This is a genomic window from Marisediminitalea oceani, from assembly GCF_003731635.1.
Lineage (GTDB): Bacteria > Pseudomonadota > Gammaproteobacteria > Enterobacterales > Alteromonadaceae > Alteromonas > Alteromonas oceani.
This window is the reverse complement of record NZ_RCUA01000007.1, coordinates 124-57,794: the sequence shown is the minus strand read 5'-3', so window position 1 is coordinate 57,794 and position 57,671 is coordinate 124. Positions and strand designations below refer to the sequence as shown.

The following is a 57,671-nucleotide window of genomic DNA, read 5'->3' as shown; positions in this document are numbered from 1 at the left end:
TATCTGCTAAGGCTACCAGATTTTTAGTATGCAGGCACGATACTATCATCCAGTTATCGTGAGGACTTATAGTTTTGATCTGCCGTTGCTACGGCAGCTTTAGACAAGGAACGGACTAACGTTGCCGCGCAGCTGATGTGGCCTTGTTATGCCCAATTCATCTATCTTGTGGATCTATTTATTGGCGGCCGGTCAATTATGGCTCCAGACTATCAGCATCAGGCAAAGGTGTGTATTTGTATCCAGTCAATACCCAAACTCCATTTATATAAGTATAAGTCCACTCCCTGGTTCCATCGGCTCTAGTCTGTTTGACTGTTTGCTTATCACCTTCTTTCGGTGTTGGGTCAGGATCCGGAGCATTGTTAAACGTTTCAAAAGAACTTTCGGATCCTATATTAGACTTACCTACCCCCGTACAGAAATGTTTCTTAGTTATCAAAGTATAAGGTTCGTCAAGGTCAAACGTGTTAGTGCTAATTGCTTCATACATTGCATCAATCAGCCCAGGACTGAGAGCCGGGGTTCCTTTTTCCTCTACCACTTCAGTACTACAAAACGTTTTTGCTAAAGTAGAACCGGAAAAGATAATAGATGAAACCACAAAGAATGATACATAAGTACCTAATTTGAATACATCTGACGACTTAAAACGTACTCGATGGCGTTTAATCGATAATACAGAATTATGAATATATTTAAGCACCTTAATAAAATCTCCTTTTAATTTTAATTGTGAAAGTCCAAGTCCACAATTAAAGCCTAGTCGTAACTCATGCAAGTCACAAGACGCATTAAATCAAACCTCGAAGATTAAATGCATGAAATTACGAGTAAAAGAAAATTTACGCTATGCACTACCCACTGTGTCAGCTTTATTTAAGGCTAGTTGCACGTGTGTCAAATGGATAGTTTTCAAAAGTCAATGAAGTAGTTGTCGTCAAGATAGGCAATTAAATTGGTCTTTGGTACTGAAGTACACAATGAGATATGTGAAAAGCCCTGATCTCAACATTTTGCATATTCAAGTGATGGTATGTTTTTATGCTTCATGCGCCAAAATCGAAGTCGCGTTAAATGTCTCGAATTCAGATAATAAGTGTACCACTCATGGTTAAATGGTAACGTTTGTTGAAAGGTAACAACCTTTACTTCCCATGGTGACAAATATGACTCCCGCTCCTAGCTGGTGTAAAGCACTACAACCGTCTGGTATATTCAACTCTCCGGTAAGAAGCGCCAATTCCTCTTCACTTACTTTTACCACATCAGCCAATGCAAAAAACGCGTTACATTTTGCTTTAAACTTATCCAGTCTGCTTTGCCAAAGATCAACACGGTAATTAGGGTCGAATCAAACAATACTGCCGTTGTTTTGACAGCGTTCAGCCATGCACGGCAGGTACAGCCCGTAATGAAAAAAGACAAATCCAGAGGCGGCGAAGAAACTTCATTAGGCGACAGCAAGGTGATCCTCTGTTATTAAATAATTGCCGCTTAGCAATGTTAAACTTAAACCAGTCTGTTTTTATTGAGAGTTACAGTGGCCATTTATTTGTTTCCGGTTCTGGCGTTGTTGATAAGCGTGTTTGCTTATCTTTTTCCTGCTTTATTGGTTGGTTTAAAGGCGTTTATTGTGCCCTTGCTGGTTGTGGTGATGCTGGCCATGGGGCTCACACTGCAGTGGCGGGATTTCACTAAAGTATGGCAGTACCGCCGCATAGTCGGGGCCGGCGTGGCTATTCAGTTCATTATTATGCCCTTTGCGGCCTGGCTCATTGCTTTGCTACTCGGGCTGTCAGAGGCGTTAATTACCGGCATGATGCTGGTCGGCGCTACCGCCGGCGGTACCGCATCGAACGTGATGGCTTATTTAGCCAAAGGCAACGTAGCGCTATCGGTTAGTATGACCATGATATCGACCCTGGTGGCCGTAATCCTGCTGCCTTTACTCACCTGGTTATATTTAGGCCAAAGCATCGAGGTACCTGCCTTGTCGATGCTGGGTATGCTGGTTAAAGTCATTTTGCTGCCGGTGGCTGCTGGCATGCTGCTAAACCACTTTTTTAAACATAAGCTGGCTGGTATAGCGCCAGCCTGCTCGGTATTTTCCATGGCTGCCATACTGCTCATCATCGCCATTGTGGTTGCGCTTAATAGTGACAACCTCAACACCGTGGCCTGGCAGGTAGTGAGTGCTGTTATCCTGCATAACCTTATTGGTCTTGGCTGTGGCTACGGGCTGTCCCGCAAACTGGGTTACGACTCGGTAATTGCCAGAACGGTAGCGATAGAAGTAGGTATGCAGAACTCCGGATTGAGCGTCGCCCTGGCTTTAAAGTACTTCTCGGCGGCGAGCGCCCTGCCCGGCGCAATATTCAGTATCTGGCACAACCTTTCAGGCGCTCTGTTTGCCAGTTTCTGGGCCAAACGCAGCAGCCCCGGAGAGGGCCAGAATCAGGATAAACAACCCGGATAGCGGCATGTCATTTTTTATATCAATATTTTTCATCGTAAGGACAAAATTAAAGCGGGCTTGTTTTCACCTAAGTTATTTGCATTAATCAATAGCACACTTATTATGAGCGCCTCCGATAAATAGGGATAAGACCCGTGGAAGAAACACTACAACAAGTAAAACACTTTCTGTCGCAAGACCTGTTTACGCTGTTTGATATTACTTTCACCAGCGGTGATTTAATTGCTGTACCACTGATTTATGTGGTGGGTATCTGGCTGATGAAGAAGCTCGCACATATTGCGACTTACCGGTTACGGGCATCCGGTGCCAGCGCCGACACCATTCATTTGTTCAAGCGGCTTTTCTATATTATCGCCGGCGCGATTTTAATCGTGACCACGCTGGATGTCATGAACGTGCCGCTCACGGCTTTTGCGTTTTTGTCCGGTGCCGTAGCCATTGGTGTGGGCTTTGGTGCTCAGAACATTATTAACAACTTTATCTCCGGCTGGATTTTAATGTGGGAGCGACCAATCCGTATCGGTGACTTTCTGGAAGTAGATGGTGCCCGTGGCAGCGTTGAAACCATTAATACCCGGTCTACCCGTATTCGCCGGGTCGATGGCGTGCACATGCTGATCCCCAATAGTAAGTTACTGGAAAACACCGTGGTAAACTGGACCCTTATTGACAACCTGACCCGCACATCAGTGCGGGTGGGGGTGGCTTATGGTTCTGATTGCAAACTGGTTGCGCGCCTGATTGAACAGGCCACCCAGCAACAGGAAGACATTCTGACCGAGCCAAAACCGGTAGTTATTTTTGATGATTTTGGTGACAACGCCCTGATGTTTGAAACCTTCTTTTGGGTAAATGCTACCAAAGAACGTGACCTGCGGGTGATCCGCAGTCAGGTACGTTTCACCATAGATGAGCTCTTTGCTGAGCATGACATAGTGATAGCCTTTCCGCAGCGTGACGTTCACCTTGATGGCACTTTGCAACTGGTTAAACCTTCCAGGAATTCGTAATGGCAAAATTAAACGATGCTTTTTTATGGGCTTATGATATTAATCCATCAGGTGAAACCGAATCGCTTGATGCAAACCAACTGACTTCACCGTTTCCGGAACAGGGCTACCGTTGGGTGCATATGCAATCCGATGCCCCTGAAGCTGAAGCCATGCTACAAGCACTGGGTTTATCTGAAGAGGTCAGAGACAGTCTGATGGCCCAGCAAACCCGGCCCCGGGTGATCCCGGTGAACCGTGGTGCCCTGGTCTTTTTACGCGGCATTAATGTGAATCCGGGTGCAGATCCGGAAGACATGGTATCACTACGCCTGTGGATTTCTGGCTCCCTGATTGTCACCTTACGTCGCCAGGACCGCAAATTAATGAGTGTGCAGGATACCCGCACCAGCCTTGAGCAGGGCGACGTGCCCGCAACTACCACTGAACTACTGATAGCTTTGTTAACCCGCATTGCCGATCGCATTCACGATAAAGTGGAAGACATCGATGAATCTCTCGGCGATTACGAAGCCCAGGAATCACTCAACAAACACGATCGTAATCAGCTGGCCATGTTACGCAGGCAGACTGCCAGCATTCGTCGCCACCTCGCGCCACAGCGCGACGCGCTGGAAACCCTGGTGCGTGTGCCGGGTTTAATTCCCGACACCATGGCGTTTGATCTTCGCGACCAGTCAGACCGTATGACCCGTTCGATTGAGGACCTGGATCTTGCCCGTGAGCGCGCCATTGTGTTGCAGGATGAACTACGCAACCAGATTGCCGATAAGCAGAACATCCGCATGTACGTACTATCTATGATAACTGCAATCTTTTTACCTTTATCCTTCCTGACCGGAGTATTTGGTATGAACGTGGCCGGTTTACCAGGCACCGAAACGCCAAATGCGTTTACCCTGCTGATGTCTTCTATGGGCGTGCTGGCGGTGTTAATGCTAATCGCCATGCTCTGGAAAAAGTGGCTGTAAGATAAAGGAAATTTCTACTCCGACCAGATCATCTATAACACTAAAGATTGATCTGGTTTACTGGCATGATCCTGTTCCTCGCCTACACTTATCAAAAAATTCCGGAGTTTTTGCTATGTATTCATGGGTGTCCGAAGGGCATAAAATATTTCGTGGTGTTTTAGTCGCCCAATTGGTAGCAGCCATCATTATCGGTTTGGTCACCGGGGAACTATTTATAGCCTTCTGGTTAGGTATCCCCATCATCGCGCTGCCATTGTTCTTGAGCTTTAACCAGCCTGAAGCCGAAATTAGCGCGCATGCAATGGGGATAGGCACCCAGCTAATGACAGCGCTACACATTCACCAGGCGTTTGGGCTAACCGAAGTACACTTTGAAATTTTCGCGTTACTGGCTGTTTTAGCGGTATTTCGTAACTGGAAGGTTATCGCTTCAGCAGTTGCTGTTGTCGCGGTTCATCACATTGGTTTTTTCCTACTCCAGGTAAATGAAGTTGCAGTGTATGTGTTTGAGGAAGGCCACGTCACCTTTGTGATATTGGTGCTGCATGCATTATTTGCATTAGTAGAAGGCGGCATCCTGATGTATATGACCAAACGCAGCCATGATGAGGGCGTTGGTGGCGCAGAGCTGGACGCGGTAATCAACAAAATTCTGGCCGATGGACAACAGCTTAACTTGCGCGTGGAGGTCGATAAGTCCATCCCTATGCTAAAGCGCTTCGACGAACTGCTCGCCTCACTCCGACAGTTGGTACATGATGCTTCGTCGCTGGCTAATGATGTGGCCAGCGCCAGTGAGTTTATGCAGTCATCCACCAAAGAATTAAACGAACACGTGCAGCAAAGCAGCACGGAAATTGGCGCCATCTCGGTTGCTTCAGAGGAAATTGCAGTCACGCTGCAAGACTCCTCGGAACGCACTACCGCAGCCAACGACATTACCAAAGATGCACGCCACACTACCGGTGAATCCCGTGCTGCGGTGGAAAGCGCTACCGCCACTATCAATTCGCTGCGCGACCGGCTGAATAACGCTGCCAGAACAAATCAGGAACTTAACGAGCGTTGTGCCAACATTTCTGATGCTATGCGCTCTATTACGGCGGTGGCAGAACAAACCAACCTGCTGGCCCTGAATGCAGCGATTGAGTCGGCCCGTGCCGGCGAGCATGGCCGCGGTTTTGCGGTTGTTGCCGATGAAGTGCGCACGCTCGCTATACGGTCCAAAGAAAGCGCCGATGAAATCACCACCATTACCGAGCAATTGGTATCGAGTACTGCCTCATCGGTTACACAGATGAATCAATGTATTGAATTGGTTGATGAAGCGGTTAACACCTCTGACAATGCCGCCAGCTTTATGAACAGCATTGAAGAAAAAATCCAGGCCGCCAGCGACAACATGATGGAAGTCGCCACTTCGGCGGTTGAGCAGGAATCGGCTTCAAGCTCAATTGCCCAGAGTACGGCAACTATTCATGAACTGGCAAACCTGGAGGCGAGGACTGCCGAGGCACTCGAAGCCAAGTCAGTGCAGCTGGCCGAGATGTGTCAGCGTATGCTGCAAACCGTTAAACGCTTTGTGGTGTAATGAGCCAACGCACTATCGTTCTGCTCGTTGTGGTATGGGCGCTCGGCATTCTGAGCCTGCTCGGCTTTGCCAGCATTAATCAGATAAAACCCTTCGATCCATCCATGTTACTGGCCCAGGCGGCCAGTAACCCGCAATTTGATAACGACTTTGCTGAAGCATTAGGCCAGGCTGGCGTAACGCCGGGTACGCTGGTGCATATGGTTTCCAGCGGCAATTGTTATTGCGATAAACTCACCGAACCACATCGGCAGGAGCTATCCGGTGAATTGGCAAATGAAGGTTATCAGCTACAACGGCTGTCGTTAGCCGAACACCCTGCACTGACAAAATTTGTCGATCATTACCCGGCCCTGGCCGTAGTCGATAACGCCGGACAGCTGCGCTACCTTGGGCCCTATGCGGTGGGTTACGGCTGCTTTACTGGCACAAACCTGGTGAGCCAGATTAAACAAGCCGCCACCTCAGCCGAATACTACGGCGCTAGCATTAACAGCGATGTAAAAGGCTGCTTCTGCGCCGTATAAGCCGTGTATCAGTGACTCTGTTCGTCACCGTGTAACCCTTTGATATGCGCCACCACACTGCGCCCTAAAGCACTCTGGTTGTAACCACCTTCCAGCATACTCACTATTCGTCCGTGGCATACGTCATCGGCTACATTACGAAGTTGCTTGCTCACCCAGTGGTAGTCATCTTCGCGCAGGCGCAACTGCCCCATGGCATCCTCAGCGTGGGCGTCAAATCCGGCGCTGATTAAAATGAGCTCCGGCATAAAATTACGCAACGCATCAAACCAGTAATTTACTTTTTCACGGAACTCTTCACCGGTTGCGCCAGCTTTCAGTGGCGCACTGAGTATATTGCTGGCCGATACCGGATGACCAGAGTGCGGGTAAAACGGGTGCTGAAACGAGGAACACATTAAAATTTGTCTGTCCCCGGCAATGATATTTTCAGTGCCGTTACCGTGGTGCACATCAAAATCGATAATGGCCACGCGCGACAGTTCGTAATGCTTAAGGGCATAGCGAGCCGCCACAGCAATATTGTTAAACAGGCAAAAGCCCATAGCATTGTCGTATTCTGCGTGATGACCCGGCGGTCGCACGGCACAAAATGCCTGACGATCTTCCTCTTCCATAACCCAGTCTACTGCATCGCAGCCGGCACCAGCGGCATATAAAGCGGCACTTAAGGTAATCGGTGTCATGCCGGTATCCTGCTCCAACCAGATTACGCCGGTGCGCGGCGAGCGCTGGAAGATACTATCAACGTAGTAAGGGTCGTGAGCCAGCGCTAAATTTTCCCGTTTCACCTGCTTAGCATCACCGTGCTGGCAAATCATTTCGAGGCCGGAAGACAACAGCTGGTCGTCGATGGCGTACAGGCGGTCGGGGTTTTCCGGGTGCTCAGAAGACACATCGTGATGCACGCAATCTCTACCGCGATAAATTTTAATGGTCATTTTCTGTCTCCTGCTCCGCCCCTTCCGCTGCTTCGGGCTCCTGCAGCGGCAATTCCAACTCCACCTCACTGGGGTCGCCACTAAACAGGCGCTTGAATCCGTGATGTTCGAAAATGGCAATCATGGGTTTATTATCGGCCCGGCAAAACGCCAGCATCTTGTTGATTTTTCGTTTACGGGCAATATCGATAAGCTTGATCAGCAAACGGCTGCCCATCCCTTTACCCTGCTGCGTTTCGCGGGTAACAAAGGCCGCCTCACAGGAGTTATCGTGCTCGTTATAATAAAAACGCCCCACCGCATGGATGGTGATCCGCGAGCCTTCCTGACGCACAATACACAAGGCCGCGTCGGAGTTCTGATCGACGCTGACCAGGTTACAGGACTTCTCCCGCGACATTTGTTTGGGGTCGTAGTTATAGCGTAAGCGCAGGGTTTCTTTGGTATGCGAATAGAAAAACTCCTGCAAGCGCCGTTCATCGGCCGGATTTAGCGGCCGCAGGTAAAAGGTCTCGCCCTGAATAACCATCTTTTGCAGCTGGATTGCGCCCAGCTCCGGAATATCCGTGGGGTATTTTTGCTGAAAATGCGGTACCCAGTAATGTTTGCGCACCTCAGCGAGCAGATGGGCGCGAAACTTGGGATGGGCCACACGGATCAGCTCCAGCGCCCGCTCACGAATACTTTTGCCGCGCAGCGAGGCAATACCATATTCGGTAACAATGTAATGCACATTGCCTCGTGATGTGGTTACCCCTGCGCCTTCGGCAATGCATGGAACGATACGCGAAACGGTTTCATTCTGCGCCGTGGAGGGCATTGCAATAATGGGTTTGCCGCCTTTACTCATCGACGCGCCCGACACAAAATCCACCTGGCCACCAATGCCACTGTAAAAGTCATAGCCCAGCGAGTCGGCCACCACCTGCCCGGTTAAATCCACCTCCAGCGCACTGTTAATGGAAATCATATTGTCGTTTTTAGCAATATTGGTGGGTTTGTTCACATAGCTGCTGGGATAAAATTCGATGTGCGGATTATTGTGGACAAACTTATACAGGCGCTCACTGCCCATACAAAAACTGGTCACGATTTTGCCGGGGTGAAAGGTTTTCTTGCGGTTGGTAATAGCGCCTGATGCAATGATATCCATAATGCTGTCTGACAGCATTTCACTGTGAATCCCCAAATCCTTATGGCGCTGCAGGTACTTTAATGTGGCGCTGGGGATCTTCCCCACCCCAAACTGCAGGGTGGCGCCGTCTTCTACCAGCATAGCTACGTACTGGCCAATCCGCTCAGTCACGCTGTCGATAGCGGGTGCCTCAATGGCTTGCAAGGGTTCATCGGCTTCGATACAGGCGGTAAATTCGCTGATGTGAATAAAAGAGTGGCCAGCAGTACGCGGCATTTGCGGATTTATCTGGGCAATGGCAATGGTGGCGTTACGTACTGCCGACATGGAGATGTCTACCGACACGCCTAGCGAACAATAGCCAAACTCATCCGGCGGACTTACTGTCACCAGCGCAGCATCCAGCGGTAAGGTACCGTCGCTGAACAGGCTCGACATTTCCGATAAAAACACCGGCGTATAATCGGCCCGGCCTTCATCCACTGCGCGGCGAATTTCATCGCCCTGAATAAAAAAAGTATTTACCTTAAACAGCTGCCGGTATTCTTCTTTTGCCCAGCGCGTATCGCCAAGGGCCAGCATGTGCACCAGTTCAATATCACTGAACCCTTTACTGTGCTTAATTAAATCATCAATGAGTGCATAGGGCACTCCGGCATTCCCACCAACAAATACCCGGCTACCTGACTTGATCAGATGCGACCAGTCCGGTCGCGGCGGCAGAGCAACGGTCATAGTTCCAACTCCCAATCTCAACTCACTTCATAATGCCACAGTTGCCTGTAGTTGGTAGAATCAAACCGCGGTTATTTGATCTGGTTGGACTTTGCGGGCTGAATTTCATGCTGATGCTACCTGGCGCCAGAAGTAAAGAAACCCCGCTCGGAGCGGGGTTTCTATAGTAGCAAGCTGTAAGTTTAGCTTTCTTTGCTGTCTTCCTCGTGTGAATGACGTTTAGCGCCAAACCACTTAACCACCATCACGTAGAACATGGGCACGAAGAAAATAGCCAGGAAGGTTGCGGCAAACATCCCGCCCATCACGGCTATACCAATAGCGTTCTGACTTTCAGAACCGGCACCGGTAGCAATTGCCAGCGGCGTGACACCCAGAATAAATGCCATTGAAGTCATCAGGATTGGCCGGAAACGCTGCTCTGCCGCTGTGATAACCGCTTCAAATATAGGTGTACCGTTGTCGTAGAGTTCTTTGGCGAATTCCACAATCAGGATAGCATTCTTGGAAGCGAGCCCCACGGTAGTCAGGAAGGCAACCTGTAAATACACGTCATTCGGCAAGCCAAAGATATAGGCAGCCACAACCGAACCGAAGATACCTAAAGGCACCACCAGTAATACGGCAAAGGGTACAACCCAACTTTCATAAAGCGCTGCCAGACACAGGAACACCACGATAATAGACAGCGCATAAAGCATCGGTGCTTGTGAACCTGCCGCCTGCTCTTCATAAGACATGCCGGACCATTCCAGGCCAAAGCCCGGCGGTAACTGACCTACTAAGCGCTCGGCTTCGGCCATGGCTTCACCGGTAGAAATGCCTTCAGCCGGGCTCCCCTGGATGTTTACGGAAGAAATACCATTGAAACGCTCAAGCTTGGGTGAACCGTAGTTCCATTCAACGGTAGAGAACGCGCTGAACGCCACCATGTCGCCTTCGTTATTGCGCACAAACCACTTGTCCAGATCTTCCGGATCCATCCGGTACGGTGCATCAGCCTGCATGTAAACCCGCTTAATCCGGCCTCTGTCGATAAAGTCGTTTACGTATGCAGAACCCCAGGCAATGCTCAGTGTATTGTTGATATCACTCAGTGACAGCCCTAACGCAGACGCTTTCTCATTGTCGATATTGACCTTAAATTCCGGCACATCGCTCAGACCATTAGGACGCACACCCACCAGCTTCGGATTCTGTGCGGCCATGCCAAGGAATTGATTACGCGCATTCATTAATGCCTCGTGACCATTACCGGCACGGTCAACTAACTGGAAGTCAAAACCAGTTGCGTTACCCAGCTCACGAATAGGCGGCGGTAAAATAGGAAATACACTGGCATCCTGAATTTGCGATAAGGCCCCAAAGGCCTGGCCGATAATCGAGAAGGCACTCTGTGATTCGTCACGTTTTTCCCAGTCAACCAAATGCACAAAGCCCATACCGGAGTTTTGTGCCGCCCCGGCAAAGCTAAAGCCAACAATGGTAAAGATGTCTTTTACCGCTTCACCTTTTTGATCAAGGAAAAAATCCTCTACCTGTTTGACTGATTCCAGGGTACGACCAGCCGTGGCACCCGCCGGCGCGTTGACCAGCACCATAATGTTGCCCTGATCCTCATCCGGCAGGAAAGCGCCCGGCAACTGGGTGAAAATAGCGCCCATGCCCACAACCAACAGACCATACACCAACAACGAACGTTTTACGCGATGCGCAATACCGGTAGAAACTTTTCCGTAGGTATCACGGCCTTTATTAAACACTCGGTTAAACCAGCCAAAGAAACCTTTATCTTTTTTGTTTTCCACATCTTCTCTGCGCAGTAGCGTCACGCAAAGCGTTGGAGACAAAATAATGGCGACCAGCACTGAAAATGTCATGGCGGATACAATGGTAATCGAGAACTGACGATAAATAGAGCCTGCTGAGCCACTGAAGAACGCCATGGGTATAAATACCGTAGACAGTACTACTGCGATCCCCACCAGCGCGCTGGATATCTGTGTCATTGACTTTTTAGTCGCTTCCTTGGCGTCGAGACCTTCTTCTTCCATTAACCGCTCAACGTTCTCCACTACCACAATGGCGTCATCAACCAGCAGGCCAATGGCCAGTACCATGGCAAACATGGTCAGTACGTTAATACTGAAACCAAAAGCATACAGCACGGCAAAGGTGCCCAGTAAAACTACTGGCACAGCAATAGTAGGTACCAGCGTGGCGCGCCAGTTTTGCAGGAATAACAGCATTACAAAGAATACCAGTACCACCGCTTCTACCAGGGTTTTAACCACCGAGGTAATCGACAATTTAATAAACGGCGAAGAGTCTACCGGATACACAATTTCTACACTGTCGGGCAGGTTAACCGCCAGTTCTTCCACCCGCTTTTTAACCGCTTCGATAGTCTCTAACGCATTGGCACCACTTGCCAGACTGACCGCCATACCCGCTGCTGGTCGGCGCTTATAACGGGCAATAAAGCTGTAGCTCTCAGAGCCCAACTCCACTTTGGCAACGTCGCCTAAACGCACCTGAGAGCCGTCGGTATTCACTCTCAGTACAATATTCTTGAAGTCTTCAGCGGTTTTTAACAACGACTGAGCGGTAATGGTAGCGTTGATTTGCTGGCCCTCAACCGCTGGCATACCGCCTAGCTGACCAGCCGAAATATCGGTGTTTTGCGTTTGTACTGCGGCCCGCACATCCACCGGCGTGAGGTTATAACTGTACAGTTTATCCGGGTCCAGCCAGATTCGCATGGAGCGCTGCGCACCGAACACCCGCAAGTTACCCACGCCGTTGACCCGGGCAATCTGATCCTGAAACTGCGACACCAGCATATCACTCAGATCAAACTGCGAGAGGCTGCCGTCTTTGGAATAAAAGCCAACGACCACTGCGAAGGCATCATTGGACTTGTTTACGGTTACGCCCTGTTGTTGCACCTGGGTTGGCAGCAACGACATGGACGACTGTAACTTATTCTGCGTTTGCACCTGCGCGATATCAGGGTCGGTACCCGGCTCGAAGGTCAGGGTAATCGACATCCGCGCATTTTCACTACTGGAAATGAAATAGCGTAAGTTGTCGATACCGGTCAGACTCTGTTCGATGACCTGGGTTACCGTATTTTCGATGGTTTCGGCCGAAGCCCCGGGATAAGCGGCGCTGATCGTCACCGACGGCGGCGCAACCTTGGGGTACTGCTCAATGGGAAGCCCGCTAATTGACAGAATACCCGCCATCATAACGATGATAGCAAGTACCCAGGCAAACACCGGGCGGTCTATAAAAAAACGTGCCATATAAGATGATTTCCTGAATTAGTTAACGCGCGTTAGCCCTGAGGCTGCCATGGCTTGGTATTGACCTGAGCACCCGGTTTTACCTTCTGGTAACCGGCAACAATCACTTTATCGCCAGCTGCGACACCACTGGTTACGATGTACTGATCGCCGTAACTACCGGCAATGGTAATGGTGCGCGCTTCAACTTTATTCTCAGCATTAACAACCATCACTGAAAGCGAGGTGTCAGGCTGGCGCGTAGCGGCACGCTGAGGCACCAGTATCTCCTGGGTATTGGAGATATTCACCCGGGCTTTCGTAAACATACCTGGCATTAACAGTGAGTCAGGGTTAGGGAACTCGGCACGCAGAGCAACTGCACCGGTGGTTTCATCAACAGTCACTTCTGAAAATTTCAGTTCGCCGGTGTGCTCATAACTTTCGCCGGTCATGTCATCTAGCACTAAAGTCACTGGCAACGTGCCACTTTCCTGCATGGCGCGACGCAGTTTTAGAACACCTTTACCGGATTGCTGCATATCCACATAAATGGGGTCTAACTGGGTAATAGTTGCCAGTTGCTGCGTCTGGTTAGAGGTCACCAATGCACCCACTGTCATGTATGAACGGCTAATCTGGCCGCTGATCGGTGCATACACCTTAGTGAAATCAAGGTCCACCTGAGCAAGTTCTACCGCCGCTTTCGCCACGCTGATTTGCGCATCGGCCTGCTCGGCCTGGGCAATGGCATCGTCATACTCCTGCTGACTTACTGCGTTTTTGTCCAACAGTCCTTTATAGCGTTCTGCCCGGGCTTCCAGCGTTTTACGATTGGCTTCGGCGCTTTTAACGTCGGCCTTAGCGCTGGCTAACTGAGCGGCGTAGCGTGAATCATCAATCTGATACAACTGCTGGCCTTTTTCCACAAACGCGCCTTCTTCAAACAAGCGTTCGGTGATAACACCTTCTACCTGTGGACGCACCTGCGACTGCCGCAGCGGGCTTACGCGACCCGGTAAAGTAACGGTATTTTCAACGGGCTGCAGGGCAACCTCGAGAACAGAAACAGTAGGAGGCGGCTGCTGGCCACCACCAGCGGCTTGAGGAGCAGGTTCCTGTGAACAACCTGATATTGCAATAATCGATATTGCTGCTATTACCAATTTTTTGATCATAAATACTTTTACTTTAATGGTTCCTGAGGACTACTTGACAGGAATACTGGACAAAAGGCTCTTTAAGTTATAGTTTAAAATACATTCATGTATGTATGTTGTCAATCAGTCCAAAAAGTCAGAATATGCGACGAACGAAAGAAGAAGCCGAACAAACCAGAAATGCCATTCTGGAAGCTGCAGTAGACGTCTTTACCGAAAAAGGCGTAGCGCGGGCAACGTTAGAACAAATTGCTAAAGCAGCAAATGTTACCCGGGGCGCCGTTTACTGGCATTTCAAAAACAAAACTGACATCTTTATGGCCCTTCACGATGAGCTTCATCGCCCGTTTATACAAGACTTAGTAGACGGGCTGGAGAATACCGACGATGACCCGCTCGAAAGTCTCAAAAGCTACTGCATTGAGATGGTCACCCGTTTGGAAGATGACCTGTATCTACGCCGTGTGCTTTCACTTTTTTTACTGAAATGTGACTACACCGGCAGTCTGCAGGTATGCCAGGAACGAACCATTGACGCCCGTCGGGAAAAGAGTGAAGTCCTGTCAAAATTTTTCGAAAAAGCACAGTCCCGAGGCACCTTATCGGCTGACCTGGATCCTAAGACACTAACTCTGGCACTCAGTTGTTTCATACGCGGTATTGCCATGGAATATCTGGAAAACCCCGACAGCTTTTCTATACGTGAGGAAGCCCCGAAACTGTTCAATGTTTTTTTCAGAAAGTGGAATTAACCGGCTTAGCGGGTTTTAGATAATGCAGTTAGAGGTTGGTAATTGAGTCAGGCAAAAAACGCCCGGATCTGTTGTGCATCAGCCGCAAAATCTGCTTGGCCGGCAAGCTCAATCGCCATATCCAGTTCAGTGACATACTCCACACGGATATTATAGGGCTCGTAGAGTTTTTTGATTTGCCTTACGGAGGTGGCCGCCGTCCGTGACTTTTCGGTAACAATATAAACCTGCACGAGCCCGGCGGCTATTGCTCTGCCGATACGCTCAGTGAGCGCGCGCTCTGCTTCCGGCACTAACAGGCTTTCACCATCAAGCACAACAATGTCGGCCCAGCGTAGCATGCCACTTTTATACACCGTGCCGGCATAGGTCAGGCCGAAGTTTTCCACACACTCGGTGTTCCATGGACCCTTGGCATTCACCAACACAATGTCATTTACCATGGTTAAGGCAAAATCACCGTGCTGTTTAATGTACCTGATATCCATATTGTCACTCCGTAAGCGAACCTCCTTCCAGTTTAGCAAAAACATGCCTGCCGCGACACAGGGTTGTCGCGAACAGGTAAGGAATGATTAGGCGGCAATGATATGTGAAAGTGCCGCAAAGGAAGGCTGGAATTGAATATCCAGTGGGATCCGCAAGATGCGGGCGATGTCGCTCACGCTGATTACACCACGAATTTCATGGGCCACCTTATCAATCACGAGGCAATGCATCGCACCATTCTCGCGCAAGGCGTTCACTACGTCAGACACGCTCGACAGTTTAAGCTCGTTGTAGTCGAATGCCTGCAATAGGGATTTAGGTTGCATCATATCCACCACCAGCAGCTCTGACCGGGGTATTCCCAGTTGCACTACCCGCTGCAGAATTTTTTGCTCGGTGATGTCTGCCAGGGTAACAATACCAACAAACTGTTGCCGCTGATCGAGTACCAGTTTCATTTTAACGTGAGACTGACGCATCAGTTTTTCCAGCTCTACGGCTTTTACGTTGCCATCAATCACCAGCGGTTGGTGATCATGAAAATCGGTAAAAATACTCAGCGCGGAAGATGCTAACTCAACATGCTCATAGATATCCGGATGAGCGAGCGTATCAATAGATTCGGTTTTGCACAGAGTTAAATTATGCATGGATTTATCCTCTTTAAATTAATTTCTATGCGCCTGAATGCACCATTGCACGACGCAGATATCGGTGAAATTAACTTACTGAGGGAGGCGCTCTGATACCGTGGTGGGAGCGATAGGCGTGCTTGTTTCGACTCTGATAAGTGAATGCAGAATGGAACAGATGAACTTCAGAAGTCGAAGCGGACTGTGGCAGGTAGCCATCAAAATCGGTGTCGCTCTCATCACTGATTTCAATGCTATCGGGGGCATTAGAATCAACGACAAGGTCGTGTAAATCAACACGCTGAACTCCGACGCTGTGATCATCATGCAGCACAGTGCTAACGGCGGGACAGCCCACCATTGCTACCATTACCACTAACAATCTTAACCAGTTCATCTGAGTACCACGAGTTAAGGGATATACACTAATAGACTTACAATGGTTCGTATTAGTTCCAAAGGAAAGTCAGTTACCGACCAACTGATGCTATTTTACGCCGAACTGCCAGGCTGGCGGCAAAATGCGGTAGCGCAGATCACGCCTTTGCTACCGCCCAGAGTGCTGAGGATGTGAAGAGAAAGCACTCTGTGAAAAACTATTTAGCCTGGGCTTCGGTGGTCAGGCGCAGGGTAATTTCATCGCCTACGTAAGGTACGTACTGGTCGATACCGAAATCAGAACGCTTGATAACCGTTTCTGCATCAAAGCCAATGGCTTGCTTCTTTGACATAGGGTGTTCGCCCATACCGTTCAGAGTCGCATCCATAGTGACTGTTTTGGTAGTGCCCTTGATAGTCAGATCGCCGGTAACAGCAAATTTGTTATCGCCTTTTGGCACAACTTTGGTGCTTACAAAAGTGGCTTTAGGATACGTCGCTGCATCAAACCATTCTTCGCCAAGAAATTCCTCTGTCAGCTTGTCTACAAAAGTATCAACCGTCTCGATGCTTACAGAAATGGCGATATCACTTTGAGCAGGCTTTTCGGCATCGTAAGTAATGGTGCCTTCAGCACCCGCAAATACTGCGGTAGGCGTTGAAAAGCCGAAATGGCTCCACGAGGCTACTGCAAAAGTGTGGGTCGGATCCACTGAATAGCTGGTTGGTGCTGCAAAAGCTGATACGCTGAAAAGCGCGCTAAGTAGAACGGCTGAAAGTCGTTTATTCATCACAGATTCCTTTTGTTGTCTGAAAGAGTAATTGAATTGCGGTTATTCTTACGCGTATAAAGGAATTTAGCTCTATCTATTAATTAAACGATTCATTCTGATTTATAGAATAAGTACAGCAACCAAACCGCCAAAAACCATCCTAAGCCCGGTTTGATACCTTGCGTAGGCGCACGGGGTTTTCATTTACGCATGATTCGGTAAACTACATAGCGAATCTACTTCTCCTGGATCAGCAGACAGGACATAACTGAGCTGGCATTACCATTAACTTTATTATTGGAGCCATTGCTATGTCTGCAGAACAGCGTATCTGGATAAAATCGCCGTTATTTGTTTTTGCCCCTGACCAGTCGCAACCGGTCACAGGTCTGGTAATCAATAAGGGTAAAATCGAAACCCTGCTATTTAATCACGACGCCCCTGAATCGCCCTGCGATGAGGTTTTCGATGCGTCCGGCCTGGTGATTTTGCCAGGACTGATTAACACCCATCATCATTTTTACCAGACCCTCACCCGTGCCTGGGCACCGGTAGTGAATGAGCCTTTGTTCCCGTGGCTAAAAACATTATATCCGGTATGGGCGCGACTCACGCCGGATGCCTTGCACCTGGCCACCCAGGTCGCGATGGCAGAATTGCTGTTATCCGGCTGTACCACCGCCGCCGATCACCATTACTTGTTCCCCCAGGGACTGGATAACGCCATCGATGTTCAGGTTGATGTAGTCAGGCAGCTGGGCATGCGCGCCATGCTAACCCGTGGCTCAATGAGTCTTGGTGAAAAAGACGGCGGCTTACCTCCGCAGCACACCGTACAAACCGGCGAAGCCATCATTCGCGACAGCGAGCGCCTTATTAGCCAGTACCACGAACGTGAAGCAGGCGCGCAAATTCAGATTGCTCTGGCCCCCTGTTCGCCGTTCTCGGTTACCCGCGAAATTATGCAGGAAAGCGCTCAACTGGCTAAACGCGAAGATGTGCGGCTGCACACGCATTTGGCCGAAACGCTGGATGAAGAAGACTTCTGCTTGCAAACCTTCGGCATGCGCACCGTGGACTATCTGGAAAGCGTGGGCTGGTTAAACGACCGCACCTGGCTGGCGCATGGTATTCACTTTAATGAAGAAGAAATTGCCCGGCTGGGCGCCGCAGGTACCGGTATTTGTCATTGTCCGGTGTCGAATATGCGTCTGGCTTCCGGGATCTGCCCTACACTTGATCTTATTGAAGCCGGCGCACCGATTGGCTTAGGCGTTGATGGCTCGGCGTCTAATGACGCATCCAACATGATGTATGAAGCCCGTCAGGCGCTGTATCTGCAGCGCTTAAAATACGGTGCAGAAAAAATCACGCCGGAAGTGGTATTACGCTGGGCAACCGAAGGCTCAGCCAGCGTGCTGGGGCGCACAGATATTGGCGCCATTGCCGAGGGCATGCAGGCCGACCTGGCCATGTTCAGCCTGGATGACATCCGCTTCAGTGGCTCCCATGATCCGCTCGCTGCATTGATCCTGTGTGGCGCAGAAAAAGCCGAGCACGTTATGGTAGGGGGCCAGTGGCGGGTTAGTCATGGCCAGATAAACGGCCTCGACCTGCCTGCTCTGTTAGCGCGCCACCGGACTGCCGCCAGCAAACTTATCGCCGGGTAATCAGCCTGCCCCAGACTCTGTGGCGGCCACCACCGCCACCTGCTACTTAGGCATCAATCGGGCAGTACTTTGGTAGTAATAAGGCCGGTAATTCACTCCTCGAAGCCTTTAAACGAGTGAAAATTGTTTGTTAAACAGTCTTTACTGAATTGGCAAACAAAGTACATTATTTGAGCAATCAGAGCCGCCATTTTTCACTTTTCAGCGGGTCAAATCGGCTGGCTGTTTGTTACAAAAATCACATTTTTTTAACTGTGGTCAGAACGACCAGAGGCAGGATTTACCCGGTAACGGTATGCCGTTACCGGGTAACATAACTCAGTGAAGTTTTAATTTAGGGGTAACCAGGTTACTGACTTTGCGCATCAGCAGCATTAAAAAGCCCTTAAACCAGCCATGCACCGCAAACAAATGCATATTATACAGCGACACATACACCATCTTAGCCAGTCGCCCTTCAATAAACATGGTGCTGTTGCTGAGTTTGCCCATCAGACTACCTACCGTGGAGTATTTACTGAGGTGCACCAGCGAGCCGTAATCGGTGTAGGTATAGGCCTGCATCGGTTTATGCATAAACAGGTTTTGCAGGTTTTTGGCCAGTAAACTGGCCATCTGGTGCGCCGACTGCGCCCGTGGTGGTACCCAGCTACCGTCTTTCTGGAGCACTCCGCAACAGTCGCCGATAGCAAAAATCTTATTATCCACAGTACTTTGCAGAGCAGGCGTTACCAGGATCTGATTAGCTTTGTTAAGCTCGAACAGATTTAAATCGGTCAGAAACTCGGGCGCCTTAACCCCGGCTGACCACACCATTAAGTCGGCTTCAATCAGCACGTCTTCGGCGGTGACAAACCCTTCTTTATCCACCCTTTGTACCCGCGTATTCTCGCGTACTTCAATGCCTAGCTTGGTAAGGGCACGACGCGCAGAGCCCGCAATTCGCTCGGGTAATGCAGGCAATATCCGTGGCCCAGCCTCGAGTATCGACACCTGCAGTTTGTCGGCCGACATTTCAGGCATACCGTAGGCTCTGGCCAGGTTACTCACGTGGTGTAACTGCGCTGCCAACTCGGTGCCGGTTGCCCCGGCTCCCACAATCGCGACGTGGATTTTTTTCTTGGTCACACCTTCCTGATTGATCTTCAGTAGCTGATTTAACAGCGCGCGATGAAAACGTTCGGCCTGGATAAGTGAGTCCAGGCAATAACAGTGCTCACTCACGCCAAGGGTACCGAAATCATTGGTTACACTGCCGATAGCCATAACCAGATAATCATACTCCACAGTACGCTCCGGGAGGATTTCCAGGCCGTCTTCGTCGTATAACGGGTCGAGGTAGATACTTTGGTTGTCACGGTCGATATAGCTCATATTGCCGAGCTGAAACTGGTAATGGTGCTGGGCGGCGTGCATACGGTAGTCAACGCCGTCTGAGGCTTTATTAATGACCCCGGCAGCCACTTCATGAAGCAGGGGTTTCCAGACATGCGTGCGGCTACGGTCAACCAGTATTATCTCGGCCAGCTTGCGCTTACCCAGTGTTTTACTTAGCCGGGTAACCAGCTCAAGACCACCGGCACCACCGCCTACAACTACGATTTTTTTCATAACAGACCTACTTATTAAATGTGAATTGGTCTGCACAATGCACTGATGTGCACAGATCAATCGACACTCTGGGTCTTATCAACCACTAGCAGCTTACGCCTTTTACCGGTGAGGTAAAGTCAGACTCTGCCAGTGTAAAAGTATTTTATGTTAACAAAAACGCTAAAAAATACTCTCTGAACTGCCACTTTGCGCTGGCTTTTAGTAGCACTTCAAAGCAGTGCCAAAACCGCCCCTCCAAACCAGCACTTTGGTAGTAGGACTTTCGGAGAATTTCCGCAGAGGACTAAAGTTGAATTCAAAAGGCTCCATTGAGGAGTACTCAAAATCCGGCCGCTCAACAATACTCAATGCAAAAGAGCAACGGCAAAGAATCGTTGTCAATTAACGTGAGTGACAGTGGGACGCAATAAAAGTGTTACTCCACGCAATAAACACAAATATGAGGGTTACACATGAAAAATAATAAATTTGCGTGCAAACCGCTAGCCGTTGCCTTACTTGCACTCTCTTCAGCTTCAGCCAATGCCGCAATCACCATTTACGACGATGCCGAAGTGGCTACCGTATCGGTTGACGCGTCATTCAACACATTCTACACCACAACGTCTGTTGATAACGGTCCAAACGGTGACCGTGACCAATCCCGCGTTAAAATGGGTTTCCTGCCTAATTGGCTGGGTATGAACTTCAGTAAGCAGATTGGTGACATGAAAGTGGGCGGTCGCTCATCTTTCTGGGTAACCATCAACGATTCTAACAGTGGTGTTACCTCAACCGGTATCGATGTTCGTCAGTTTTACGCGACGCTGGATGCCGACTGGGGTCAATTACTGATTGGTAAAGATTTCACACTGTTTAACCGCAGCAACGTTTTCTTAGACGAAGTCCTGCTTGGTTACGGCAATGTCAATGATACGCTGGGACTGGTTGATGGCCAGGGCGTATCATTCGGTAACCTCGGCAGCGGGTACACTTATCCGTTCCCAGCGTCGCAAATACGTTATACCTCGCCGTCTTTCGGTGGTGGCTTCAAGGTAGCCGTTGCGGCTGTCGATCCTTCGCCAGTGAATGGCGATGCTGACCGCGAAGAATCTGCACCTCGTTTTGAGGGTGAAGTGACCTACAGCGGCACTTTCGACGACGCATCAGTCACTGCATGGGTGGGTTTCCTGTCGCAAACCTCTGAATCTGATATGGGTGACGTTGACTCAAACGGCGCTTCATACGGTGTAAAAGTAGGCTTTGGTGGTTTATCACTGCACGCATCAGGCTACAGCGGTGAAGGTATCGGCATTCTGTTAGGCCCCACAGAAGCAGCACTGGGTTTAGCGCCGATCACCATGTATGACCCAACTACCTATAACGCGCTCGATAGCGAAGGCTACATCCTGCAGGCCTCTTATAAGATGGATGCGAATCGTTTCGTACTCTCTTATGGCGAGAACGAAATCGAAGACACCGACTACATCGGTCACGAAGGTATGCAAGCTGCCTGGTTCTATGGCTATAACAGCAACGTCACCTTTGCAGTGGAATATTCGACCAGCGAGTTCTCTGGAATTCTGGGTCAGGAAGAAGCTCAGACTCTTGCCGTTGGTGCCATCGTAAACTTTTAGTAACTGACTGTTTCCTTGCCAGAAAACAGTCTTGTCTTACGGCAGTCGGTGCCGGTCAGGGAGCTTAATCATGGCTCCCGCAAAACCGACAATCTGGCAACGCTTTTATAATTGATTACCGGAGTAAGCAACATGATCTATGCAGCACCTGGAACAGAAAATTCTGTCGTCTCATTTAAATCACGATACGAAAACTTTATTGGCGGCGAGTGGGTTGCTCCCGTTAAAGGTCAGTATTTCGATAACGTATCACCTGTTAACAACGAAAAATTCTGCGAAATCCCACGCTCAACGGCTGAAGATATCGAGTTAGCGCTGGATGCCGCTCACAAAGCAAAAGCAGCCTGGGGCAAGACTTCAGTAGCAGCACGCTCTAATATCCTGCTTAAAATTGCCGATCGTATCGAAGCTAACCTGGAAGCCCTGGCAGTAGCGGAAACCTGGGATAACGGTAAAGCAGTGCGTGAAACCCTGAACGCTGACGTTCCACTGGCCGCCGACCACTTCCGCTATTTTGCCGGTTGTATCCGCGCTCAGGAAGGTGGCATCAGCGAAATTGACGAAAATACCATTGCTTATCACTTTCATGAACCGCTGGGTGTTGTAGGTCAGATTATACCGTGGAACTTCCCACTGCTGATGGCAGCGTGGAAGCTGGCACCTGCACTGGCTGCCGGTAACTGTATCGTTCTGAAGCCTGCTGAACAAACCCCTGCGTCTATTCTGGTACTGATGGAAATCATCGGCGATCTGTTACCGCCGGGTGTACTGAACGTCGTAAACGGTTTCGGTAGAGAAGCGGGTGAAGCACTGGCAACTAACAAGCGTATCGCAAAAATTGCCTTTACTGGTTCAACTCCCGTGGGTGCTCACATCCTGAAATGCGCTGCAGACAACATCATCCCATCGACTGTAGAACTGGGTGGTAAGTCGCCAAATATCTATTTCAGCGACGTAATGAAGCATGAAGACGAGTTCCTGAGCAAATGTGTTGAAGGTACTGTACTGGCATTCTTCAACCAGGGTGAAGTTTGTACGTGTCCATCACGTGCGCTGATTCAGGAAGATATGTACGATGACTTTATCTCGCTGGTTATCGCTCGTACACAACAAATCAAACGTGGTAACCCACTGGATACCGATACTCAGGTGGGTGCACAAGCATCTGCTCAGCAGTATGAAAAAATCCTGGGCTATCTTGAGTTAGGTAAGAAAGAAGGCGCCGAAGTGCTTATCGGTGGCGGTCCTGCCAACGTTGAAGGCTTCAGCAACGGTTTCTATGTACAACCTACCCTGCTGAAAGGTTCTAACGACATGCGCGTGTTCCAGGAAGAAATCTTCGGACCGGTTGTTGGCGTAACCACCTTTAAAGACGAAGCAGAAGCACTGGCTATTGCTAACAATACTGAGTTTGGTTTGGGTGCGGGTGTATGGACTCGTGACACTAACCTTGCCTACCGCATGGGCCGTGGCATTGAAGCCGGCCGTGTATGGATGAACTGCTACCACGCTTATCCTGCACACGCAGCATTCGGTGGCTACAAGAAATCAGGTGTGGGCCGTGAAAACCACAAAATGATGCTCGACCACTATCAGCAAACCAAAAACCTGCTGACCAGCTACGACATCAACCCACTGGGCTTTTTCTAAAAGCGTTGCCATAACTGGCGTAAGCGAGGTTCCCGCATCTGCGGGGACCTTTTTCCTTTCGGCTCACTACAATTTAAAAAACGAAGGATTTGTCTGCCATGCCAAAATTTATTATCGAACGCGAAATCCCGGGCGCCGGCGAACTCAATGCCGAGCAGCTGCAAAATACTTCTCAACAGTCCTGCTGTGTATTACGTGAGGCCGGCCCGCATATTCAGTGGGTAGAGAGCTACGTTACCGACAACAAGATTTATTGTGTTTATATTTCACCTGATAAACAGGCCATTATGGACCATGCCGAACAAATGGGTATCCCGGCCAATCAGATTAATCAGGTTAGAACCATGATCGACCCGACGACCGCCGAATAACACTCATACCATGATGATTAGAGTTGTACTGAGTTGTATCATCCTGTGGTGTAGCGCGCTGATATCGTGCGCAAGCGCTGACGAATTGCCAGAAATCCGTGTCGGCGTACTCAAATATGGCACCCTCAACTGGGAGCTTGATCTCGCAGAAGCGAAAAATTACCCGGAACAATACGGCTTTAAGCTAACCCGGGTTGCCCTCGGCTCACCGCAGGCACTGTCTGTTGCCCTGCAAGGCGGCGCCGTAGACATGATTGTAGGCGACTGGCTATGGGCTGCTCGTCAGTATGACGAAGGCCGGCTGTATCACTTCTATCCCTACTCTACCGCGGCGGGCGAACTGGTTGTTCACAGCTCAGACAACGCCGCAAACATAGGTGAGTTAAAAGGCAAAACTATTGGCTTCGCCGGCGGTAAAGGCAACAAAAACTGGATCCTTTACAGTGCCTATGCAAGGCAACATTTCGGCCTTGAATTAGCCAGTCAGACAACCGTTAAATTCGCCGCGCCCCCTATGCTTAATCAGCTTATGCTGCGCGATCAGCTCGACGCCGTCGTCAATTTCTGGCATTACGCCGCGGAGCTGAAAACTCACGATAAACGCTCGCTACTAACAATGGATGAAGTGCTTGGCAGTTGGCAAATCAGTGCCGACGTACCGGTGATTGGCTGGTTATTTAAACAAAGCTGGGCAGCCGAAAATCCGGCGTTGGTAGACCAGTTTTTTGCCATGTCATTTGCTACACGGGCCCAAATGAATAGTGACGATAATCTGTGGCAAATTATTCCTTCTTTCACGCAAAAGTATTCCGCCGAAGCCCGGCCAGTGCTTATTGAGCACTACCGCCAAGGAATTCCGACCCGCTTTGATGCCGATATTAAAGCCGATTTACAAAAGCTGTTTAAGGTACTTAAAGCCAATGAGGGAACTACTGGCGTAACCGGTTCACTGCAATCTCTGCCTGACAGCCTGTTCTGGCATAGTCCGGCGCTGGCAGGACAGTAAGCACTGATGCACAGTCATCCGGCACTAACCCGCATGCTGTCGATGGTGGTTTTTATTCTGCTATGGCAGGCCGCTGTGATGCTATTTACTCCCGACTTGTTACCAGCTCCCTATGCAGTGCTGACTAACCTGATGGGTCATGTCGACAGCGGCGAGTTACCGCACCACCTGACCATTACCCTGCGCCGTATTGCCATTAGTTTTCTGTGCGCTATGTTACTGGGCAGCTTACTGGGGCTGGTTATTGGCCACTTTAAGCGGCTTGATTTATGGCTCGACAGCGTCGTGACCCTGGCGCTGAACGTGCCGGCGCTGGTAACGATTATTCTGTGTTTTATCTGGTTTGGATTAAATGAAACAGCCGCGCTAATTGCTGTTATCGTAAATAAAACGCCCAATATCGCGGTCACTATGCGCGAAGGCGCCAGAGCCGTGGATAAGCGCTTGCTGGATGTGGCCAAAGCCTATCAGGTACCGGCGGGGCGCACTTTTATAAAGGTTTATTTGCCGCAACTGTACCCGTATTTTCTGGCCGCAGCCCGCGGCGGTCTGGCCCTGGTATGGAAAATTGTGCTGGTAGTTGAATTGCTCGGCTGCAGCGATGGCGTGGGCTTTCAACTGTCATTGTTCTTTCAGTATTTTGATATTACCAGTGTGCTGGCTTATACACTGGCGTTTGCCTGTATTATCTTTGCCCTGGAAGCCGGCGTTTTACGCCCCTGGGAACGGCGGGTACTGAAGTGGCGATGACTTACACAGTAGATATTATCAACAAGGCATTTGTAAACGACGCGGGGATTGCCACCGCCGTTATTCGCAACCTCGGCCTGACTCTTAGCAACGGGGAGTTTGTCACCCTGCTCGGTCCATCAGGGGCGGGTAAAAGCACACTGCTCAACCTGATTGCCGGCCTCGACAACGACTTTGAGGGTGAGATTCGCCTCAGCAAACCAGACGGCAAAACGGCCAGGGTGTCGCTGATGTTCCAGGAACCCAGGTTGATGCCCTGGCTGAGCATTTGCGAAAACGTGATGTTGGTATGTGACGGCAGCACATCACAGCGCCGCTCCAGCGCTTTACACTGGCTCAGTCTGGTGGGTTTAAGCGGCGCCGAATATCAGTATCCAGCCCAACTTTCAGGCGGTATGCTGAAACGGGCAGCGCTGGCCCGGGCGTTTGCCTGTGAGCCGGATATTCTGCTAATGGATGAACCTTTTTCGTCGCTGGACATTCCCGCCGCCGACTCGCTCAGACAACTGCTCAGTGAACTGTGGCAAAAACGCCGGACTACCGTAGTTTATGTGACCCATGATATAACTGAAGCACTCACCTTATCTGACCGTATCCTGCTACTCAGTAGTCATCCTATGCAGGTGCTGGAAGATGTCCGCTTAACCTCACAACGCCCCCGTAATCCTCTCGAAAATGAACTTTTAGCCCTCGCCGAACGTTTTAAACAGTCGTTAGCTGATCCGGCCTGATCGTTAGTTGTATGACCAACGGCCCAATTTATGCTACTAATGGCCGAGTTTTGTGCGTAAATCACTCTTGCTAATCTTGTTAAACAATTGTGAATTATATAGAATCGACAGCGGTGAATTGGTATCTCAGCCCTTTGGCACAGCGTAATGCAACCAGTCACCCGAGTTTAGGGAGTATCCATGCTGTCGCAACAAATTAGTCAAACCGTTGAAGTTTTCGACTCACCTTCTGTGGCCAGAGCCGGATCGGAAAGTCTTGACCCTGTCATTGCAGCACGGGACATCTACAATGCACTGGCGCCATGTGAAGCAGCATGTGTCGTTTTTTATTGTTGTACCCGGTATCCGCTGGAACAACTGTCGAAAGAATTAAACCGCTATTTTGGCGACATCCCGGTAATTGGCTGTACTTCTGCCGGCGAAATAACGCCCGATGGTTGCCGCAAGCACTCCATCTGCGCCTTTGCCCTCAGTAAACAGCACTTCGCCGTAGAAACCGTGCTGATCGAAAATCTGGCGGCCTTTTCAGAGCACGATGCCGATGAACTGGTTAACTCCATGCTCGACAAGCTGCGCAGCAAAGCCGTATCCCCCGGACCGGTAGAACAACATTCTTTCGGCATGACCTTACTGGATGGCTTATCTATTCGGGAAGAGCTGGTTATCGATGTACTCAATATGAGTATGCAGGATATTCCGCTGGTAGGCGGATCAGCCGGGGATGATCAGCACTTTGTCGATACCCAGATTTATTGCAACGGTCGCTTTTACAGTAGCGCAGCAGTTTTTATGCTGATTAATACCAACTGTTATTTTGATGTATTCAGCCACCATCATTTAGCGCCCGAAAACGACAAGCTGGTGGTTACCCAAACCGCACCGGGACAACGGGTGGTGGAAGAGTTTAATGCCGAACCGGCTGCGCTGGAGTATTGCCGCATAAACGGCTTAAAGCTCGAGGAACTAACCTCAGAAGTTTTCGCCATGCACCCTCTGGCAGTGCAAATTGGCGACCACCTGTATATCCGCAGCATCCAGCAGGTGAACGATGATTTAAGCCTGACTTTTTTCTGCGCCATTGACGCCGGGATTGTGCTGACCAAGATGAAATCCAGCGGGCTGCATGCTCACTCCACCATGATCCTTAATGATATTCGCCGCAACGTAGGCGAGATTGATTTACTCATTGGGTTTGACTGTACTCACCGCCGCGCTGAAATCGATAAATACCAGTTGGAAGATGCCATGTCAGAGCTTTACCGTGCCAATCATATGATCGGATTTAATACCTACGGTGAGCAAATAAATGGGTTACACTTGAACCATACTTTTACTGGCGTAGCGATTGGAGCGCCCATTGAAACCGACCTCAAGTCCACTGACGCCTGAAGTAGCCGTTGAGTCGCCGGAAATAGCCGGCGAAGATGAGCTCGAACGGCTGCGCTACGAAAACGAGAAGCTGCAGAAAATAAACCGCGTGCTGATGCGTCGGGTAGAAATGGGGTGGGGCAATCACAGTGATGCCTATCAGTCTTTTGAAGGCGCAGCCATGCTCGCCGATAAGGTAAAAGAGCGCACCTACCGCCTGCAGCAAACCCTGCATCGTCTGGAAGAGTCCAACCAACAGCTCGAACTGGCCCGCCGGGAAACAGAGAAAAGCCAGATTCAGGCCGAACAGGATCGTCAGCGTCTGCGTGACGCTATTGAGAGTATTTCCGATGCCTTCGCCCTGTTCGATGCAGACCGCAAAATGGTAATGGTAAACAGCCGCTGCGCCGAATTCTGGCAACAGCACAATATTACCTACGAATTGGGCAAAACCTCTTTTCAGGAAATCACCGCCGCCTCGCTGGTACTGGTTGATCACAAAGCCAAAGCGCAGAAAAAAGTGGGCGTTTATCCCGATCCGATTGCCCAGACCATCTTTAAATTGCGCGATGGCACCTGGATCCAGATGCAGGAGCGTAAAACTAACGATAACTGCCTGGTGGTGGTGTATACCGATATCACCAATATAAAATTAGCCGAAGAGGTCCGCTACGAGACCGCCATGACCGAACAGGCTGAGCTCCTCAAAGCCACCCTGGAAAACATGAGCCAGGGCGTTGTACTGATTAACGCTGACAGGCAAATCGAAACCTGGAATCAGCGCTTTTTCGAGCTGTTAGGCTTGTCGGACAGCGGTGTTCAACGCGGCGATGTATTTGCCGAACTCATGCAACAAAACGTGTTTGCCAAAGCCCTGTTTGACGCCATTTCCTTTGATGTGGCACCGGATAAGGACTTCCTGGAAGTCGAGATGATGCTCGATGAAAACCTGGTATTACTGGTGCGGCGCAACCTGATCCCCGGCGGCGGCATACTAATCACCTTTGCCGATATTACCGAACGCAGTCGCAATCAGATTGCCCTGCGCGAAAGTGAACAGCGTATCCGCCTGATCACCGATGCCATGCCAGCACTGATTTCCTATGTTAACAAAGATCTGTGCTACGAATTCGTTAACCGCGAGTTTGAAAAGTGGTTTAACCGCTCACGGGACGAAATTATTAATCATCACCTCAGTGACGTGCTTGGCCATAAAGAGTATCAGACCCTCACCATCCATATTGCCCGTGCCATGCTCGGCCAGGCGGTTAACTTTGAGCTCGAACACAGCCGTGATCCGGATAACGTGCGGATCTCAAACAAAACCTACATCCCCCATTTTGACGAGCAGCGCAACGTCATTGGTTTTTTTGCTCTGGAGCAGGATGTTACCGAGCAGCGACGCACCGCCCGGGCCCTTAAGCATGCCTATGATTACATGGAGCAGCGGGTAAACCAGCGCACCAAAAAGATTTCTGAAATTAACCTGCAGTTACGCAACGAAATTGAAGAACGACAACTGGCCGAAATTAAGCTGCTGGAGGCAAAACGGGAAGCCGACCAGGCCAATGAGTCGAAATCGAAATTCCTCGCCGCCACCAGTCACGACTTGCTGCAACCCATGAACTCAGCCCGTTTATTTGCCGATGCCTTAAACGATCTGATACTTGGCGAAGAAGCACAGAAACTTATTCGTTCATTAAGCTACTCACTGGAAAACCTCGAGTCGCTAATCAGTGCGCTGGTAGATATTTCAAAGCTTGAGGCCGGATTGATTGAACCGGTTCTGGATGATTTTGAAATCGACGACTTAATTACCAATATGGTGAATGAGTTTACCCCTCAGGCAGAGGGTAAAGGCCTCAGGCTGAGAGTAAAGACCACTCAAACACTGGTTCATTCAGATACTTATCTGCTGGCGCGGATCCTGCGCAACCTGCTCAGCAACGCAATTCGCTACACCAACGAAGGCAGTATTTTAGTAGGCGTAAGGCGGCGCAAGGCAGGCTTACAAATTCAGATTTTTGATACCGGTATTGGTATCCCGCAGGACAAACTGAGTGAAATCTTCCACGAGTTTAATCGCCTGGATGCCAAGAAACGCCGTCATGATAAAGGCCTCGGTTTAGGCCTGGCCATTGTAGAACGGCTCGCCAGTGTGATGAACCATACCATTAATGTTCGTTCAGTAGAGGGCAAAGGCTCCTGCTTCAGCATCACCCTGCCCTATGCAGATAAGCTTGCCCAGCGGGTTAAACCGACTCCAGCACCGTTAATCGACCGCTTCAACGATCAACTCGAAGGGGCGCGAATTTTACTTATCGATAACGACGATGAAATTTGTAAAGGCATGGAAACGGTGCTGGGCAGCTGGAATTGCAACATTACCTCGGTACAAACCCTGGAAGAATTGCAAGAACCGGAGTTCTTAACCGAGCTGGACCCTCAGCTTATCATTGCCGATTATCACCTGGACGATGGCGATACTGGCTTTGACGCACTGGAAATTACTCATCAGCATTTAATACCGCACCCACCGGTTATTATGATCACGGCCAACTATACCAATGAGCTGCGCCAGAAGGTACGGGAAAAAGGCTATTCGCTGCTTAATAAGCCCGTGAAGCCTCATAAGATGAAGCTGGCGTTATCTAACCTGTTATCAAACGCAAAAACCTGATTGTAAGTACTCACTACCACCATACAGCCGATAAAGTAAGACCAAGCAAAACAACATATGGATACATTACTGTCGGCCTGAGGCACTGTTTGAGGTACTCTTTAATCAGGCCCAGACCGCTGTTAGCGGTTTGCTGATATTGCTGATTAAACTGGCAGCCGGTTTCATTATGATTGGCAGCCAAAGCAGCCTCAACAATTAGCAAACGGGTTTCAAAACGCCCCTGAAAGGTTTTCCAGATACCGTCCTGCAACCAGAATACCCCAACCATTAACACCGGTACTATCAGGTTAAATTCAAAGCCTAATGCAAAAGCCGTTGTAAAAATAGCGAGCAGCTTAATGAGCAAACTGTATTTCTCATAGCTATCGAACTGATTTTGCAGAGTCTGCCATTCCAGCGACAGGTAATCCGTAGTCATTGGCTAATTCTAATTCCAAAGAGTTGATGATCATCAATTGCTTAGCTTAACCAGTAAAGCCTCTCCGCGCGACTAAAATCATCATACATAGCATCGAAGGCAACGCCTGGTTTTCCTTGCCTCGTCGTCGAATGCATCCGCCAAATCATGCAGTTAAGCGGGGGTTCTAGTGATTAAGTACTTCCATAGCGTGCTTGGGGTCAGCATCTAAGATTTTAAGCAAAGCACGAGCAGGACCTGTTGGATGGCGTCGGCCTTGTTCCCAATTCTCCAATGTGCGTTTGCTCACACCCAAAACGTCAGCAAAACGGGTTTGCGATAATCCCGTTTTTGCGCGAATGGCTTTTACCTGAGGCTCAGCAAATTCAGTTGCACGGAAAGGCTTTGCCTTACCTTTGATAATATCGTCTGCTTGAGTCACGCTCTCTATCAATTGTTCAAACATGTCGCCATTCATTCTGACCACCTCTCTACGATTTTCTTCAGCGCTTTAAGCTGTGCGTCTGTCAAATTATCCTGCACATTTTTTGGGTACGCCAACAACATATAAAGTTGGTCGTTGTCGGTCATCCAGTAATAGATAACTCTTGCTCCACCACTCTTACCCCTTCCTTCCAGCGCCCAGCGGACCTTCCTTAGACCACCACTATTTTTGATGATTGCGCCCCTATCTGGCCTGCTAACAAGTGCTTCCTGCAAGTCTTTGTATTCATCATCATTCATCAGCTCTGTTATGAGCTTGGTGAATATGGGTGTTTCAATTATTACCATTAGCTAACTATAACATTAATATCAATGTACGCCAAAGGCGTATATTGGTATTTAAAACTACCGTAATGAAGACCAAATTCCTTGGGTGGTAATTAATAAATCTTATATCCTGGAAGTACGGATGAATGTCTTAATCTTTCCAGTTATCAGCGATGGGTTGGCATCTGAAACAGTGCCGGTTACTTTAAAAACCGGATACTAAGCGGATAAACCCACAACTCGCCATTATTGGCTTTTAGTGCAGCAATAATAGCAAAGACAATATTCAACAAAGCCAGAATCCATATGGCAACTACGCCGATTAGTATGAAAATGAGAATAAAACAAATCGCATAGTAGATAACCAGGCTTATCAACCAGTTTACAGTCACTTTGCCATGCTGGTCTATGGTGTCACTTTTATCTTTATTTACCACCCACATCACGATAGGCAATATAAAACCAAGCCCGGGAATGACAATACTGCTTAGCTGGCTCAAATGCAGCAGCATGCAGTAAGTGTTTAGCGGCATCCCCCAGTATTCTTGTTGATTGTCTTGCATTGGTTTCTCCTTGTCGTTCAAAACGGCCGTCCATAGACGTAAGAATTACGACTCTATCTTAAGATACTTATGTTTACCAAATGTCACGTAATAAAGCGGAAGTAACAGCGCTTTAAGTGGGTTAGAGGCGAATGCGTTTTTGACTACGATGCGGCTGTCCTGAATATCACTAACCGCAAAGTCCGGGCTGTAGCACCAATCTATGTAAGCCGTGAGTATTTTACTGTCGGGCGGCAGAGTAACCTTTCGCGTGGTCCCGCGTTCGATTAACGCCACTTCCTTGCCATCGGCAAGCAAACGGTAGCTGCGGGTAAAATCGGTGAATTGTTTTGGTCTGGTAACTTCGATATCCATATCAACCTTTGCAAATCTGGCGAGCAAGGCCAAAACAATACTTAATTTTTAGTGGTTTTTAAAGCACTTGCAATAAAAGACCGTCACAGGTGGGAAGTCGGCAGGAAGGAGAATCACTCACGCCATGGGCAACAGGATACCCATGGCTTACAAAGCATTATCAATCACTAACCGCTAATTGCGCATCAGATACTGGTTAAAGTCGATACTGGCCGCACAAAGCGCTGCCTGGATGCGGTTATGTACATTCAGCTTAGTAAGAATAGCCGACACGTGAGCCTTCACTGTGGTTTCGGCAATATTCAGCTCATAGGCAATCTGCTTGTTAGACTTACCTTTGGCGATACACTCAAACACCAGTAACTGGCGGCGGGTTAAAGCGCCAATCAACTTAGGATCGATTTGCTGTTGAGCGGAGTCTTCCTTGGGCTTAGTGCTTCCGCCATTGCGGATGATATCCGGCGGCAAATATACCTGACCGGAGAGTACCTGCTGGAGCGCACCCACAATCTGCTCACAGCTGGAAGACTTGGTGATAAACCCTACCGCGCCATAGGTAAAGGCCTGCAGCACGACATTTTTATCTTCTTCTGCCGACACAATAACAATAGGAATTTCAGGGAACTGATTACGAAAACGCACGATACCGTTAAGGCCATCCATGCCTGGCATATTCAGATCGAGTAGCACTAAATCAATGTTGGGGTTTTCTTCTGCTGTATTGAGTGCTTCTTCAAGGTCGATACAACTGATGGTTTTAGTGTCCGGAATATTACGCTCAACGAAATCGGTGATTGCATATTGAAATAAGGGATGGTCATCAGCGACGAGAATTTCTACCATTTTTATCACCCTGTAAATGCTCTGTAAGTTATATTAGTGGATGTACTGTCATTCAGCCAGCCTTTATTTACCGCGGCTATCAGGATAATCCATCCGTTTGTTAATTCAGCGAGCTAACCGCCCACCTTGCGTTTTACCATGCCCCGTTTAGGGTCATAGCCCCAAATAGCCAGACTGGTAAAAATCAGCGTACAAACACCGGTTACCAGCGCTGCCTGCCCGTTAAACTGGCCATAAAGCGCAAAACGAATCAGTTCTACCGCGTGAGTGAACGGATTAAACTGGCATATCCAGTAAAGCCATTCGCTCGACTCGCGCATTTTCCACAACGGGTATAACGCCGAAGAGAGGAAAAACATCGGAAACACCACGAAGTTCATCACCCCGGCAAAGTTTTCCAATTGCTTGATAAAAGACGACAGCAATAGTCCCAGCGCTCCCAGTAATAAGGCGGTTAGGAGTAAAGCCGGAATAACCAGCAAGTAACCCATTGGCTCAGCTTCCACCTCCAGCAACCAGGCGATGGCGAAAAAGGCATACACCTGTAACATGGAAATACAGGCACCGGCCAACAGCTTACTAACCAGCAGAAACGGTCGGGGCATGGGGCTGGTGAGAAGCACCTTCATGCTGCCCATTTCCCGGTCGTACACCATAGAAAGCGAGCTTTGCATGCCGTTAAACAGCATGATCACGCCGGCCAGCCCTGGAATAATGTAAACCTCATAAGTGATGTAGGTTTCATAGGGAGGAATAATCGCTACCCCCAGCGCAGCACGAAAGCCCGCCGCAAACACCACCAGCCATAATAAAGGGCGTACCAGCGCGCTTATCAGCCGCGAGCGCTGTTGCCAGAATCTCAGCAGTTCCCGTTTTAATACACCAACAAAGCAGGTCCAGTACATCTATTGCTCCCCCTGCTGATGAAAGTGTCGGTAAAGCGCCTGCACCGAGTCCAGTTGCTGGGCCTGCATGGCCTCCTCACAACGTTGCTGCAGTTGAATCTGACCTTTGATCAACACAATCAGCTCGTCATTGGGGCGCACTTCGTCAATCAGGTGGGTCGACGACAAAATTGTGATACCAGAGTCGCTACACAATTGGCGCAGGTGATCGTTAATCGTGTCACGGGTGGACTGGTCCAGGCCCACGGTGGCCTCATCCAGCAACAGAATAGCCGGTTGATGCAGCAGCGCTCGAGCTATCTCTACACGGCGGCGGTGACCGCCATTGAGTGAGCGGACTTTATCTTTGCGTCGATCGCTTAATGCAAAACGCTGTAATTCTTCATCGATCCGCTGTTTTGTGTAGGCGCTCGATAAGCCGTGCAGACTGGCGTGATAAGCCAGGTTCTGCTCAACACTCAAATCTAAATCCAGGGTGGGTTGCTGAAACACCATACCGATTTGCTTTAACACCTGACGCGGCTTTTTCGCGGCATTGATGCCATTAACTGTTACCCTACCGGTTTGCGGCTGCAGTAACTGACAAAGAATCGAGAACAGCGTGCTCTTGCCCGCGCCATTAGGCCCAAGCAAGGCATAATACGCCCCCGGCGACAGTGAAAACGTCACCTCAGACAGTGCCTGTTTAGCGCCGTAGTTAAACCCTATTTGCTCTACAGCTAATACCGGATCACTCATGGTTTAACCACAACGCCCCATGGATAGCGGCCGGCTTTAATCGTTTTAATGACTTTCAGATCTTCCACATCAATCACCGACACATCGCCGCTAACACCATTAGTGGTGAACAATAAAGACTGTTCTTTGGCAAAAGCTAACTGCCATACACGACGACCTACCAGCAAATAATCAAGCACTTCATAGGTGCTGGCATCGATTACCGCCACATGGTTTGCCGGACCAAGTGCCACAAAGGCATATTTGCCATCATCGGTAAGTTTAATGCCCACCGGCTGTATTTTATCGCGGTGTACGCCAGGAATTTTAAAGGTGATCTTTTTAATCAGCTCCCGGGAGGCTGTATCAATAACGTCGACGGTGCCGCCTATTTCAGCCGACGCCCAGACCTTTTCGCCGGACTTGCTGAATTCCACATGGCGCGGACGCTGATCGACCAGGGTGTTATCCACCAGCTCGTGGGTACTGGCATCAATCCAGTGCAGCATGTTGGTAGTTTCCGAGGTATTGATAACCCATTTTCCATCCGGGCTCACGGCCATACCTTCCGGCTCAATACCCACATCAATTTGTGCGATAACGGTACGGTCTACGGTATCGACAACGGTAACCACTGCACTGTCTTCATTAGCAATATACAGATGACGGTTGTTTGGATGCAGGGCGAACTGCTCCGGATCTTCACCGGAAGGCAGATTGTGAATCACCTTGTGGGTGGCCAAATCCATTACCTGCACGGCATCAGATTCGCTGGCACAAATATACAGGTATTTATAATCCTGGCTGAAGATAATGCCGCGGGGGCGCATTCCTACCTCCAGCGTATCGATGACTTCCAGTTTATCCACATCGATGAGGGTTAACGTATCGCTCTTTTCATTGGAAACGTAAGCCACCTCAGCCTGACTCACCAGTGCCGTTAACAAGCCGGCTGCTAAAACTAATAAACGCATACTTCTACCACCTTTTAGTAAGCCATATCACAGCGTGATTCTGGCTTGTCGAATCCCAGCGTATCTAAGTCAGTGCTTGGGTGAAGATACCCTTCCTGCGGCGACAGAGAGGTCAAACCTTTCGGGTGCACCAATGGAATCGGTTGCCGCAACTGGCCGTTCCAGGGCCGAAAGCTCAACTTTCGGCCCTTAAACGCGGCCAGCTCAAAATCATTGCTCATCAGATACGAGTAAAGGGCTTTAGGGTCATTGGATTGGGTGCGGGTAACCGCTTCACTGATACTCCGCACTGCCAGCCATCCTGCATAATCTTTGTCGAGCATTTCGCGCCCAAATTGTTCGTAAAAACGGTTTTGTAACTGGGTAGCGCCCCACTGCTCAAGGGCCCAGTGCCAGGTTGTTGGGGTTAACCCATGGGTGCCCGAAACCGGTCTGGGTAACCAGGTATTGTTCGGAATATAGTTGCCGAACAAATCAGACTCATCGGCCACCAGCACAACATCATAATCTTCGCCCTGAGTGAATAGCGGCACCTCGCGCTGAGCACTACGGCGCAAATCGGTATCGAAGCTCCAGGTTTTCTGCTCGGTTATCTTTGCACCAAAGCGTTTGGCTGATCGGTTAATTGACTCAGCATAGGCTTTGTCGGCGTCAGATTCACCACTGATCACAAACCACTCCCGCCAGCGTCTGGCCATAAAAAACTGAGCCATGGCATCGGTTAACATAGCGCGACTCGCCAAAGTGTGTAACAGCCCACCACGGCACTGAGATACACGTAAATTATTGTCGGCTTCACCGGCATTTATGATCACACTGGAGTTGGCGAGTGCTAAATCAGCTACTACTTTCAGCGTAGTCGTGGGCAGGTCTGTGAGGAGGATAGCCGGCTGTCCGTTCAGACGTTGCTTAAGGGCCGCTACAATTTCCTCGCTGTTATCGCCGGTTACACCAGAAAGACTGTATTGATGTTTTAAAAAACGCCCCGTGGTATTGCTGTCTTTTATGGCCAGTTCCGCACCAGCGATGGTGAGATTGCCGGGCGTTTTTTTAAGTAATAAGGGCTGCGCAGCCTGGTTTGATGATTGCTGAACATAAATCACATCTATATTTAGTGCCTTGGCATTAGCCACTGCAGGCATCAAAATCCCACCTACAACAAACGCGATCAGGACGCGAACGTGCTGCGAAAACCGCGTTAAACAGGTGTAAAATTTGTAACCTATCCGTTTTTTTATGTTCAAAAACAAAACCCTTTTTTAACCTTATGGTGCAATAGTAGAGCATGATTGTACACAGTTGAAATGAGCAAAAAGGATGAAAGGTTTACTACCTAAGTACAATTGGAAGGAAACCCCAGATCTCCTAACTTTCACCCTGTGCTTTGTTGTAGACATGAAAACTTATTGATGACTATTTTTACTTTCCTGCAACATTTAACGGCATGACAACTCAATGTGGCAGCTTTTGGAGAAACCGAGATGAAGATGTATTTAACTATTTTGCGCAGCGCGATGCTGGCGGTACTGACCCTGGTAACCGCTAATGCAATGGCTCACGGTGATGTAACGCCGCAAGCAGTAGATACCAGTGAATTACCACAATTAGGTGATGAGTGGCTGAAGACTAACCCTTACACTGGCAATGAGCTGGCGATTAAAATCGGTGACTCAGCTTACAACCAGAATTGTGCCCGTTGTCACGGTCTGGAAGTTATCTCTGGCGGAATCACGCCTGATCTGCGTAAACTAAACGATGAGTTTGAATTCTTCAGCCAGGAAGAAGCCGACGGCTGGTTTATGACACGTATCCGTAACGGTGCTGTGGTTGATGGCCGTGTTTACATGCCTCCGTTTGAAGGTATTCTTTCTCAGGAAGCAATGTGGGCAATCAAAGCGTACATCGAAACTCGCGGCGTGCCAGAGTAAGCCGCATACCTGATCAATACATAGTTAAGGGGCAGTAATGGTAGTAAGAGTTGTTCTTCTGATTTGTAGTTTAATAGCCACGTCTGTTATGGCTAAAAGTTATGAGGATATTCTTGAGCAAGGCCAGATAACCATTGCTGTCTACAACAACTTCCCCCCGTACTCCTATCTCAAGGACGGCGAACCTGCCGGTGTAGATATTGAGGTAGGTAAACGTATAGCGGCGGGACTGGGCGTTGATCTGGAGTGGATGTGGATCAACGCTGACGAAAACCTCGAGGATGACCTGCGCAACGCGATCTGGAAAGGGCATATTATTACCCGCCAGAAAGCCGACTTGATGCTCCGGGTACCTTACGATCGTAAGTTTGCCTACGCCATTGACGGTTACGGCTTGCCCAAGAATGACCTGGTAGTGATGTTCGGCCCCTATCAACAGGAAAGCTGGGCACTATTGCGTGACCACGAAAAAACCAATGATATTCGCACCCTGGCCATATTCCAGTACGAACCGGTTGCCGTAGAGCTTGATTCACTACCCAGTTTCTTTCTCGGTGCAACCCTTGGTGGCCGCCTGCGTGACAAGCTGGTTCATGTGGACTCGGTTTTTGACGGCATCAAACTGCTGCAGGAAGGTAAAGTGGCTGCAGTGGCCGGAATGAAAGGTCAGTTGCAATGGGGCATGAGTACCTCGGGAGACGTTAACAAAACCGAATTTGCACCGCTTCCCGAGCAATATGACATCAGTGCTGACGGCCTGGCCGCTATGAGCATTAAGTCTTGGGATATTGGCATGGCAGTTAAGACAGATTATCGGGAGCTGGCTTATGCAATCCAGGCAATCACCGAACCGATGATTAAAAACGGCGAAATGGAAGCACTGTTTTTAGAGTACGGCCTGAGCTACGAAATCCCCGATTACCATCGCACCGAATAAGCATTACATTTTTTTTACAAGATTTCGAAAGGCCGCTATTTTTCACTTTAAAATTCGGCCTTTTTTATTATTTATCGCTCCTCTCATACACCGCCAAAGCCACGAGATATAAGCCCTTCAGCGAAGTATTACTACCAACGAACTAAAAATGATAACCCAAGGTTTAATGGTTGTTAACAAAATGATGACTGATACTAATTCTGAGGACTCTTAGGTAAGTATGGTGTTCTATACTCACCTAGTGGACGAAAACAACACTCAACAGTCGCATGCTTTTTGATGAACAAGCCGCGGACGTTGTAACAAAGGGTACCAAACCCCGTTGAAACACTGGAGAAATCTGATGAAAAGTAAAAGAGTTTCAGGCCGCTTACTCAGCTCTGCGTTCTGTTTAACCCTGTCACTAGGTGCTATGACTGGCATGGCCCAGGCCAAAGTGACAGATAAAGATATCGTCAATGACCAGGCAACCCCAGGTGACGTGGTCAGCTATGGCCTTGGTCCACGTGGACAGCGCTTTAGTCCAATCGACACAATGAACACTAGCAACGTTAAGAAGTTGAGTCCGGTTTGGGCCTTTTCTTTCGGTGGTGAGAAACAACGTGGTCAGGAATCACAGCCACTGGTTAAAGACGGCATTATGTTCGTTACCGCTTCTTACTCTCGTATCTACGCTATCGACGTAGAAACCGGTGACGAATTATGGCAATGGGAAGCTCGTTTACCAGACGGTATCATGCCTTGCTGTGACGTAATCAACCGTGGTGCTGCACTGTACGGCGATTTAGTTATCTTCGGTACCCTGGATGCAAAATTGGTTGCATTGGACCAGAAAACGGGTAAGCCAAAGTGGCGTAAAACGTTAGGCGACTATAAAGCAGGTTACTCTTTCACAGCTGCACCGATGATTGTTAAAGGTAACGTAGTTACTGGTATCTCTGGTGGTGAATTCGGTATTGTGGGTAAAGTTGAAGCCCGCGATGCAATGACCGGTGAACTGGTTTGGTCTCGTCCTACTGTTGAAGGCCACATGGGTTACCTGAACGGTAAAGAAAACGGTATTACTGGTGGTAAAGCCAACAAAACCTGGACCGGCGACCTGTGGAAAACAGGTGGTGCAGCAACATGGTTAGGCGGTACTTACGACCCTGATCAAGACCTGATCTTCATGGGTACCGGTAACCCGGCTCCTTGGAACTCTCACTTGCGTCCTGGTGATAACCTGTACAGCTCTTCGCGTCTGGCTATCGACCCTGACACTGGCAAAATCGTATGGCACTTCCAAACCACTCCACACGATGGTTGGGATTACGACGGTGTTAACGAGCTAATCGCGTTTGACTATAAAGATCGCGGAAAAACAGTTAAAGCAGCAGCTACTGCTGACCGTAACGGCTTCTTCTATGTTCTTAACCGTGAAAACGGCGACTTCATCCGTGGCTTCCCATTTGTAAGCGGTATTACCTGGGCGAAAGGTCTGGATAAAAACGGTCGTCCAATCTACGACGAGTCAAATCGCCCTGGTAACCCATCTGATAGCGAAGATGGCAAAAAAGGTAAAACTGTATTTGCCGTACCTTCTTTCTTAGGTGGTAAAAACTGGATGCCTATGGCATTTAGCCAGGACACTGGTCTGTTCTACGTACCTTCAAACGAATGGGGCATGGTCATCTGGAATGAGCCAGTTAACTACAAAAAAGGTGCTGCGTACATGGGTTCTGGTTTCACTATCAAACCTATCTACGACCACATCGGTTCACTTAAAGCCGTTGACCCTAAAACCGGTGAAATTGTTTGGGAATTCAAAAACAACGCGCCTCTGTGGGGCGGTGTGTTAGCCACTGCAGGTAACCTGGTATTTACTGGTACACCTGAAGGCTACCTGTACGGCTTCAACGCCAAAACTGGTGAAGTGGTTTACAAGTTCAATACTGGTTCAGGCATCGTTGGTTCTCCAATCACTTGGGAACAGGACGGTGAGCAATACCTGAGCATCGTATCTGGATGGGGTGGCGCCGTTCCTCTGTGGGGTGGTGAAGTTGCCAAGAAAGTTAAAGACATTAACCAGGGTGGTACTGTCTGGACCTTCAAATTGCCTCGTAGCTAAGAGGCACCGCGACAAACCGTTTTAGTCCCACCGGGTTTGTCGCGTTTTTTCTCCTCGGGGCGGGTAGTTTAGTCATCGCTACTTGCCCCACCCATTGCAGGGAGCCCAATGAAACGTTTCGCATTTGTTCTCGGTATTTGGTTAGTTATCTGCTTCAGTATCTGTTCTGTCAGCCACGCTGAAGAAAGTATTACCCCGGAACGCATTCAGCAACTGTTTCCCAAAGCTACAGTAATTGGCGAAAAGCAAGCTGACTATCCCGTTTACCCCGTTTATCAGTTACAGGAACTCCTCGGTTACGCCTTTCAAAGCAACGACCTGGTAGAATTACCCGGTTTTTCCGGCGACCGCATTAACCTGCTGATTGGTATCGATGTGCAAGGCAACATTGTCGGCATCGATATTCTGCACCACCACGAACCTATTTTTTTACACGGCCTGGGGCCAGAACCCATGCTGAAATTTCTCGACCAGTACATTGGTCAGAATGTGTCTAACCGCGTCATAGTCGACAGCGCGTCTAACGACACTAACCCGAACGACAACACCGTACACGTAGACGGCGTTACTAAAGCCACCGTGTCGGTGATTGTTATGAGTGACACGGTGTTACTCTCTGCGCTACAGGTTGCCAGAAACAAGCTCACCGGCTTTGCCAGCGCCCCTGCGGCCACCGCTAAGCAGGACAATTACGAGCCCCTTACTACGGCCCAACTGATCGATAGAGGCTACCTGAAAGAGTGGCAGATCAGTCGAGAAACCTTTGAGGATGCACTCGGCAGCGATCTTGATGACTATCCGTCTGAGACCTTTGACACCGATTTTAACGACACTTTTACAGTGTATTACGCATACCTTAATTCACCGCTTATCGGTCGTAACCTGCTCGGTGACGACGCCTTTAATCGTCTGCAGTCCATGCTAAAGCCTAATGAGCAGGCGTTTATGGTGATGTCGGAAGGCTACTTCAGCTACCTCGATGCCGACTTTAAGCCCGGCACAGTACCCAGCCAGGTAAGTCTGACGCAAAATGAGCTGCCGTTCGCCATGCGCGACCTCAACTTTTTTAGTTTCGAGCCACAGGCGCTGGAAGGTGATATTGCCGCTACAGAAGATTTGCAGCTGTTCGCGGTTAATACACAATCAGGCTTTAACCCCAGTGTGCCAATGCAACTGAATCTGAATGTCGAGGTGGCGAAGAACCACCTCATCAAACAACAAGCGCAGTTTTCCAACGACTATGCCCTGCCAGAAACCCTGTTTGATATCGCCGAAGTAGAAGTAATGGAAAAGCCACTACCGGCATGGGTCAGAGTATGGAAGATGCGCTGGCATACCATTACCATTTTAGTGCTGAGCCTGATTACTGTTACCGCCATCTTTGCCTTCCAGCACAAGCTGTCTGCTAATGAAGCACTATTTCGTAAGGTGCGCTGGGGCTTTATGTTTTTCACCCTGTTCTTTATTGGCTGGTATGCCCAGGGGCAGCTGTCGATTGTAAACATCTACCCCATTCTGCAAAGCTTTATCAATGGCTTTGATTTGCAGGTGTATCTGATGGATCCGGTGCTGTTTATCCTGTGGCTGTATGTGTTTATCAGCCTATTTGTTGTCGGGCGCGGGATTTTCTGTGGCTGGCTTTGCCCCTTTGGTGCCCTGCAGGAAATGGTCGGCTGGGTCGCTAAACGCTTCCGCATTCGCCAGTACAAAATATCCTTCTCCCTGCACCGCCGCCTGTGGTGGATTAAATACGCCATCTTAATTGGCCTGGCCGGTACCTCATATTATTCTCTGTCGGCTGCCGAAGTGCTCTCCGAAGTAGAACCGTTTAAAACCGCCATTACCCTGCATTTCGTGCGCTACTGGCCATTTGTGCTCTACACCCTGGTATTGCTCGGACTCGGTTTGTTTATTAATAAATTCTATTGCCGTTACGTGTGCCCGTTAGGTGCCGGACTGGCAGTACTTGGCTACTTCCACAAATTTGAATGGTTAACCCGCCGCAAGGAATGCGGTAAGCCATGTACCATGTGCTATCACAAGTGCGACATCAAGGCGATTACACCACAAGGCAAAGTGGACTATAACGAATGTGTGCAGTGTTTGGAGTGTATTGTTTATTACAATAATGACGACTTGTGCCCGCCACTAAAAAAAGCCAAAAAGACCAGACGAGCCAAACCGGATATCGCCGACTCGCTGGCCAGGGAAGTAAAGTAGCTCCCTTCAGGGAGCTACTTTAAGCCTTACTGACCCACCTCAGCACCGCTGTTTAAGTACTTAACCGTAATGGTATGGGTATCTTCCAGCGCACCCAGGAAAGCCACAATTTCAGAGACTTCCTGATCACTCAGCTTACGACCTAACTGCATCCATGCCATTTGTGCAACCGCCTCGTCCAGCCCGGCTACCGCACCATCATGAAAATAGGGCGCGGTTTTAGTGATGTTACGCAGGCTTGGTACCTTAAATACATATTTATCAGCCGGGTTGTTGGTTACCGCGAAACGTCCCAGATCGTGGGTGTTTTCGTAGGCGTTAATCAACCCCATTTTCATGTACATGGAACCACCAAACAGCGCACCATTGTGACAGGAAGCACAGCCCGACTGCACAAAGGTCTGATAGCCCTTCAGTTCGGTTTCGGTCATGGCGCTATCGTCGCCGGCCAGGAACTTATCGAAGCGATCCACGGTAATAAGCGTACGCTCAAAAGCGCCAATGGCTTTAGCTACGTTGTCGTAGGTAAGCGGCTCAGCTTCGCCTTTGAAAACTTCTGCAAACAGCGTTTCGTAGCCTTCCTCTTTGAGATTATTAACCGCCGTTTTCTCATCCGGCACCGCCATTTCTACCGGGTTCAGAATAGGCCCTTTGGCCTGAGCGGCGAGATCAGCAGCCCGACCATCCCAAAACTGCGCCACATGAAAACCAGCATTCCATACAGACGGTGAATTACGATCGCCACGAGACCCTTTCACGCCAAGTGAGGTAGCTTCGTTATCGACGCCGCCCCGACCACCATCGATGCGGTGGCAGGTATTGCATGACTGGCTGCCATCGGCTGATAACGCCGTTTCGAAGTACAGGCGCTCACCCAAATCGATTAGTGCCGGCGTATCCATCTCAGCGCCAGGCATGGTTGCCGGGATCGGTCCGTGCATCATTTTAGCCTGAGTACGTACCGCGTTTTTATCCACTGCCACAGCTGTGGTGGTCACGCCGCCAATGATGACGGCCAGGACGAGTTTTTTAATATCCATAGTATGAGTATCCGAAAATGATGAAGAAGAAACACATACTACTAAGCAACCTTTATGCCTGTTCAAGGAAAACTAAAAGCAGCTTATATTTTTGGTATAAAGTCCCTGTTTTGGCTGATTTCAGAGTAAAAACTGCCGCCTTATCAACATTTTATTTACATCTGCACGGAAAGTTATCTGTCAATAATGGCAAGCAGCATGACAAGTTTGTCAGGCTGCATTATTGCAGTGCATAGTAGGTTCCCGGGGGGCTTGTTGAGTGAGACTATCGGGGCAAGTATTTTACTCTTCAGTAGTCAGTTAGCTTCGGGCCAGCTAACGCTCATGCGAAAGTAACTTACCCCTGATTTAACAAACTCACGGCCTTCCACTGACAGTCCAAACTTCTGATAGAAAGCCGTTGCCGTGGTTCGGGCGTCACACCAGAAGCGTTTGATATTTTGGTGTTTGAGTTGTTCTATGGCCTTTGCGAGAACCTGTCTGCCAATTCCCCTGCCCTGATAGTCTGGCAGTGTCGCAAACTTTCTTAGCCTGGCGCTATCCTCGCTCAGGTAAATCGATGCCACACAAACCAGTATCCCATCGGTGAATGCCCCGTAGTGGGTAGCGGTTTCATCTCCATCGACCCGGGAAAACGAGACGGGTTTATCGGGCCACAGCACATGATGCCTGACTGACAAGGTATCCTGCCAGTCAATTTCGCGGATGGTTAGCGCCATACTTTAGTCGTTGCGATACAGGGTTTTTATCAGGTGATAACCAAACTTGGTTTTTACCGGGCCGTGGATGGTGAGGATGTCTTTTTTAAATACCACGTCGTCGAACTGCTTTACCATCTGGCCACGCTTAAACTCACCTAAGTCACCGCCGCGTTTGGCGGAGGGGCAAATTGAAAACTTACGGGCCAGGGCGGCAAAGTTTTTACCCTTGGCTTTTTTGAGCTGGGCTAGAAGTAGTTGCGCTTCTTTTTCGGTTCTTACCAGAATGTGTACTGCGGCGGCGGTGGCCATAAGGAGTCCTCTAAAACAGGTTTGACGGCATTATACCTGTAAGCGTTGGATATTTGGATACAGAGTCTTTAACGTCGCCGGGCTTGTACTAATCCACCAGCACTATGCCTAAGGACTCCAGTAAATGCACTGCCTCGAAACTGGAAAAGGTGGCACCTTTGAGCTCGTTAGCCAGCACATCGATGGAACATCCGGTAGAGTCGCTAAAATCAACGCGCTCAAGATTGGTGTGCATAAACAAGCTGCGATCAAAGGTACAGTGTGTCATCTGGCTGTCGGTAAAATTGCCTTCGCGAAAGTCTGCATCATGCACCTTGCATTCATCCAGCACCAGTTCATTCAGGGTGAGGCCGTAAAAGGATGCGTCGTTAAGTAAGCAACGCTGAAATTTAAGCTCAAAATCACGATAGTATTGCGGCCAGCCAGCTTTCGTCCAGTCGACGCCCACCAGTTTGCAATCCTTAAACGTCAGGCCGTATAACTGACTGTTGGCCATATCCGCCAGGCTAAGGTTACAGCGGATAAACTCACATTGGGTAAATTTACAGCCCTGAAACCGGCTATCGGAAAAGTCACAATCGATAAATTCGCATTCTTCAAAGCTTGTGCCGGATAGCCGCTTTTCGGTCCATATCAGTCCTTTAAAGGTTTCTTCGTAATAATCGCCTGTGTCGGTTAATTTATCCATATTATTCCGTTTGCATGGTATAGCTGCCGGTAAGCAGGTGGAGTGGTTTATCCCAAATGGGGGAGGCATTATGACTGCTGCGCTACGCGAATCAAAGCCTGATTACCTAATCCGCGCCAACTCACCACCCTCTAAACTGCCAACCGTCTGCTTATCTGTGATATAAAAGCGAAACTGTGCGCTTGAATTAAGAAAAGATGGAAGCTCTGATCCCCTCACTGTCGACCCTGATTGAAATTGCCGTTGCCCCGGTATTTTTACTGGCTGGTATAGCCGGTTTTCTAAACGTCATGTCCGGACGTCTAGGGCGTATTACCGACCGGGTCCGTTCAGCCGAAAAAGAAATGAACAGTCAGACAGAAGCTGAGCAAAACACCCGCCTACGCCGGGAAATCATATTGTTGTGGCGCCGGGTTAAGTTAATTAACTGGTCCATCGGTTTTTGTACTGCTTCGGCGGTAATGGTGTGTGGCGTGATAATGAGTCTATTTGCCGGGGAGTTATGGCAGGTCAAACTTAATGTACTGGTTGTCACCCTTTTTATTCTGACAATGTTATTGTTAATTTCAGCACTGACGTTATTTCTTGCAGAAGTGAAACTGGCGACTGCCACCATTAGAGTCATTAGGACAATTAAGTAAACAGTACCCAACGGAGAGAGCTTTGTTGCGATTTGGTTGTTTTGTCTTTGCTGCATTGGCGCTGTTTAGCAATCAGGCTGCTGCCCAGGCTACAATTTCCCACTGTTTAGCCGCGCCTCAATTCGCCAGCCATTTAACGGTCGCGTTGGACTCTATGAATCTTAGCGAAGTACAGGCAATCAACACTGATATTGCTCAACATTGCGCAAGCACTCTCTCGCCCGACATTGATGTTATTGCCGACGCGGCAACCTTGTTTACTTTCATCCATCGTCGTAGCAACGGGGATTCAGCCCAACAGTCGTTTAACCGATTACTACAAAAGGATTTCTCTTCACTGTCTCGCCAGCAACAGGCGGCTTATTACCACCTGATGGCCCTTTATTCATTGCATACCGGCGAATACAAACAAGCCTTGTCGATAAGCCACATTATTAGCACAGAACTTCTTCCCGCGGCTGTAAACGCCGCCGATGATATGGCGGCTATTAACCTGGCGGTTGCAGATATTCACTACGAGATAGAGTTTTATCAGTCGGTGAGGGAATTACTGCTGCCATTGCTTACGCATCCGGCTCACTACATTCGGGTTCGCGCTGCATCGCTGTTATGGCATATCCCGCAAACCCAGCAACAGCTTGCAGACACCCTTGCCGTCCTCGATGATTACTCAGCCCTGCCGCAAACGCTGGTCAAACTGCATGCCCTGGAAGCATTAGTTCGCCAGGCGCTGGAAGAGAATGACCAACCGGCTGCTCAAGCGCTGCTCGAAGAGGCATACCTGTTAGCTGAAGCGTTAGACGCCAAAGCAGTATTGATTCGTTTATACCTGCTGGAAACAGACAACCCGCCTTCACCACATGCTGTAGAACAACTATTGGCTTTTTCTGCCAATCAGCTCAGCCTCAAAGAGCAGTTACCGGTACTTAAGTTAGAGGTCGAGCGAGCCACTGTCAGTCAGAACTGGCAGCAGGCTACTGCAACATTGCAGCAGGCCCTCGCGCTGAACCAGGAACTGGCCCGCAATAATGCGCTGGCCAGAGAGTATGCCGGCTTTCAGATGGTTAGCCAGGCCCGGGAGCTTGAGCAGGCACGCCAGCAATCCCGTTTACAGGCACTGGCAGCTGAGCAGCAAAATCAGCAGCGACTTATCTACCTGCTGGCACTGGTTTCAGCCATTCTGGCATTGGCAGTACTCACCTTATTGTTTGTAAAAAAACGCAAGGCAGCAGTGCATTTTGAAAAACTCGCCAATACCGATGGCCTCACGCAGGTATTAAATCGCCGGGCGATCCAGCTGTTTGCCAGACAGGTGGCAGACCGCAGCAAACAGCTTGGCCAACCTTTTGTGGTGGCGCTGGCCGATATCGATCACTTTAAGACAATCAATGATACCTACGGTCATGATGCCGGCGATATAGTATTAACCGAATTTGCCCGGCGCACCAATACGCTGATCCGCCAGCAAGACAGGCTCGGGCGCTGGGGCGGTGAGGAATGGCTTATAATAATGACCAACACCCGCCTCGATGCCGTAGACGGGTTGTTTAGCCGTATGCAGGAAGAAATTCGCGACATCACCGCCGGTGAACATAAACTTACCGTCACATTTAGTATGGGGGCAGTAGCCGGTAACGGCGAGCAGTCTGTTGAGGCGCTGGTGCAGGCCGCTGACGAACTGCTCTACCAGGCAAAGCAGAGCGGCCGTAACCGCTTATGCAAAGGCGGGGGCTAAGGCCGCCCCATAAAGAATTTTGCCTCTGCCGACACACCAAAATAATCGCCGGGGCCACCGGCCCGCATAATCGAATTAGCCCCAGCCGTATCAAACACGCCGTCGTTTAAATACGCTTTCTGAATATGGACCGCCACCACCTGACCGAGCACCAGCCAGGTATCGCAAGCCTCACCGTGCATGTCATTAAGCTGAATGATTTGGGTCACCTTACACTCCATGGAAGCCGGGCTGGCGGCAACATGAGGCACCCTGACCAACGTGGATGACCGCTTTTGCAAGCCGGCCAGCTCAAATTCATCTATCTCAGGATCCACGCCAGCACTGGAGGCATTCATGGCATCAGCCAGCTCCCGTGTTGCCAGGCTCCAACAAAATTCACCGGTCGCCTTAATATTACTTACGCTGTCTTTAAAGCCTACGCTGGCGAAACCAATAATTGGTGGCGCACCGTTAAAGGCATTAAAGAAACTGTATGGCGCCAGATTGGCAATACCGCTTTGGTTTTCAGAGGCAATCCAGCCTATAGGTCGCGGCGCTATAATGGCTTTAAAAGGGTCATGAGGCAGCCCGTGGCCGTTACTTAACTGATAGGAATAAAATGTATCAGACATGTGCATGTCTCCTTTAGTAAACCCAGCCGTCCAGACAATTTGTTGGTTCGCCCAGTTCCTGTATTTCGCTAATAATGTCGTCGATGAATGAGGCTTCATCGGGCTCATTTTGCCTGGCCTTATTAAGCCATAGCAGGGCTTGTTCAGTATTTCCCACACATGCCTGGTAGTTGCCATACCAGCGCTGGGCAACAAAACTGCCCTGCTCCGCCGCCTCGCCGAACAAGGTTACGGCTCTTTCTCGGTCAGTAAAGCGCAGGCTGTCGGCCAGTTCGTATAAATCACCGGCCGTGTTGGTCTGTTGATATACATACTCCCGGAGCGCTACCGATTGCGGGTAATCTTTGGTGATCTGATTAGTAAAGGCAACCATGCTGTAGCGGTACATGCCACTTTCCAGCGCCATGGCCAGGCCGCGTACTTCGGCTACCGATAACTGCTGATAACGTGCTAGCTGATGAATAAACACTCTCACCAGTTGCTCTTCGTCTGGTTTATCCCGGGATATGCCCAGCAAATCGGGCAATTCGGTTAATTGCTCAATGGAAGGCTGCAACATATTTTGCAGCATCCCGGCAAACCACCGCTGAACCGCGCTCTCTTCACAGCCACCAATATCGCTGAGGGTGCTGCTCATCAGTTGTTTTACCAGCTTCGCTTCCTGAGCGGGGTCGCTAAACTGCTTACGCCACTGAAAGAAGCTCATATTGGTTTGCATCCGCAACGCGTAATCGATAGCCGAATAAGACTGGCTGGGCATGGCAACTTTGGTATCACACTGCTCTGTCATCGCCGCGAATAACTTATCGGTTAATGCCAGCCGACCGACAATTTCGGCGTAACTGCGGGCCAGCGCCTGCCTTCCGCCTGGATTGCCGACCGGATTGCCGACCGGATTGCCGACCGGATCGGTGCTTTGTGCGCTAACTACCACCGGGGCCATGGCGCATATCCATACCAACACAGAGCAGAACAGGCGCTTCATTATTGTGCTGCCAGCTCGTCCATCACGGCGAACAACACATTAGCGCCCACCCGCGAAACTTCTTTATCGTAAATATGCTCTACGTTAACGCCCTCCTGACCACCGGCCAGATCGCTGATGGCGCGGATAATCACCCAGTCGACTTCATTAACCGTACACACCTGGCCAACCGCGGTGGACTCCATTTCAGTAACTTCGGCATTAAACACTTCGCGGGTCCATTTACGGTATTCACGGTTATCGAGAAATACTGAGCCGGTAACACCGTTACCACCAACGCTTAACTTCGCTTTGCGTTCACCGAGAATCATTTGTGCCGGCATTTTAGCCATGGCACTTTTCGCTGCGCTTAATAAACGGGGCGATGCTGAAAAATACGCAGTATCCTGTGGTTTATCCATGCCGTCTTTGATAATTAACACTTCGTCGGGATGCACAAAATGGAACGGCTTGTAGTTTGGATAATGCGGATCAGCCGCTTTACGAGCCGGTTGCTCGGCCATAAAGCGCGCATAATATGCTGGTAACACTGATTCGCCGGGATTGTTCGGTTCCGGGTTCGCATACACGCTTTCGTCGTGGTAATACCAACGCTCAGGCACAATTACGTCACCGGGCTGCCACTCTGGATTCACTGCCCCGGCAATCCCCATGTACACCACCTGTTTAACCGGGAAATAATCAAACGCCATTTGCATACTCATCGCCGCATTGGCAATGCTCATACCGGTAGCAAAAATCAGAATCGGTTCATCATGATATTTACCAATGCGGTACTTAATCCCCTTGTAAGTCACCATTTGCGTGATACTGGCATTGGGATCGGCTTCGATGCGCCCCAGAATGCCTTCCATCTCCGGTGCATAAGCCACCACAACCGCGGTAAAGCCCTGATCATGCTCAGCAAACTTTGGCCCGTAAGCAGCGGCAGTAGGCGACGACGTACTCTGACACGCCGTGGTAATCACCAGCAGCACAGCAACAATGACCAGGCGAACCGATTGGACCTGGCGGGTAAAAGGTCGGTAAGACATGTGATATCCCTTAAACAAAACGACTTAGATAGGTTAATACTGACCATGCTATCAGGCTTTGGCCTGAAGCAGTGAGGCCCTTTCTCGTAGGGTTTGGCAAACTGGTCGAAAAAAATTTAAATTTTTGCCTTGAATAAATTTAACCCGGCCCTACTTTAGAATTGTCGGTGCTTAACAGTAAGGCCGACAACACCGCCGCCGATTATCGGGGCATTTAATTTTTAAACATATTGCTTAATAAAGGATATGACTATGCGTTCTATCGATCTATCTCCACTTTACCGTTCATTCATTGGTTCTGATCACCTTGCATCGTTAGTTGATGCTGCCAGCCGTGCTGAAAAGCAAAGCACGTACCCGCCGTACAACATTGAATTACTGGCGGAAGACAAATACCGAATTACCATGGCGATTGCCGGTTTTAGCAAAGACGACATCAATATTGTTGTAGAAGACAATACCTTGTCGATCACTGGCACTAAAAACAGCGACGCCGATAAACAAGAGCGGAAGTTCCTGCATAAAGGTATTTCCGAGCGCAACTTCGAGCGCAAATTTCAGCTTGGCGACCACGTAAAGGTACTCGCGGCCGACCTGGAAAACGGCTTATTACATGTTGATCTGGAAAGAGTGATCCCAGAAGCTAAGAAGCCACGTAAGATAGAAATAGGTGGGCGCTTATTCGAGAGCGAATAACACCTCCCTCACCTTGTGTTTTCATGTTCGGCGCCTTTTTGGCGCCGCTTTTTTATGTAGCGTATACCACATACTCCTAACACCATCGCCTGGTACGTGTAGTCAAAATCGCCACCAGTTATTTTACTTTTTTTTTACAAGAAATGTACGATACTCAATCTTAAGCATTGTGCTTTTTTTGGAGTTAGAAAAATGAAAAAAATAGTATCACTTGGCGCTTTGACCTTTACTCTTTCGCTCGTCAACTTTTCAGTTGCTGCAGCGGATATTGAAAAAGGTAAAGCTCTGTCAGGACAATGTGCCGCCTGTCATGGTCCGGCGGGGATCAGCCCCAGTCCTATGTGGCCTAACCTGGCCGGTCAGAAAGCCGCCTACCTGGAAAAACAGTTAAAGGATTTTCGTGCTGATGTACGCAAAGATCCCATGATGGGCATGATGGCCAAGCCGCTATCAGATGAAGATATTGCCAATCTTGCCGCTTACTTTGCATCATTGAAATAAAATCTTTTACGGGCCTTTACCAGCGTAGGCGGCCCGTAACACACCTTTTCTGCCTATTGTTTATTACCCTCTGCACCTCACAGCCCAACTATTAAACATTTTACTTTCCATTGCTACTTGGGTAGCCTGCGCTGCGTTCTTTATCAATGATTCATAGGGATATAAATGAAACGTATTCTCGCACTGAGTGCTGTTTTTACTTCTTTAACTGCAAGTGTCGAAGCGCTAAATGCGCCGCAAAAACTGGACTTTTATGTTGGGGCCGACGCCCAGGCTACGAGTGTTTCGCTAAACCCCGTTAACGCCGACGGGCGATTTGCTACAATGGGTTTGCGCGCTGGAGTTTATCTTTTTAAAGGTGTTGCTATTGAAGCGCAAACGTCGACGTCAGTATCGGACGATACTATAGCCAGTATCAACACCGAGATGGATTCTTCTCACGCCGTGCTTATTCGCCTTCAGACACCCAGACAACAAGGTTTTCTTTTTGATCTCGGCCTGGGTTATGCTTCAACAAATTTAACTCTTGTCGACCCGGAAACACAAACACACGAAGAGTTAACCGAAGATGGGTTTGCCTGGTCAGCCCGAGTAGATTATGCCCTCACTTCTCACTGGCGAGTAGCTTTTGACTACACGGCAAGAAATAACAGTAACACTACCGACATCGACAGCTACGGATTAGGTGTTAGCTACACTTTTTAACCAGCCGCTTGATCCCCAAAAATGCAACGACTATTCTCACTCCGGTTATTACCGGGGTGATTTATGGATCCTAACTGTAAGAAAGCACCTACTCTGCCTTATACTTCCCGCCTTTTATAAAATTCTGAACCTCTTCACAGTCTGACCGTACAAGCTTAAGGACAACCATCCAGACCACAAGGACTTATGCATAACCGAACAACGCCAGTCAGCGTGAAGCAATACTGCTGCGCCGTGGCCACCACCAGTGAAGAAATTCACGAATGTGAGAGTTTTCTTGTAACCCGGCGTAAACGCGGGCGAGGGTTTCAGTATTTGCTGACTGATAACGAAAAAGTTACCGAACAAACGTTGCTCAAGCGCTTCAGAGGTTTGGTCATTCCCCCTATGTGGCAGGATGTTCGCATTAGCTTGTGTGAACTGTCTAAGGTGCAGGCTTTTGGTTACGACCAGCGTCAGCGCAAGCAATATATTTATCATCAGCAGTGGGAAGCTCAGCAGCAGGCTGAAAAGTTCGCCCGTCTGAAACAGTTTGCCCGGGTACTGCCGCAGATCCGCCAGACCTATGTGCAACACTTAAATCACGAAAAGTGGGATTTACAGCGCTCCTGCGCACTGGCAGTTATGCTGCTCGACAGAACCGGCATTCGCATTGGCAATCGCGCCTATCAGCAGGAAAATGGTACGGTTGGCCTGACAACGCTCCGGCGCAAACATATGGAACAGGAAGGCGAGGAACTTGCCTTTCACTTTACCGGCAAGCATGGCAAAACGCGGCATATCGATATTAGCGACCCTACCGCCTCACAGCTGATTTGTGATAGCGCAGCCCGTCCCGGCTATCCGGTTTTACGTTACAAGCAAGGCGGGCAATGGAAGGATTTGCTCAGTGACGACGTCAATGAGTACCTTCACTCACTCACCGAAATAGCTGTCTCTGCCAAGGACTTTCGTACCTGGACGGGCACTAGGCTGGCGGTACAACAAGCCCATGAAGCTGCAGCGCTGGTTGCTGAACACCCGCGCCGAAAGTTTAATGCTACGCTGGTAAAACTGGTGGCAGAAACACTGGGGAATACCCCGGCGGTGTGTGAGAAATACTATATCCACCCCAAAGTACTCACCGCCCTGACCGAGCGTTTTGAGAGAAAAAGCTCCCTGCCCAATTTTGACGAAGATAGCGACTGGCTGTCATCCGATCATTCTGATTGCGAACAAGCCACACTAAAACTGCTGTAAAAGGCACTTATCGCTAAACCTGAGCCACAGTGCTTTTTATCCCTGATTTTCGACAACTGAACGCTTTATGTACGTTTCATCGTCACCGGTTATTTGCCGGATTAATCACTCCTGAAACCGCAAAAACTGGTGCACCAGCTGCACTTTTTCAATTTTTTGTTCACGCCCCGTTTATCTCTTAAACCATTCAGATCACCCAACTACCTGATTTACGCCTTTAAATCGCCCTATTGCATCAACCTCAAATACCCTTTAATGTGGATACTCCGTATACTTTATATATTGAAGACAGAGTGACCTGACCTATGAAATCTGATATCCAAAACATGCCACCAGTGGATTCCTCACGCCGTAAATGGTTAAAAGCAGTTGGACTTGGAGCCGGTGCAACAGCCCTGGCCGCCTGCGTAGATTCCGGGGTTAAAGAACTCAACGCAGCGGGCATGAAGACTGAACACTTTCCGTCTGCCACGCCCAATCTGAATGATGGATTAATCAGATTATCGTCGAACGAAAATGCCTTTGGCCCGTCTGCCAAAGCGGTAGAAGCCATGCAGGGCGAACTTTATAACCTGTGCCGCTATGCCGATCCCACCACGTCAGTACTAAAAGAAAAAATTGCCAAACAAGAAGGCGTTTCGGTGGATCAAATTGTAGTGACTAATGGCTCATCCCCAATCCTGTTTGGCTATGCCGACTGGATCACACAAAATGGCGGCAAGCTGGTTACCTCAATGGCCACCTACGAAGGCGTGCCTCGTGGCGCGGAATTTATGGGTGCCGATGTGACTTACGTACCACTGGATGCCAACATGGATTTCGACCTGGACGCTATTGAAGCGGCTGTTACCGAAGATACCACTGCGGTCTATATCTGTAACCCGAATAACCCAACAGGCCGCGAGCTGGATCCTGCCAAACTGAACGCATTTGCCAAACGCGTATCGCAAAAGACTCAGGTATTCATTGATGAAGCTTATATCGAAATGTCTGCGGGATACCCTGGAAATGTTCAATCGAGCCTGGCTGCTGAAGGTTACAATGTGGTTATTTGCCGTACCTTCTCAAAGATTCACGCGATGGCGGGTCAACGTCTTGGCTACGCCATTATGCCTGCCGAACAGGCTCAGGTTATCGGCCGTAAACTGCGTATGGGTGGGGTTAACTACCTTGGTCTGGTTGCCGGTATGGCAAGCATGGACGACCACGAAAACCTTAACACCATGCGTGAGCGCGTAGCGACCGAGCGCGCCAAGCTAACTGCCGTAGCAGAAGAGTTAGGCCGTCCTTACGCGAAAAATCCACAGGGTAACTTTATTTACGTGGATACCGGTATGCCACACGATCAATTTGCCGCCAAAATGCGTGAGCAAGGGGTCAAAGTGGTAGGCAGAACCTGGCCTGGTTATGACTCGTGGTCACGCATCAGCGTGGGCACTCCCGACGAAACTGATGCCTGTGTAAGCGCTCTGAAAACCGTTTTAGCTTAATTTTCAGGCTATACCGGCTCTGTTCCTCCAGGTCAGAGTCGGTATCACCTCCCCCCTGTTACTCCCGGCCCCTCTTAAAATATGCTTTAATTAGCCTTATTATTTCCCTTCAGGGAGAAGTGCATGGCTATACAAGGCAGTTGTTTATGTACAGCGGTAACCTTTACGGTAGCCGACAATTTTGACCACTTTTTTATCTGCCACTGCCAGCATTGCCAGAAAGATAGCGGCTCTGCATTTGCTGCAAATTTGTTTATCAACGCAGACGCTGTTACCTGGCTCACGGGTAAAGAATATATTCGTCATTTCCAGCTTCCTTCAACCCGACACGCCAGAAGTTTTTGTACAACCTGTGGTTCTGCGCTGCCTTATATAATGACAGACAGCCTCACCGCTGTAGTGCCAGCCGGCAGCCTTAACTCGTCTCCGACTAAACAACCCGACGCGCATATTTTTACCGCCAGTCAGTGCCTTTGGGAGTCTTCTCTTGCCAGTATTCGCTCGTTTAAACAATTCCCTGAAGAATAGACAGAGTTGATCTACGTACCGACCGTCACCAGTACAAAGTACGGGACATTACTTATTTTTAACCAAAATGGACACCGTTTATGACACTGAATGATATCGACATCTTTAAACAAGCCTGCCTGATCAACGGAGAATGGGTGACGACATCAGACAGTCTGGAAGTGGACAACCCGGCCACGGGAGAAGTGATAGCAACCATTCCACAGCTGGACGCTGATGCGGTTAATCAGGCTGTAACGGCAGCCAACGATGCCTTCAAGCTGTGGCGCAAAAAAACACCCGCTGAGCGTGGCGAGCTGGTCCGCAAATGGTACGAGCTCATGGTGGAGCACACCGACGAGCTGGCCACTATCATGACCACAGAACAAGGCAAGCCGCTGGCCGAGGCAAAAGGCGAAATTGCCTATGCCGCCAGCTATGTTAAATGGTTTGCCGAAGAAGCCATGCGCATTAACGGTGAAATTTTGCCGGCCGGTACACCCGACACGCAAATTCGGGTTTCCCGCGATCCGGTAGGCGTGTGTGCAGCCATTACGCCGTGGAACTTCCCCGCGGCAATGATTACCCGTAAAGTAGCGCCAGCTCTGGCGGCCGGCTGTACTATCATAGTCAAACCGGCCAGCCAGACGCCTCTTACGGCTTTGGCCCTGGGCGAACTGGCCATTCAGGCTGGCATTCCAAAGGGCGTAATTCAGGTAATTACCGGCAAGGCCAGTGTTATCGGCGATGCGCTGTGTGAGAACAGCACGGTACGCAAACTTACGTTTACCGGTTCTACCGAAATTGGCTCGCAGTTAATGAAAAAATGCGCGCCCGATGTGAAAAAGCTGTCACTGGAACTCGGTGGTAATGCTCCCTTTATCGTCTTCGAGGACGCCGATATCGACCTTGCCGTGGATGGCCTCATGAAAGGCAAGTTCCGTAACGCCGGGCAAACCTGTATATCACCCAACCGGGTCTATGTGCAGCGCAGCGTGTTAGAAGAGTTTCAAACCAAACTGGTCAAAAAAGTAGAAGCACTCAAAGTAGGTAACGGCCTCGACGATGGTGTGGATATTGGCCCACTGATTGACGCAGCCGGTGCCGACAAGGTGACCGAGCACGTGGACAACGCACTCAGCAACGGTGCAACACTGCTGACCGGAGGCAAACGCCTGCCAAACGGCGACAACTGGTATACCCCAACGGTGCTAACCAATGTGCCGCCGACGGCGCAGTGCACCTGCGAGGAAACCTTCGGCCCGCTGGTACCCATTATTCCTTTCGATACGGAAGAAGAAGTGATCGAATACGCCAACGATACGCCGTTTGGACTGGCAGCTTATTTCTTCAGCGACGACCTGCACCGTGCCCAGCGCGTGGTAGACGCCATAGAATCCGGCATGGTAGGGGTTAACACCGGTGCCATCTCGGCGGCAAACGCCCCCTTCGGTGGTGTTAAAGCCAGCGGCCTGGGCCGCGAAGGCGCCCATGCAGGAATCGAAGAATACCTGGAAATGAAATATCAGTGTTATGCAATTAAACAGGCCTGAGCCTGTTTAATTGTCCCGGAAAGTCCAAAGGACTTATCCGGGACCTCCATAACAGTCTGGCTACTCATTTACCGTCACAACACACAGGAATAGCGAGGAGATCCCGGATAGTTTCTCCGAAACTTACGGGATGACAGGTTCAAATTCCCGTCGTCCCGGAAAGTCCGAAGGGCTTGTCCGGGACCTCCATAA

At 49.4% G+C, this 57,671-nt stretch carries 55 protein-coding genes and 1 pseudogene; 28 read left to right on the top strand and 28 right to left on the bottom strand.

Going from position 1 to position 57,671, the window contains the following annotated elements:
- Window positions 1-196 precede the first annotated feature (196 nt).
- Together D9T21_RS01680 and D9T21_RS23240 are read right to left on the bottom strand one after the other, a co-directional pair.
- Window positions 197-781, bottom strand: a complete 585-nt coding sequence (locus tag D9T21_RS01680; RefSeq protein ID WP_241155598.1) for a hypothetical protein — start codon at window positions 779-781, stop codon at window positions 197-199.
- Between the two features lie 333 nt (window positions 782-1,114).
- Window positions 1,115-1,342: pseudogene (locus D9T21_RS23240) on the bottom strand (PfkB family carbohydrate kinase); the annotation flags it as partial.
- A gap of 201 nt (window positions 1,343-1,543) precedes the next feature.
- On the opposite strand from D9T21_RS23240, the gene D9T21_RS01665 reads away from it, so the two are divergent.
- The 5 genes from D9T21_RS01665 to D9T21_RS01645 all read left to right on the top strand — a co-directional run bounded on the left by D9T21_RS01665 (window position 1,544) and on the right by D9T21_RS01645 (window position 6,584).
- The gene (locus tag D9T21_RS01665; RefSeq protein WP_123323436.1) at window positions 1,544-2,479 is read left to right on the top strand and encodes a bile acid:sodium symporter family protein; all 936 of its coding nucleotides are present in this window, start codon (window positions 1,544-1,546) and stop codon (window positions 2,477-2,479) included.
- Between the two features lie 134 nt (window positions 2,480-2,613).
- A complete protein-coding gene (locus D9T21_RS01660; protein WP_206427211.1) occupies window positions 2,614-3,492 on the top strand; it encodes a mechanosensitive ion channel family protein in 879 nt (292 codons plus the stop codon).
- A complete protein-coding gene (locus tag D9T21_RS01655; RefSeq protein ID WP_123323435.1) occupies window positions 3,492-4,463 on the top strand; it encodes a zinc transporter ZntB in 972 nt (323 codons plus the stop codon). Before D9T21_RS01660 ends, D9T21_RS01655 begins: the two co-directional genes overlap by 1 nt.
- A 115-nt stretch (window positions 4,464-4,578) precedes the next feature.
- Window positions 4,579-6,057, top strand: coding sequence for a methyl-accepting chemotaxis protein (locus D9T21_RS01650; protein ID WP_123323434.1), 1,479 nt, complete (start codon window positions 4,579-4,581; stop codon window positions 6,055-6,057).
- Entirely contained in the window at window positions 6,057-6,584 is a 528-nt protein-coding gene (locus tag D9T21_RS01645) for a DUF6436 domain-containing protein (protein ID WP_123323433.1), read from the top strand. The genes D9T21_RS01650 and D9T21_RS01645 overlap by 1 nt, the downstream gene beginning before the upstream one ends.
- A gap of 8 nt (window positions 6,585-6,592) precedes the next feature.
- Here D9T21_RS01645 and D9T21_RS01640 read toward each other — a convergent pair whose 3' ends face one another.
- The 4 genes from D9T21_RS01640 to D9T21_RS01625 all read right to left on the bottom strand — a co-directional run bounded on the left by D9T21_RS01640 (window position 6,593) and on the right by D9T21_RS01625 (window position 13,860).
- Window positions 6,593-7,525 (bottom strand): histone deacetylase family protein, encoded by a 933-nt coding sequence (locus D9T21_RS01640; RefSeq protein ID WP_123323432.1) that lies wholly within the window; start codon window positions 7,523-7,525, stop codon window positions 6,593-6,595.
- Window positions 7,515-9,395, bottom strand: coding sequence for a bifunctional acetyl-CoA hydrolase/transferase family protein/GNAT family N-acetyltransferase (locus D9T21_RS01635; protein ID WP_123323431.1), 1,881 nt, complete (start codon window positions 9,393-9,395; stop codon window positions 7,515-7,517). The genes D9T21_RS01640 and D9T21_RS01635 overlap by 11 nt, the downstream gene beginning before the upstream one ends.
- Window positions 9,396-9,577: 182 nt before the next feature.
- Window positions 9,578-12,703, bottom strand: coding sequence for an efflux RND transporter permease subunit (locus D9T21_RS01630; RefSeq protein WP_123323430.1), 3,126 nt, complete (start codon window positions 12,701-12,703; stop codon window positions 9,578-9,580).
- A gap of 32 nt (window positions 12,704-12,735) precedes the next feature.
- On the bottom strand, window positions 12,736-13,860 hold the full coding sequence (locus D9T21_RS01625; RefSeq protein WP_105936973.1) for an efflux RND transporter periplasmic adaptor subunit: 1,125 nt from the start codon (window positions 13,858-13,860) through the stop codon (window positions 12,736-12,738).
- Between the two features lie 125 nt (window positions 13,861-13,985).
- On the opposite strand from D9T21_RS01625, the gene D9T21_RS01620 reads away from it, so the two are divergent.
- Window positions 13,986-14,594 carry a TetR family transcriptional regulator gene (locus tag D9T21_RS01620; protein ID WP_123323429.1) on the top strand — a complete coding sequence of 203 codons (609 nt, stop codon included), beginning with the start codon at window positions 13,986-13,988 and terminating at the stop codon, window positions 14,592-14,594.
- Window positions 14,595-14,641: 47 nt separating this feature from the next.
- Here the strand turns inward: D9T21_RS01620 and D9T21_RS01615 are convergent, their stop codons facing one another.
- The 4 genes from D9T21_RS01615 to D9T21_RS01600 all read right to left on the bottom strand — a co-directional run bounded on the left by D9T21_RS01615 (window position 14,642) and on the right by D9T21_RS01600 (window position 16,884).
- The gene (locus tag D9T21_RS01615; protein ID WP_105936971.1) at window positions 14,642-15,082 is read right to left on the bottom strand and encodes a hypothetical protein; all 441 of its coding nucleotides are present in this window, start codon (window positions 15,080-15,082) and stop codon (window positions 14,642-14,644) included.
- An 87-nt stretch (window positions 15,083-15,169) separates the two neighbouring features.
- Entirely contained in the window at window positions 15,170-15,733 is a 564-nt protein-coding gene (locus tag D9T21_RS01610; protein ID WP_123323428.1) for a CBS domain-containing protein, read from the bottom strand.
- A 70-nt stretch (window positions 15,734-15,803) separates the two neighbouring features.
- The gene (locus tag D9T21_RS01605) at window positions 15,804-16,112 is read right to left on the bottom strand and encodes a hypothetical protein (protein WP_123323427.1); all 309 of its coding nucleotides are present in this window, start codon (window positions 16,110-16,112) and stop codon (window positions 15,804-15,806) included.
- Between the two features lie 199 nt (window positions 16,113-16,311).
- Window positions 16,312-16,884, bottom strand: a complete 573-nt coding sequence (locus D9T21_RS01600) for a YceI family protein (protein WP_123323426.1) — start codon at window positions 16,882-16,884, stop codon at window positions 16,312-16,314.
- A gap of 293 nt (window positions 16,885-17,177) precedes the next feature.
- Here D9T21_RS01600 and D9T21_RS01595 point away from each other — a divergent pair, with 293 nt between their 5' ends.
- A complete protein-coding gene (locus D9T21_RS01595) occupies window positions 17,178-18,536 on the top strand; it encodes an 8-oxoguanine deaminase (RefSeq protein ID WP_123323425.1) in 1,359 nt (452 codons plus the stop codon).
- Window positions 18,537-18,854: 318 nt separating this feature from the next.
- On the opposite strand, the gene D9T21_RS01590 is transcribed toward D9T21_RS01595, so the two are convergent.
- A complete protein-coding gene (locus D9T21_RS01590) occupies window positions 18,855-20,147 on the bottom strand; it encodes an NAD(P)/FAD-dependent oxidoreductase (protein ID WP_123323424.1) in 1,293 nt (430 codons plus the stop codon).
- 455 nt (window positions 20,148-20,602) lie between these two features.
- Here D9T21_RS01590 and D9T21_RS01585 point away from each other — a divergent pair, with 455 nt between their 5' ends.
- The 8 genes from D9T21_RS01585 to D9T21_RS01550 all read left to right on the top strand — a co-directional run bounded on the left by D9T21_RS01585 (window position 20,603) and on the right by D9T21_RS01550 (window position 30,322).
- Window positions 20,603-21,766, top strand: a complete 1,164-nt coding sequence (locus tag D9T21_RS01585; RefSeq protein ID WP_123323423.1) for a porin — start codon at window positions 20,603-20,605, stop codon at window positions 21,764-21,766.
- A gap of 132 nt (window positions 21,767-21,898) precedes the next feature.
- Window positions 21,899-23,416 (top strand): acetaldehyde dehydrogenase ExaC, encoded by a 1,518-nt coding sequence (exaC, locus tag D9T21_RS01580; RefSeq protein WP_123323422.1) that lies wholly within the window; start codon window positions 21,899-21,901, stop codon window positions 23,414-23,416.
- Between the two features lie 98 nt (window positions 23,417-23,514).
- A complete protein-coding gene (locus tag D9T21_RS01575) occupies window positions 23,515-23,787 on the top strand; it encodes a DUF4242 domain-containing protein (RefSeq protein WP_123323421.1) in 273 nt (90 codons plus the stop codon).
- Window positions 23,788-23,797: 10 nt separating this feature from the next.
- The gene (locus tag D9T21_RS01570) at window positions 23,798-24,793 is read left to right on the top strand and encodes an ABC transporter substrate-binding protein (protein ID WP_164464546.1); all 996 of its coding nucleotides are present in this window, start codon (window positions 23,798-23,800) and stop codon (window positions 24,791-24,793) included.
- Window positions 24,794-24,799: 6 nt separating this feature from the next.
- Window positions 24,800-25,543, top strand: a complete 744-nt coding sequence (locus D9T21_RS01565) for an ABC transporter permease (protein ID WP_123323419.1) — start codon at window positions 24,800-24,802, stop codon at window positions 25,541-25,543.
- The gene (locus tag D9T21_RS01560; protein WP_105936958.1) at window positions 25,540-26,274 is read left to right on the top strand and encodes an ABC transporter ATP-binding protein; all 735 of its coding nucleotides are present in this window, start codon (window positions 25,540-25,542) and stop codon (window positions 26,272-26,274) included. The genes D9T21_RS01565 and D9T21_RS01560 overlap by 4 nt, the downstream gene beginning before the upstream one ends.
- Window positions 26,275-26,454: 180 nt before the next feature.
- Window positions 26,455-27,663, top strand: a complete 1,209-nt coding sequence (gene nosP / locus D9T21_RS01555) for a nitric oxide-sensing protein NosP (RefSeq protein WP_123323418.1) — start codon at window positions 26,455-26,457, stop codon at window positions 27,661-27,663.
- Entirely contained in the window at window positions 27,632-30,322 is a 2,691-nt protein-coding gene (locus D9T21_RS01550; RefSeq protein ID WP_123323417.1) for a NahK/ErcS family hybrid sensor histidine kinase/response regulator, read from the top strand. The genes nosP and D9T21_RS01550 overlap by 32 nt, the downstream gene beginning before the upstream one ends.
- 13 nt (window positions 30,323-30,335) lie before the next feature.
- Here the strand turns inward: D9T21_RS01550 and D9T21_RS01545 are convergent, their stop codons facing one another.
- From D9T21_RS01545 to D9T21_RS01500, 10 genes are all read right to left on the bottom strand, one after another.
- Window positions 30,336-30,743, bottom strand: a complete 408-nt coding sequence (locus tag D9T21_RS01545; protein WP_123323416.1) for a hypothetical protein — start codon at window positions 30,741-30,743, stop codon at window positions 30,336-30,338.
- Window positions 30,744-30,909: 166 nt separating this feature from the next.
- Window positions 30,910-31,200, bottom strand: a complete 291-nt coding sequence (gene nadS, locus D9T21_RS01540) for a NadS family protein (RefSeq protein WP_123323415.1) — start codon at window positions 31,198-31,200, stop codon at window positions 30,910-30,912.
- Window positions 31,197-31,466: a type II toxin-antitoxin system RelE/ParE family toxin gene (locus D9T21_RS01535; protein ID WP_241155597.1), complete on the bottom strand. Its 270-nt coding sequence runs from the start codon at window positions 31,464-31,466 to the stop codon at window positions 31,197-31,199. Before D9T21_RS01535 ends, nadS begins: the two co-directional genes overlap by 4 nt.
- Window positions 31,467-31,693: 227 nt before the next feature.
- The gene (locus D9T21_RS01530) at window positions 31,694-32,056 is read right to left on the bottom strand and encodes a DUF4870 domain-containing protein (protein ID WP_123323413.1); all 363 of its coding nucleotides are present in this window, start codon (window positions 32,054-32,056) and stop codon (window positions 31,694-31,696) included.
- 45 nt (window positions 32,057-32,101) lie between these two features.
- A complete protein-coding gene (locus tag D9T21_RS01525) occupies window positions 32,102-32,410 on the bottom strand; it encodes a hypothetical protein (protein WP_123323412.1) in 309 nt (102 codons plus the stop codon).
- Between the two features lie 174 nt (window positions 32,411-32,584).
- The gene (locus tag D9T21_RS01520; protein ID WP_123323411.1) at window positions 32,585-33,253 is read right to left on the bottom strand and encodes a response regulator; all 669 of its coding nucleotides are present in this window, start codon (window positions 33,251-33,253) and stop codon (window positions 32,585-32,587) included.
- 113 nt (window positions 33,254-33,366) lie between these two features.
- Window positions 33,367-34,158 (bottom strand): ABC transporter permease, encoded by a 792-nt coding sequence (locus tag D9T21_RS01515; protein WP_123323410.1) that lies wholly within the window; start codon window positions 34,156-34,158, stop codon window positions 33,367-33,369.
- Window positions 34,159-34,896: an ABC transporter ATP-binding protein gene (locus D9T21_RS01510; RefSeq protein WP_123323409.1), complete on the bottom strand. Its 738-nt coding sequence runs from the start codon at window positions 34,894-34,896 to the stop codon at window positions 34,159-34,161.
- A complete protein-coding gene (locus D9T21_RS01505; RefSeq protein WP_105936949.1) occupies window positions 34,893-35,849 on the bottom strand; it encodes a YVTN family beta-propeller repeat protein in 957 nt (318 codons plus the stop codon). The genes D9T21_RS01510 and D9T21_RS01505 overlap by 4 nt, the downstream gene beginning before the upstream one ends.
- Before the next feature lie 14 nt (window positions 35,850-35,863).
- Window positions 35,864-36,991 (bottom strand): ABC transporter substrate-binding protein, encoded by a 1,128-nt coding sequence (locus tag D9T21_RS01500; RefSeq protein WP_123323523.1) that lies wholly within the window; start codon window positions 36,989-36,991, stop codon window positions 35,864-35,866.
- Between the two features lie 339 nt (window positions 36,992-37,330).
- Here D9T21_RS01500 and pedF point away from each other — a divergent pair, with 339 nt between their 5' ends.
- The 4 genes from pedF (at window position 37,331) to D9T21_RS01480 (ending at window position 43,041) form a co-directional block, all read left to right on the top strand.
- Window positions 37,331-37,777, top strand: coding sequence for a cytochrome c-550 PedF (pedF, locus tag D9T21_RS01495; RefSeq protein WP_123323522.1), 447 nt, complete (start codon window positions 37,331-37,333; stop codon window positions 37,775-37,777).
- 88 nt (window positions 37,778-37,865) lie between these two features.
- Complete coding sequence (locus D9T21_RS01490) at window positions 37,866-38,714, top strand: substrate-binding periplasmic protein (protein ID WP_164464545.1); 849 nt, start codon at window positions 37,866-37,868, stop codon at window positions 38,712-38,714.
- A gap of 412 nt (window positions 38,715-39,126) precedes the next feature.
- On the top strand, window positions 39,127-40,821 hold the full coding sequence (locus tag D9T21_RS01485; protein WP_240622073.1) for a PQQ-dependent methanol/ethanol family dehydrogenase: 1,695 nt from the start codon (window positions 39,127-39,129) through the stop codon (window positions 40,819-40,821).
- Window positions 40,822-40,929: 108 nt separating this feature from the next.
- Complete coding sequence (locus D9T21_RS01480) at window positions 40,930-43,041, top strand: NosR/NirI family protein (RefSeq protein ID WP_123323407.1); 2,112 nt, start codon at window positions 40,930-40,932, stop codon at window positions 43,039-43,041.
- A gap of 26 nt (window positions 43,042-43,067) precedes the next feature.
- On the opposite strand, the gene D9T21_RS01475 is transcribed toward D9T21_RS01480, so the two are convergent.
- The 4 genes from D9T21_RS01475 to D9T21_RS01460 form a co-directional block, all read right to left on the bottom strand.
- Window positions 43,068-44,081: a cytochrome-c peroxidase gene (locus D9T21_RS01475; protein ID WP_123323406.1), complete on the bottom strand. Its 1,014-nt coding sequence runs from the start codon at window positions 44,079-44,081 to the stop codon at window positions 43,068-43,070.
- A gap of 296 nt (window positions 44,082-44,377) precedes the next feature.
- A complete protein-coding gene (locus D9T21_RS01470; RefSeq protein WP_123323405.1) occupies window positions 44,378-44,800 on the bottom strand; it encodes a GNAT family N-acetyltransferase in 423 nt (140 codons plus the stop codon).
- 3 nt (window positions 44,801-44,803) lie between these two features.
- Window positions 44,804-45,091, bottom strand: a complete 288-nt coding sequence (locus D9T21_RS01465) for a peptidylprolyl isomerase (RefSeq protein WP_105936941.1) — start codon at window positions 45,089-45,091, stop codon at window positions 44,804-44,806.
- A gap of 88 nt (window positions 45,092-45,179) precedes the next feature.
- Window positions 45,180-45,779 carry a pentapeptide repeat-containing protein gene (locus D9T21_RS01460; protein ID WP_123323404.1) on the bottom strand — a complete coding sequence of 200 codons (600 nt, stop codon included), beginning with the start codon at window positions 45,777-45,779 and terminating at the stop codon, window positions 45,180-45,182.
- Window positions 45,780-45,976: 197 nt separating this feature from the next.
- Between D9T21_RS01460 and D9T21_RS01455 the strand changes: the two genes are divergently transcribed.
- Together D9T21_RS01455 and D9T21_RS01450 are read left to right on the top strand one after the other, a co-directional pair.
- On the top strand, window positions 45,977-46,420 hold the full coding sequence (locus tag D9T21_RS01455; protein ID WP_105936939.1) for a DUF2721 domain-containing protein: 444 nt from the start codon (window positions 45,977-45,979) through the stop codon (window positions 46,418-46,420).
- 22 nt (window positions 46,421-46,442) lie between these two features.
- Window positions 46,443-48,155, top strand: a complete 1,713-nt coding sequence (locus D9T21_RS01450; protein WP_123323403.1) for a GGDEF domain-containing protein — start codon at window positions 46,443-46,445, stop codon at window positions 48,153-48,155.
- Here D9T21_RS01450 and D9T21_RS01445 read toward each other — a convergent pair.
- The 3 genes from D9T21_RS01445 to D9T21_RS01435 are packed head-to-tail and all read right to left on the bottom strand — an operon-like array spanning window position 48,152 to window position 50,788.
- Window positions 48,152-48,769, bottom strand: coding sequence for a flavin reductase family protein (locus D9T21_RS01445; protein ID WP_123323402.1), 618 nt, complete (start codon window positions 48,767-48,769; stop codon window positions 48,152-48,154). The genes D9T21_RS01450 and D9T21_RS01445 overlap by 4 nt on opposite strands.
- Window positions 48,770-48,782: 13 nt before the next feature.
- Window positions 48,783-49,754 (bottom strand): hypothetical protein, encoded by a 972-nt coding sequence (locus tag D9T21_RS01440; protein ID WP_123323401.1) that lies wholly within the window; start codon window positions 49,752-49,754, stop codon window positions 48,783-48,785.
- The gene (locus D9T21_RS01435) at window positions 49,754-50,788 is read right to left on the bottom strand and encodes a 5'-methylthioadenosine/S-adenosylhomocysteine nucleosidase (RefSeq protein ID WP_123323400.1); all 1,035 of its coding nucleotides are present in this window, start codon (window positions 50,786-50,788) and stop codon (window positions 49,754-49,756) included. The genes D9T21_RS01440 and D9T21_RS01435 overlap by 1 nt, the downstream gene beginning before the upstream one ends.
- Window positions 50,789-51,040: 252 nt before the next feature.
- Here D9T21_RS01435 and D9T21_RS01430 point away from each other — a divergent pair, with 252 nt between their 5' ends.
- The 7 genes from D9T21_RS01430 (at window position 51,041) to D9T21_RS01400 (ending at window position 57,479) form a co-directional block, all read left to right on the top strand.
- On the top strand, window positions 51,041-51,484 hold the full coding sequence (locus tag D9T21_RS01430; protein ID WP_123323399.1) for an Hsp20 family protein: 444 nt from the start codon (window positions 51,041-51,043) through the stop codon (window positions 51,482-51,484).
- A 192-nt stretch (window positions 51,485-51,676) separates the two neighbouring features.
- Entirely contained in the window at window positions 51,677-51,985 is a 309-nt protein-coding gene (locus D9T21_RS01425; protein ID WP_123323398.1) for a c-type cytochrome, read from the top strand.
- A gap of 165 nt (window positions 51,986-52,150) precedes the next feature.
- Entirely contained in the window at window positions 52,151-52,690 is a 540-nt protein-coding gene (locus D9T21_RS01420; RefSeq protein ID WP_123323397.1) for a porin family protein, read from the top strand.
- Window positions 52,691-52,876: 186 nt separating this feature from the next.
- Window positions 52,877-53,929: a DNA topoisomerase IB gene (locus D9T21_RS01415; protein WP_123323396.1), complete on the top strand. Its 1,053-nt coding sequence runs from the start codon at window positions 52,877-52,879 to the stop codon at window positions 53,927-53,929.
- 305 nt (window positions 53,930-54,234) lie between these two features.
- Window positions 54,235-55,419 carry a pyridoxal phosphate-dependent aminotransferase gene (locus tag D9T21_RS01410; RefSeq protein WP_105936931.1) on the top strand — a complete coding sequence of 395 codons (1,185 nt, stop codon included), beginning with the start codon at window positions 54,235-54,237 and terminating at the stop codon, window positions 55,417-55,419.
- A gap of 123 nt (window positions 55,420-55,542) precedes the next feature.
- The gene (locus tag D9T21_RS01405; protein ID WP_123323395.1) at window positions 55,543-55,947 is read left to right on the top strand and encodes a GFA family protein; all 405 of its coding nucleotides are present in this window, start codon (window positions 55,543-55,545) and stop codon (window positions 55,945-55,947) included.
- Between the two features lie 80 nt (window positions 55,948-56,027).
- Entirely contained in the window at window positions 56,028-57,479 is a 1,452-nt protein-coding gene (locus tag D9T21_RS01400) for an NAD-dependent succinate-semialdehyde dehydrogenase (protein WP_123323394.1), read from the top strand.
- The last annotated feature ends 192 nt before the right edge of the window (window positions 57,480-57,671 follow it).

Excerpts from the sequence above, each read along its gene's own strand:
- D9T21_RS01655 (WP_123323435.1), top strand. The coding sequence starts at position 3,492 with ATGGCAAAATTAAACGATGCTTTTTTATGGGCTTATGATATTAATCCA.
- D9T21_RS01650 (WP_123323434.1), top strand. The coding sequence starts at position 4,579 with ATGTATTCATGGGTGTCCGAAGGGCATAAAATATTTCGTGGTGTTTTA.
- D9T21_RS01645 (WP_123323433.1), top strand. The coding sequence starts at position 6,057 with ATGAGCCAACGCACTATCGTTCTGCTCGTTGTGGTATGGGCGCTCGGC.
- D9T21_RS01640 (WP_123323432.1), bottom strand. The coding sequence starts at position 7,525 with ATGACCATTAAAATTTATCGCGGTAGAGATTGCGTGCATCACGATGTG.
- D9T21_RS01635 (WP_123323431.1), bottom strand. The coding sequence starts at position 9,395 with ATGACCGTTGCTCTGCCGCCGCGACCGGACTGGTCGCATCTGATCAAG.
- D9T21_RS01630 (WP_123323430.1), bottom strand. The coding sequence starts at position 12,703 with ATGGCACGTTTTTTTATAGACCGCCCGGTGTTTGCCTGGGTACTTGCT.
- D9T21_RS01625 (WP_105936973.1), bottom strand. The coding sequence starts at position 13,860 with ATGATCAAAAAATTGGTAATAGCAGCAATATCGATTATTGCAATATCA.
- D9T21_RS01620 (WP_123323429.1), top strand. The coding sequence starts at position 13,986 with ATGCGACGAACGAAAGAAGAAGCCGAACAAACCAGAAATGCCATTCTG.
- D9T21_RS01615 (WP_105936971.1), bottom strand. The coding sequence starts at position 15,082 with ATGGATATCAGGTACATTAAACAGCACGGTGATTTTGCCTTAACCATG.
- D9T21_RS01610 (WP_123323428.1), bottom strand. The coding sequence starts at position 15,733 with ATGCATAATTTAACTCTGTGCAAAACCGAATCTATTGATACGCTCGCT.
- D9T21_RS01605 (WP_123323427.1), bottom strand. The coding sequence starts at position 16,112 with ATGAACTGGTTAAGATTGTTAGTGGTAATGGTAGCAATGGTGGGCTGT.
- D9T21_RS01600 (WP_123323426.1), bottom strand. The coding sequence starts at position 16,884 with ATGAATAAACGACTTTCAGCCGTTCTACTTAGCGCGCTTTTCAGCGTA.
- D9T21_RS01595 (WP_123323425.1), top strand. The coding sequence starts at position 17,178 with ATGTCTGCAGAACAGCGTATCTGGATAAAATCGCCGTTATTTGTTTTT.
- D9T21_RS01590 (WP_123323424.1), bottom strand. The coding sequence starts at position 20,147 with ATGAAAAAAATCGTAGTTGTAGGCGGTGGTGCCGGTGGTCTTGAGCTG.
- D9T21_RS01585 (WP_123323423.1), top strand. The coding sequence starts at position 20,603 with ATGAAAAATAATAAATTTGCGTGCAAACCGCTAGCCGTTGCCTTACTT.
- exaC (WP_123323422.1), top strand. The coding sequence starts at position 21,899 with ATGATCTATGCAGCACCTGGAACAGAAAATTCTGTCGTCTCATTTAAA.
- D9T21_RS01575 (WP_123323421.1), top strand. The coding sequence starts at position 23,515 with ATGCCAAAATTTATTATCGAACGCGAAATCCCGGGCGCCGGCGAACTC.
- D9T21_RS01570 (WP_164464546.1), top strand. The coding sequence starts at position 23,798 with ATGATGATTAGAGTTGTACTGAGTTGTATCATCCTGTGGTGTAGCGCG.
- D9T21_RS01565 (WP_123323419.1), top strand. The coding sequence starts at position 24,800 with ATGCACAGTCATCCGGCACTAACCCGCATGCTGTCGATGGTGGTTTTT.
- D9T21_RS01560 (WP_105936958.1), top strand. The coding sequence starts at position 25,540 with ATGACTTACACAGTAGATATTATCAACAAGGCATTTGTAAACGACGCG.
- nosP (WP_123323418.1), top strand. The coding sequence starts at position 26,455 with ATGCTGTCGCAACAAATTAGTCAAACCGTTGAAGTTTTCGACTCACCT.
- D9T21_RS01545 (WP_123323416.1), bottom strand. The coding sequence starts at position 30,743 with ATGACTACGGATTACCTGTCGCTGGAATGGCAGACTCTGCAAAATCAG.
- nadS (WP_123323415.1), bottom strand. The coding sequence starts at position 31,200 with ATGAATGGCGACATGTTTGAACAATTGATAGAGAGCGTGACTCAAGCA.
- D9T21_RS01535 (WP_241155597.1), bottom strand. The coding sequence starts at position 31,466 with ATGAATGATGATGAATACAAAGACTTGCAGGAAGCACTTGTTAGCAGG.
- D9T21_RS01530 (WP_123323413.1), bottom strand. The coding sequence starts at position 32,056 with ATGCAAGACAATCAACAAGAATACTGGGGGATGCCGCTAAACACTTAC.
- D9T21_RS01525 (WP_123323412.1), bottom strand. The coding sequence starts at position 32,410 with ATGGATATCGAAGTTACCAGACCAAAACAATTCACCGATTTTACCCGC.
- D9T21_RS01520 (WP_123323411.1), bottom strand. The coding sequence starts at position 33,253 with ATGGTAGAAATTCTCGTCGCTGATGACCATCCCTTATTTCAATATGCA.
- D9T21_RS01515 (WP_123323410.1), bottom strand. The coding sequence starts at position 34,158 with ATGTACTGGACCTGCTTTGTTGGTGTATTAAAACGGGAACTGCTGAGA.
- D9T21_RS01510 (WP_123323409.1), bottom strand. The coding sequence starts at position 34,896 with ATGAGTGATCCGGTATTAGCTGTAGAGCAAATAGGGTTTAACTACGGC.
- D9T21_RS01505 (WP_105936949.1), bottom strand. The coding sequence starts at position 35,849 with ATGCGTTTATTAGTTTTAGCAGCCGGCTTGTTAACGGCACTGGTGAGT.
- D9T21_RS01500 (WP_123323523.1), bottom strand. The coding sequence starts at position 36,991 with ATGCCTGCAGTGGCTAATGCCAAGGCACTAAATATAGATGTGATTTAT.
- pedF (WP_123323522.1), top strand. The coding sequence starts at position 37,331 with ATGAAGATGTATTTAACTATTTTGCGCAGCGCGATGCTGGCGGTACTG.
- D9T21_RS01490 (WP_164464545.1), top strand. The coding sequence starts at position 37,866 with ATGGCTAAAAGTTATGAGGATATTCTTGAGCAAGGCCAGATAACCATT.
- D9T21_RS01485 (WP_240622073.1), top strand. The coding sequence starts at position 39,127 with ATGACTGGCATGGCCCAGGCCAAAGTGACAGATAAAGATATCGTCAAT.
- D9T21_RS01480 (WP_123323407.1), top strand. The coding sequence starts at position 40,930 with ATGAAACGTTTCGCATTTGTTCTCGGTATTTGGTTAGTTATCTGCTTC.
- D9T21_RS01475 (WP_123323406.1), bottom strand. The coding sequence starts at position 44,081 with ATGGATATTAAAAAACTCGTCCTGGCCGTCATCATTGGCGGCGTGACC.
- D9T21_RS01470 (WP_123323405.1), bottom strand. The coding sequence starts at position 44,800 with ATGGCGCTAACCATCCGCGAAATTGACTGGCAGGATACCTTGTCAGTC.
- D9T21_RS01465 (WP_105936941.1), bottom strand. The coding sequence starts at position 45,091 with ATGGCCACCGCCGCCGCAGTACACATTCTGGTAAGAACCGAAAAAGAA.
- D9T21_RS01460 (WP_123323404.1), bottom strand. The coding sequence starts at position 45,779 with ATGGATAAATTAACCGACACAGGCGATTATTACGAAGAAACCTTTAAA.
- D9T21_RS01455 (WP_105936939.1), top strand. The coding sequence starts at position 45,977 with ATGGAAGCTCTGATCCCCTCACTGTCGACCCTGATTGAAATTGCCGTT.
- D9T21_RS01445 (WP_123323402.1), bottom strand. The coding sequence starts at position 48,769 with ATGTCTGATACATTTTATTCCTATCAGTTAAGTAACGGCCACGGGCTG.
- D9T21_RS01440 (WP_123323401.1), bottom strand. The coding sequence starts at position 49,754 with ATGAAGCGCCTGTTCTGCTCTGTGTTGGTATGGATATGCGCCATGGCC.
- D9T21_RS01435 (WP_123323400.1), bottom strand. The coding sequence starts at position 50,788 with ATGTCTTACCGACCTTTTACCCGCCAGGTCCAATCGGTTCGCCTGGTC.
- D9T21_RS01430 (WP_123323399.1), top strand. The coding sequence starts at position 51,041 with ATGCGTTCTATCGATCTATCTCCACTTTACCGTTCATTCATTGGTTCT.
- D9T21_RS01425 (WP_123323398.1), top strand. The coding sequence starts at position 51,677 with ATGAAAAAAATAGTATCACTTGGCGCTTTGACCTTTACTCTTTCGCTC.
- D9T21_RS01420 (WP_123323397.1), top strand. The coding sequence starts at position 52,151 with ATGAAACGTATTCTCGCACTGAGTGCTGTTTTTACTTCTTTAACTGCA.
- D9T21_RS01415 (WP_123323396.1), top strand. The coding sequence starts at position 52,877 with ATGCATAACCGAACAACGCCAGTCAGCGTGAAGCAATACTGCTGCGCC.
- D9T21_RS01410 (WP_105936931.1), top strand. The coding sequence starts at position 54,235 with ATGAAATCTGATATCCAAAACATGCCACCAGTGGATTCCTCACGCCGT.
- D9T21_RS01405 (WP_123323395.1), top strand. The coding sequence starts at position 55,543 with ATGGCTATACAAGGCAGTTGTTTATGTACAGCGGTAACCTTTACGGTA.
- D9T21_RS01400 (WP_123323394.1), top strand. The coding sequence starts at position 56,028 with ATGACACTGAATGATATCGACATCTTTAAACAAGCCTGCCTGATCAAC.